Below are 57671 nucleotides of genomic sequence, written 5' to 3' on the forward strand. Positions count from 1 at the left end.
TGTTGAACCAAAGCCACAGCTTGGCAAATTCCAGCGAAAGCAATAGTACGGTCATAAAGTGTATTAGCCACGTAGTAACTCCTAGTTGTTTTCTATCGTTTGTTGTTCGTTCGATTAGATTAGATGCGTTTTTCGATGATACCACCACCAAGACAGACTTCATCTTGGTAGAACACAGCCGACTGGCCTGGCGTTACAGCGATTTGCGGCTCATCGAAGATAACCTTAATGTTATCATCGTCAATTGGGATGATTGTACAAGGAATATCGGTTTGACGGTAACGTGTTTTTACCGTGCATGTCATAACTTCAGTAATTGGTGTGCGATTAACCCAATGAAGCTGAGATGCGAACAAGCCTTCTGATTTAAGAAGCGGGTGGTCTTTACCTTGAACCGCGATCAGAACGTTACGCTTAAGATCTTTTTCACCAACAAACCATGGTTCTTCGTTACCGCCGCCACCTTTAGTGCCGCCAATATGAAGACCTTTACGTTGACCCAAAGTGTGGTACATCAAGCCTTGGTGCTGACCAATTACTTGACCGTCTGGCGTCTCGATATTACCCGGCTGAGCAGGTAGGTATTTACCTAAGAACTCAGTGAACTTACGCTCACCGATAAAGCAGATACCGGTAGAGTCTTTTTTCTTCGCAGTGATCAAGTCTTGCTCTTCAGCAATACGGCGCACTTCAGGCTTCTCTAATTCACCGACAGGGAATAGGCTGCGTGCCACTTGATCTGAACTTAGCGTGTATAAGAAATAGCTTTGGTCTTTATTGCCGTCTAGGCCACGTAGCATTTCTGGTTTCACGCCAGCGTCTAGCTCTGCTTGAGTTGGGAAAGTACGACGAACGTAGTGACCCATCGCAATGTAGTCTGCGTCTAATACTTCATCCGCAAACTCTAAGAATGCTTTGAATTTGATTTCTTTGTTACAAAGGATATCTGGGTTCGGTGTACGACCCGCTTTGTATTCTTCAAGAAAGTACTCGAATACATTATCCCAGTACTCTGCTGCAAAGTTGATAGTGTGAAGGTGGATACCTAACTTGTCACATACCGCTTGAGCATCAGCAAGGTCTTCAGCTGCCGTGCAGTATTCTTCGTTATCGTCTTCTTCCCAGTTTTTCATGAAAAGGCCTTCTACCTGATAGCCTTGTTGCTGAAGAAGATACGCCGATACTGACGAATCTACACCGCCGGACATACCGACAATTACTTTCTTTTCGCTGTTTCCAGAGCTGATACCTGACATGTCTAAACACCGTTACTATTACTTGGTCGCAGATTCTAACAGAAAGAGAAACACCGCGACAGATCCGAGATCGGAATCACAGTTTCATTTGCACAAATATTGCGCTGACTTCGTTAGAGAATCGCATGAACGCGAGGAGACTCGCTAGGATGTCAGATCTATATGTGGCATAGTCGCTCGAAATCCAAGACCTGAGATAAAAAAATGTCTGAACAAAATGAGTTTATGCAAGAAGAACAGTTGATCGAGATTATCGAGAACCAACTGGAAGATGGCCAACCTGTGAAAGTGAAAGAGACGCTGATGCGTTTAATGATGACAGGTACTCCTCGTGAAGAGGCAATTGCTGCGATGGCATGTGCATTGGCAATTGAAGTATTTGACGTGATGAAAAACGGCGCTGAGTTTAATCAAAAACGTTACGCTGAGCATTTGGGCATGCTGCCTGATTTAAGCTTTATGGAAGGCGAATAAAAAAATAGCCTCGCAAACGTTTGCTATAGTTTGAAAGATTGCCGCGTTAAATATAGCGCGGTAGAATCCGCCACCTATTTCCCCTTGACTTAGACTAGCCTTATGAAATTCCCTGGACAACGTAAATCAAAGCACTATTTTCCGGTTCACGCTCGTGACCCTTTAGTAAGCCAAGCTCAAACTAGCAAAAGAATGTCACGTACTCATATTATCGGTATTGACCAAACTTTGGTGGATATTGAAGCGAAAGTGAGTTCTGAGCTAATCGAAAAATACGGCCTAAGTAAGGGACACTCACTGGTTATCGGTGATGAAGCTGCAGAATCCTTATATCAAGAATTAAAAGAACAGTGCCTGATCACCAATGAATACGCTGGTGGTACGATCGGTAACACATTACACAATTACTCAGTATTGGCGGATGACCGTTCAACACTGTTAGGTGTAATGAGCCAAGATATTAAAATTGGTAGCTACGGTTACCGCTATTTATGTAATACATCAAGCAGAATGGATCTGAACCATTTACAAGGGGTAGATGGCGCAATCGGTCGCTGCTTTGCATTAATTACAGAAGATGGTGAACGTACTTTCGCAATTAGCGAAGGACAAATGAACCAATTAAAACCAGAAAGCATCCCTGAGAAAATTTTCAAAAGTGCTTCTGCTTTAGTATTAACGGCGTATTTAGTTCGTTGTAAACCAGGTGACCCTATGCCTGAAGCAACAATGAAAGCGATCGAATACGCGAAGAAATACGATGTGCCTGTTGTTTTAACACTTGGGACTAAATTCGTTATTCAAGATGATCCAGAGTTTTGGAAAGATTTCCTTGAACAGCACGTAACCGTTGTTGCAATGAATGAAGACGAAGCAGAAGCCTTAACCGGTGAAAGCGATCCTCTTGCTGCTTCAGACAAAGCATTAGAGTGGGTAGACTTGGTTCTATGTACAGCAGGCCCTGTTGGCTTGTTTATGGCGGGTTACACTGAAGACGCTGTGAAGCGTGAAACGTCATTGCCGTTGTTACCAGGTTCGATTGCTGAATTTAACCGTTATGAATTTAGCCGTCCTGCACATAAAGAGTTATGTGACAACCCAACGAAAATCTATTCGCATATCGCACCTTACATGGGCGGTCCAGAAAAGATCAAAAATACCAATGGTGCAGGGGATGCGGCGTTGTCGGCTTTATTACATGATATGGCAGCAAATAAATATCATAAAGAAAATGTGCCGAACTCTAGCAAGCATCAACATGCATTCTTAACGTATTCATCTTTCTCTCAAGTTTGTAAATACTCAAACCGTGCAAGTTATGAAGTGTTGGTTCAGCACTCTCCACGTTTGTCTCGCGGCCTTCCTGAAAGAGAAGACAGCCTAGAAGAAGCATACTGGGAAAGATAAGATATTTTTATCGTTTTCATTTATATTTCTAATAGCGAAATATAAAAAAGGCTCCGAAAGGAGCCTTTTTTGTTTCTGAACATATTGAAGCCGTAAATAATACTTTAGTCGACTTTAATATTAATTCTATTGCTTAGCGTGTAATTGATTACTCACTAAGTAAACTAAATGTTTAGATAGCAAACTCTTCTAGAGATTTACCAGCATCTAGTTGTTCTTGGATAGCTGAAGGCGTACGACCTTGACCTGTCCAAGTTTTCTCATCGCCATTGCCATCTACATATTTGTATTTAGCTGGACGAGGAGCACGTTTAGCTTTTGCTGTTTTTGTTTTTGCTTCACCAGAAAGCGCAGCAATAAGATCAGCAACATCGATGCCGTCTTTTGCAATTTGTTCAGCAATAGCAGAAAGCTTAGCTTCTTGCTCAGCTTTAGCAGCTTGTTCTTCAGCTTCAGACTCTTGACGCTCTTGTACAACAATAGTTAGCTTGTCTAGCGCTTCTTCAAGTTGTTCAAGAGTTAATTCACGTGAGAATGCGCGAAGGCTACGGATATTCAATAAAGTTTTTGTTAATTCAGACATGATATTTTCCATCAAGGTAAACTAAATAATCTTCCTAATAATAAACAGAGCCTAGGAATAAAACAAATAGTATTTCTCGTATTGGTTATTTAAATATAAAAGTGAGATGAATAGTTGAAAAAGAAACGGCTCACTTTTGATGAATTTATAATAATTATTAAGAATCTCTTAAAAATCGATATGTGACTGGTGGAGTAATTGCTTTCTGTAGACTATTTTTGTATTGATTAGTTCATTAACAAAAAGCTATTTTTCTCGGAATGATATGTTGCATTGTTGCTCTTGATGAGTACAATTGCGGCTACCTGATGCGATGCTTTGGTTAATTTGTTGTTAAACTCTGGTTTGCACGGTTAATAATGTTATCGCACGTAGAGGTGCAATTATAAAAAGTAGTTTTCGTTGGGGTGATGCCAATGAACGGGAATGAAAGGTCTAATTGCCGAAGTAAATTGTATATCTAAGCAATTTGCTGGGGTTGTGCTCAATAGGTACAACACTGCCATAGTCTTAATTTTAAACTATGGAGCGCTACTGTAGGGTTGGGTGAAGTGTTCACTTCCCTTTCGCTTAGTTCAACATGAGCTTGATAAGTCGTATCAAGTTTGTCTGCAGTAGATCTCTAGCCAAATAAAAAACTGGTTTTTGAAGATCATGAATTTAATAGATTTTGCAACATCGCCTTTATCGCTGCTTCCTCCTTTGGTTGCATTGACTCTTGCTATTGTTACCCGCCGTGTATTGGTTTCTTTGGGTGTCGGTATCGTCATGGGTGCGATTCTACTTGCTGATTATTCAGTAGGTAACGCAGCTAGCTACGTGTTTACTAAAGCATCTGGTGTTTTCATCGAAGATGGTGGTATCAACACTTGGAACATGAGCATTATCGCATTCCTACTTATCCTTGGAATGATGACAGCTCTATTAACACTTTCTGGCGGTACTCGCGCATTCGCTGAATGGGCACAGTCTCGTGTGAAGAGCAAACGTGGTTCAAAACTACTTGCTGCCTTCTTAGGCGTATTCATCTTTGTTGATGATTACTTCAACAGCTTAGCGGTAGGTGCTATCTCTCGCCCTGTAACAGACCGCTTCTATGTATCTCGCGCTAAGCTAGCTTATATCCTAGATTCTACTGCTGCTCCTATGTGTGTGATCATGCCAGCTTCTAGCTGGGGTGCTTACATCATTACTATTATTGGTGGCATCTTAGTAACACACGGTGTGACAGAGTATTCTGCACTGGGTGCTTACGTTCGTCTTATCCCAATGAACTTTTACGCTGTATTCGCACTACTTATGGTATTTGCGGTAGCGTGGTTTGGTCTAGACGTTGGTAAAATGCGTGAGCATGAGATTGAAGCATCACAAGGCCGTGGCTTTGATGGTGACAACGATCAAAAGCAAGCTCATGACCTGAACGAAGAGCTAGACATTGAAGAGAGCGAAAACGGTTCTGTCTCTGATCTTGTTATGCCAATCGTATCGCTAATCGTAGCAACAGTTGCTGCCATGCTTTACACGGGTGGCCAAGCGCTGGCTGCTGACGGTCAAGCATTCAACCTGCTTGGTGCGTTCGAAAATACAGATGTAGGCAAGTCTCTTGTTTACGGTGGCGTTCTAGGTCTGCTTGTTGCGCTAGCGACAGTATTCAAGCAAAAGCTACCAATGTCTGATATCGCAAGAACAATGTGGATCGGTGCAAGCTCAATGTTTGGCGCTATCCTTATCCTTGTGTTTGCATGGACTATCGGTTCTGTTATCGGTGACATGAAGACAGGTTCGTACCTATCATCTCTAGCGACTGGCAATATTGATTACCACTGGCTACCGGTTATCTTGTTCCTTCTTGCTGGCCTAATGGCATTCTCGACAGGTACATCTTGGGGTACGTTCGGTATCATGCTTCCTATCGCGGGTGACATGGCTGCAGCTTCTGACATCGCGCTGATTCTACCTATGCTAAGTGCGGTTCTGGCTGGTTCAGTATTTGGTGACCACTGTTCTCCAATCTCTGACACAACGATTCTGTCTTCTACTGGTGCTCGTTGTAACCACATTGACCACGTATCGACTCAGCTTCCGTACGCGTTGTCTGTAGCGTTCGTATCGTGCATTGGTTTCATCACGCTAGGTATGACGTCTTCTATTGGCATCGCATTTGGTGCGGCGTCTCTAACGTTTGTTGCAGTATGTTTTGCATTGGCTTACTTCTCTCGTTGCAAAATGGCAACGTGCAAAAGCTAAAAGTGAAAGCTAATCAGTAAAGTATCAGGGAGGCATTAGCCTCCCTTTTTTGTGCCTGTTAATTTAATTTTAAATTTCGTGAAAAAAGTTCGAATAAATGGTTGAAAAAGGATGTGACCTTAGTTAGTGTGGAGACAAGACAGCAAACAACCTAAGAGCTGATAAGTATGCGTAAACTAGTAATGAACATTCATCACCATCATCACCCTATCTAGTCTTTCGGGGAGATTTACGTATACCCGGGAGCAAGAATTCTCCCGGAGGTTAAGTCAAAGAATTTAGATTTAAACCCTCGGGACGACAAAGTCTTCCGGGGGTTTTTTAGTTTTAACGCTTTTAAATAATCAATAAATTCAAATATTTGCACAGGGATACAGCAATGCAGACACAACGCCTAAGAATCGCAATTCAAAAGAAAGGTCGCTTAAGTAAAGAGTGCCAAGATCTACTTAAAAAATGTGGTGTTAAATTTAACATCATGGGTGAGCGCCTAGTCGTTCATTCACTAAATATGCCAATCGACTTGTTACTAGTTCGTGACGATGACATCCCAGGTCTCATCATGGATGGTGTCGTTGACCTTGGTTTCATCGGTGAAAATGAACTGGAAGAAGTTCGCTTAGACCGTGTTGCTCTTAAAGAGCCTTCAGAGTTCCGCACACTACGTCGCTTAGACTTCGGTGGCTGCCGCCTTTCTATCGCTATCAACAAAGACGAAGAATACAACGGCCCACAAGATTTAGCGGGCAAACGTATTGCGACCACTTACCCACAACTACTAAAAGCCTACATGGACGAGCAGGGTGTTGAATTCAGCACTTGTATGCTAACAGGCTCGGTTGAAGTGGCTCCTCGCGCAGGCCTAGCAGACGCTATCGCCGATTTAGTTTCTACAGGTGCGACGCTAGAAGCGAACGGCCTAAAAGAAGCAGAAGCTATCTTCCAATCTAAAGCAACACTGATTCAACGTGTTGGTGAGTTCGACGCTGACAAAACAGCATTGATTGAGAAACTACTGACTCGTATGCAGGGTGTTCAACAAGCGAAAGAGTCGAAGTACATCATGCTTCACGCTCCAACTTCTCAGCTAGAGCAAATCAAAGCACTATTGCCAGGTGCTGAAGATCCAACGGTTCTTCCTCTATCAACAGACAAAGACAAAGTTGCCGTTCACCTAGTAAGTACAGAGAACTTGTTCTGGGAAACCATGGAACAATTGAAAGAGTTGGGTGCAAGCTCAATCCTAGTACTACCAATCGAAAAAATGATGGGGTAACTGCTATGAGAACCGTTGTTTGGCAATCATTAAGTGAATCACAGCAAGACTCAGTATTAGAGCGCCCAGCGATTGCTGAAGGTGCGAATATCACAGCGACTGTGTCTGGTGTAATTGCAAAAGTAAGAAATGAAGGCGATGCAGCGCTCAAAGAACTGACCGAAAAGTTTGATGGTGTGACACCGGAATCGATTCGAGTACGTTCTGAAGAGATCGAAGAAGCCTGCGCGCGTTTAACACCAGAGATGAAGCAAGCGCTTGAGCAAGCTTATCGTAATATCGCTAAGTTCCACGAAGCTCAAAAACCTCAATCAATTAAGGTTGAAACTCAACCCGGTGTGGTTTGTGAGCAAGTGACTCGCGCCATTAATACGGTGGGTTTGTACATCCCTGGCGGCAGTGCTCCACTTCCATCAACGGTTCTTATGTTGGGTGTTCCTGCTCAGATTGCTGGTTGTCGTAAGGTTGTGCTTTGTTCGCCTCCGCCAATTGCCGATGAAATCTTGTATGTCGCTAAGCTTTGTAAAATAGATGAGGTTTACAATGTAGGCGGTGGTCAAGCGGTTGCAGCAATGGCTTACGGTACAGAGAGTGTTGCGAAGGTCGATAAAATCTTTGGCCCAGGTAACGCTTACGTGACCGAAGCTAAACGCCAAGTGAGTAACGACTTCCGCGGCGCAGCGATTGATATGCCTGCTGGCCCGTCTGAAGTGTTGGTGATTGCTGATGAAACCGCAGACGCGGATTTCATTGCGGCAGACCTACTAAGCCAAGCCGAGCACGGTCCTGATTCACAAGTGGTATTGGTAACACCATCTCCAATTGTGGCAGACCAAGTAACCGAAGCCGTGCAAAAGCAGTTGAAAGAGTTGTCTCGCGCTACGATTGCTCAGCAAGCATTAGCATCAAGCCTAATTATCATTGCAGAATCGATCACTCAAGCAATTGCAATTTCGAATTTCTACGGTCCTGAACACTTGATTGTTCAAACCAAGAACCCACGCGAACTGCTGCCATTGCTAGATAATGCGGGTTCAATCTTCCTTGGTGATTGGTCTCCTGAGTCTGCGGGTGATTACGCTTCCGGTACAAACCACGTATTACCGACTTACGGCTATACCAAAACCTATTCAAGCCTAGGTTTGGCTGATTTCTCGAAGCGTATGACAGTACAAGAGTTAACAGCTGATGGCTTAAAAGGCCTAGCGCCAACAGTAGTAACAATGGCGGAAGCCGAAGGTTTGGACGCGCACAAACGTGCGGTGACCATCCGAATTGAAAAGTTAAATAAAGCGAAATAAGGGCAGGGCATGGAAAAGTTAGCAAGAAAACAAGTTCAGGCTCTGACACCTTACTTGTCCGCAAGACGCATCGGTGGCAGCGGAGATGTATGGTTGAACGCCAACGAATCTCCGTTTGACAACGAGTACACTTTAAATCTGACTCGACTTAATCGTTACAGCGAATGTCAGCCGAAAGAACTGATCGATGCTTACGCTCAATATGCGGGTGTTGAACCAGAGCAAACGTTGACCACTCGTGGTGCTGACGAAGGTATCGAACTTTTGATTCGCGCGTTCTGTGAGCCAAATGAAGATGCGATTCTTTACTGCCCACCGACCTACGGTATGTACGCTATCAGTGCAGAGACTATCGGTGTTGAGCGTAAGGTTGTGCCTTTGACGTCTGAATGGCAACTGGATCTTCCTGCGATTGAAGCTCAACTCGATAACGTAAAAGTTGTCTTTGTTTGTAGCCCCAATAACCCAACAGGCAACCTAGTTAACCGTAAAGACATCGTTAAACTGCTTGAGATGACTCAAGACAAAGCCATTGTTGTGATGGACGAAGCGTATATCGACTTCTGCCCTGAAGCTTCAACGGTTGATTTACTTGCTCAGTATCCGAATCTAGCGATTCTTCGAACTCTATCGAAAGCATTTGCATTGGCGGGTTTACGTTGCGGATTTACTCTCGCAAACCAAGAACTGATTGATGTACTGTTGAAAGTGATAGCACCTTATCCAGTACCAGTTCCTGTTGCTGACATTGCTGTTCAAGCGCTGTCAGAACACGGGTTAGCAAGAGCGAAATTTCAGGTTCTTGATTTGAGTGCCAACCGAGCTTATTTACAAGCGGGCCTAATGGGCATGCCTCAAATTACGGTCTTCGATGGTTGGGGTAATTACCTTCTGGTTAAATTCCCGAACGGTGATGATTTATTTAAAGCGGCATGGGACAGTGGCATTATTTTACGTAATTCGCCAATTGAAGACTGTGTTCGCATTAGTATTGGTAACCGCGAAGAGTGCGAAAAGACACTTGGATTCATTCGTAACTTTTATCAGTAACGAACGGCTTATCAGTAATAACATTTGTCAGTCTTAAGTTGATTAATAAGCGGCTGACAAATGAAACCATTATTTGGGTTAGCGTTTGATTTTAGCTAGGCCACCAGATTTAAAATTAAAAGGAAGTTCAAGTGAGTAAACAACAGAAAATACTTTTTATAGACCGTGATGGCACCTTAATTGTTGAGCCGCCAGTCGACTTTCAAGTAGACCGTTTAGACAAACTAAAATTCGAACCGTTAGTGATTCCTAGCCTGCTTGCACTGCAAGATGCTGGTTACCGCTTGGTGATGGTAACGAATCAAGATGGTCTAGGCACAGATAGCTACCCACAAGAAGAGTTCGATGCTCCGCACAATATGATGATGGAGTTCTTTGAATCTCAGGGCGTTAAGTTTGATGATGTTCTAATCTGCCCTCACTTCGACGAAGACAACTGTTCTTGCCGCAAACCAAAGCTAGGTATGGTTAAAGAATACCTTCAAGGCGGTAAAGTCGACTTCCAAAAGTCAGTCGTAATTGGCGACCGAATGACGGATCTTCAACTTGCTGAGAACATGGCAATTCGTGGTATCCAATATGGACCAGATGCGCAAACGGAAGGCACACTCAACTGGCCACAGATCGTTAAAGATCTAACGGTTAATGCTCGTGTTGCTGAAGTGGTTCGTACGACCAAAGAAACCGATATTAAGGTAGCCGTAAACCTTGATGAAACCGGTGGTAACAAGATCGATACTGGCATGGGTTTCTTCGATCACATGCTTGATCAAATCGCAACACACGGCGGTTTCCAAATGAACCTGACTGTGAAAGGCGATCTACACATTGATGATCACCACACAGTAGAAGACACGGCGCTTGCGCTAGGCCAAGCACTGAAAGATGCGCTAGGCGACAAACGTGGCATTGGCCGTTTTGGTTTCAGCTTACCAATGGACGAGTGTTTAGCTCAGTGTGCACTAGACCTTTCTGGTCGCCCATACCTGAAGTTCGATGCTAAGTTCAGCCGTGAACAAGTGGGTGATCTTTCAACTGAGATGGTGGTTCACTTCTTCCGCTCTCTAACCGACACACTGGCTTGTACGCTGCACCTTTCTTCTAATGGCAATAATGATCACCACATCATTGAGAGTCTGTTTAAAGCGTTTGGTCGTACTCTTCGCCAAGCAATCAAAGTTGAAGGTAATGAGTTACCAAGCAGCAAAGGCGTCCTGTAAGGCTAGCGTTAGCAAGGAAAAAACAATGAAAGATCAAAAAGTCGTCATTATTGATACCGGTTGTGCCAACGTTTCCTCGGTGAAATTTGCCATTGAACGTTTGGGCTATGCGGTTGAAATTTCAAAAGAGCCAGCAGTGGTTCTTGCTGCCGACAAGCTATTCCTACCCGGTGTAGGCACGGCGAGTGAGGCAATGAAGAACTTGCAAGAGCGTGACCTTGTTTCTCTTGTGAAGAAAGTAGAGAAGCCTCTGCTGGGTATTTGTTTAGGTATGCAGCTGTTAGGCAAACTGTCTCAAGAGAAAGGCCAAAAGGCTGACGCATTAGTTGAATGTTTAGGCTTGTGTGATGGTGAAGTGCGTTTACTTGAAACGGGTGATTTACCGCTACCACACATGGGTTGGAACACAGTAACTTCGACACCTAACCACCCTTTATTCAAAGACATCGAAGAAGGCGAGTATTTCTACTTTGTACACAGCTTCGCAATGCCAGTGGGTGACTACACCATCGCACGATGTGATTACGGCAATCCGTTCACAGCTGCGGTGCAAAGTGGCAACTATTATGGTGTTCAGTTCCACCCAGAGCGTTCGTCAAAAGCTGGCTCTAAGCTGATTCAGAACTTCTTGGAATTGTAATAAGGATTAGGCAACGGCTAACGTTGCCAGATAAGGAATGTAAATGATTATTCCCGCATTAGATTTAATTGAAGGCCAAGTAGTTCGCTTATTCCAAGGGGATTACGGGCAGGTAACAGAATACAAAGTCGATCCAGCAGAGCAGTTCAATCTGTATCACCAAGCTGGCGCAGGTTGGCTTCACCTTGTTGACTTAACGGGTGCAAAAGATACAACCGCTCGTCAACTTGACCTCATCGCCAAGCTACTTGCTAGTACGCCTGCCAATATCCAAATTGGTGGCGGTGTTCGTAACGAGCAAGACGTGGTCGACTTACTTGAAGCAGGCGCGCAGCGCGTTGTTGTTGGTTCAACAGCAGTGAAACAACCTGAACTTGTTAAAGGTTGGATGGAAAAATACGGCGCTGAAAAAATCGTATTGGCTTTGGACATCAACATCGACGAAAGCGGCACACGTAAAGTCGCGATTTCAGGTTGGCAAGAAGATTCAGGCGTGACGATTGAAGCATTGATTGAAGATTACCTAACCGTTGGCTTGAAACACGTTCTGTGTACTGATATTTCACGTGACGGCACGTTAGAAGGATCAAACGTAGAGCTCTATGTTGATCTTTGTAAGCAGTACCCACAGGTTCAATTCCAATCATCTGGCGGCATCGGCAGCCTAGCTGATATCGAAGCGCTTAAAGGCAGCGGTGTTGCTGGCGTGATTGTTGGTCGTGCGTTACTTGATGGCAAGTTTACCGCAGAGGAGGCATTTGCATGTTGGCAAAGCGAATAATCCCTTGTTTGGATGTCCGTGACGGACAGGTGGTTAAGGGCGTTCAGTTTCGTAACCACGAAATTATTGGTGACATCGTTCCGCTAGCACAACGCTATGCAGAAGAGGGCGCTGATGAATTAGTATTTTACGATATCACCGCATCAAGCGATGGTCGTGTAGTCGACAAGAGCTGGGTAAAACGCGTAGCAGAAGTTATCGATATTCCTTTCTGTGTGGCTGGTGGTATTAAGTCAGCAGAAGACGCAGCGCGCATTCTTGAGTTTGGTGCCGATAAAGTATCGATTAACTCACCTGCATTGGCTAACCCACAACTGATCACTGACCTAGCTGATAAGTTCGGCGTGCAGTGTATCGTTGTTGGTATCGATTCATATTTCGATAAAGAAACGGGTAAATATCAGGTTTACCAATTCACTGGCGATGAAGCGCGTACTAAAGCAACCAAATGGGAAACCAAAGATTGGGTGCAAGAAGTACAAAAGCGTGGTGCCGGTGAGATTGTGTTAAACATGATGAACCAAGATGGTGTTCGCAACGGCTATGATATCGATCAGCTAAACATGGTGCGTGAAGTGTGTAACGTGCCATTGATTGCCTCTGGTGGTGCCGGCGCGATGGAGCACTTTGCTGAAGCCTACAAAAAGACCAACGTGGACGGAGCATTAGCAGCTTCTGTATTCCACAAACAAGTCATCAATATTGGTGAACTTAAACAGTATTTAAAACAACAAGATGTAGAGGTGCGACTATGAGTTTTGAACCCGTAAGCTTATCAAAAACAGAAGTAGGCGCATTATCAGAGCGTATCAATTGGGAAAAAGTAGATGGCCTAGTGCCTGCTATTGTTCAAGATTACCAATCGAGCCAAGTGTTGATGATGGGATACATGAACCCAGCAGCACTTGAGAAAACCGGCGAAACGGGCCACGTGACGTTTTTCTCTCGCACAAAAGAGCGTCTTTGGACGAAAGGTGAAACGTCGGGCAACGTCTTGCAACTGCAAAATATCGCCTTGGATTGCGACAATGATACCTTGTTGGTTAAGGTTAATCCCATTGGCCCAACGTGCCACACAGGTACAACAACGTGCTGGGATGGAGACAAACAACAAGAGTCTCAGATGGTGTGGCTTCATCAGCTTGAGCAGCTACTGGCTGCCCGCAAGGACGCAGACCCTGAGTCTTCTTATACTGCCAGTCTATATGCCCGTGGCACCAAGCGTATTTCGCAAAAAGTGGGCGAAGAAGGCGTTGAAGTCGCGCTTGCGGCGACGTCGGGCGATAAGGCGGAACTAGTGTGTGAATCAGCAGATTTGATTTACCACCTAATGGTTCTTCTTCAAGACCAAGGCTTATCGATGAACGACGTGGTAAATAAACTAAAAGAGCGCCATAAGTAAGCCCTCTTTAGATTAATAGAGCCACGTAAAAGACAAACAAAAGCCCCGTAAACAAACATTTTTACGGGGCTTTTTAATTTTCAAGTTTTCAAGATTTCTAAGCCCTGCGTCACTTTTCTAACCTCTGACTTTACGTCATTCCGAGGAGCCTATGCGACATCAGGAGTCTCTTCTCTTAATCTGACTTCCCAGATGTACGAGTTACCCGCAGCACTTTTTATATTTCTTACCACTGCCACAAATGCATGGGTCATTGCGGCCGATTTTGAAGCTCTCAACCGTCTGATTTAGACGTGGGTCAATCTCTGGCTCTGTTAGCTCTTCATGTTCGTATTCTTGCTCAGGGAAGGTACCATCAATGTAGTACCAAAGACCTTCTTCACGCACGAAACGCGAGCGCTCTTGCATGCAGTATTGTTCACCGTCTTCATTGAAGTAAGCTTTAAACTCAACAAAACCTTCGTTCTCGTCTGAGCCTGCTGCTGTATCAATGACTTCTAGACCTGCCCAATCACTATCGATAGATTCGGCAATACCTTCTCTTTGCGATTCTGCGTTACAGCTTGGATGATAAGTAGCAACCACATAATCCACCAAACCAAGCACATGTGCAGAATAGCGTGAGCGCATCAATTGCTCGGGCGTTTCAACGGCACTGTGGTTAAGGTGCGCTGATTCGCAGCATTGTTGGTAAGTATTTTTGCTACCGCATGGGCATGAAGACATAGTCAAATCCTGTAAAAATGGCCTCTATTAAGAGGCCATAAATGAATGTGTTGGAGTTTACCAAGAAACGATCGCTCGCCAAAGCTTAGTTTCTATTGAAGCGGTTGTGTGAAATGAACTATTTCAATGCTGGGGACAAGAGCTCTTGAGCCCAAGTCGTTGCTTCGTCATAAGCTTGTCCGAGCTCTGCTTCGCTTAACTTGAGCAGTTTACGAATGCGCGTTGCTTCATCCCATCGAGCTTGTTCATAAGCGATAACCATCGCCAAGATGGCCCCTAATACGCCTTTACGTTGTATTAGAGCTTGTTTTATCTCTTCATCAATCGGTACTGAGTCCAGTACTTGTTTCAACGGTTGGTCAAACAGTGAGTCGAGCAGCGAGAACATACCGGTCAAAAAGGCTTGTCCGGGTTCAACTTTCACATTCATCTTCTCGACTAACAGTTCACACTCACGTGCACGTAATACCGCTAAACCATAGAGTGAATCAGGCTTGTCTTCTTTTGCGGATGCAATCGCCACAAGTGAAACGAACTTGCGCAGCTTTTGCTCGCCAAGAAAAATAAGCGCTTGGCGGAATGAGCGGATGGTTGTTGCTGATCCGCCTGCGGAATTCACATAGGCAAGTAACTTGTAAGAAAGCGTGACGTCTAATGTAATCAGACGTTCGACTTCACCGAAGTCGATAGGGTCGTTAGCGATCTCTTTCAACAACTGAACAATCGTCAAAAACGCAGGGTTGAGCGCGCGAGTTTGAATCATTTCCGGCTTACTAAAGAAATAGCCTTGGAAGTAAGTGAAGCCTGCTTGGTTTGCTTCTTGATATTCATCGTAAGTCTCGACTTTTTCAGCGAGGAACTTAATGTCCAACCCTTTGAGAGAGTTCATGAACATCGAAGCTTTCGCGATTGAGATCAAACGGATATCAAACTTGATAATTGAAACGTACGGTAAGAAGCGCTTCCACGCTTTGCTTGGTACAAAGTCATCCAATGCGATGGTATAACCCGCGTCATAGATGGTTTTGATTGCTTCAAGTAATTCGTCGGTTGGTTCGCAGTCTTCAAGAACCTCAACAACGAGGCTTTCTTTTGGAAACAGGGTAGGGACCAAGTTAATCAGGCTTGCATAAGGAAAGTTCACGAACCCCAGCTTATCACCCAACGTATTATAGTGAGTTGATAAAAAGTGATCGGAAAGCAAACGACTAGTAGCGAGCTCCGGCTCTACTTCAGGGAAAGTGTTCTTAGGACCATCCCTGAATAGCAACTCGTAACCTATGGTTTTCTTGCCTGTGTCGAGTATTGGTTGACGCGCTACGTATGAATATTTCAACTTGGTACTGTGTTCGGTTTATTTCTGATAGAGAGATAATAGCTAATTCAGTGGAAATTACCACACACAATCTAAGAAACTCTGACCGATAATAATAATCAAAGTGAAAGTTTAAGACGGATGTTAAAAGCTATTGCTAAACTCTCGATTCTGTAGGTCAAAACTTTGCGGAGTGAACACCAGCACTGAACCTTGAGTATACCAATCACCTAATACGATACGTGTTTTAGTGCAATCATTGACATTAAACGTGTGGATGTCAGGGCGGTGAGTATGGCCGTGGATCATCAGGTCGACGTTGTTTCGCTCCATCACATCTTCGACTTCTTGTTGTGTCACATCCATGATGTCGAGAGATTTCGTCTGCTTGTCATCTTTGATATCAGATTGAACCTTCGAGACAATTTTTTTCTTGATGAAAAATGGAATTCTGTTGAAGACCCATTGCAGCCATGGTTGATGTACTTTTTCGCGGAAGGCGAGGTATTTTACATCTTCGGTACATAGGGTATCACCATGCAACACGACCGCTTTTTGTCCGTAGATATCGATTGTCGATACTTCGTCTAGAAGTTGCACGCCCGTTTGTTTCGCAAATTTTTTGCCGACAAGGAAATCACGGTTACCTTGCGTGAAGTAACAAGGTACGCCTGTTTTCACTAGATCAATAAACGCTTGGCGAATAGAAGTTGCGAATTCACTTGTGTCGTCGTCACCAATCCAGAATTCGAAAAGGTCACCTAATACGTAGAGTGCATCCGCTTCTACCGCTTCATTCTTCATGAAAGTAAGGAAGCAGTCGGTGATGTCTGGTCGTGACGGAGCAAGGTGCAGATCTGATATAAAATATGTTTTCATAGGTCTAAAAAAAGGGAGCGATTCGCTCCCTATATCCTGATTTTATCGGCTCATCAATTATTAATACTAGGGCGTGTTGACCTTTGGCGGTTAAATTTTGTTCGAGATAAAAGCGTTTTAATCGAGGCGAGGGATAGGAAGCCTAGTCATTCTAAGCAAATTTCCCTCAACAAAGAGTAAAACGCTTTTAGCCGAACCCTTTGGGCAGCGTTTGCTGGTTATTTCTACTGCGTTATCGGCTTCTTATGTAGGCTAGCTACACATCAAAGCCTCTGCCTTGTATAAATCCCCAGCAACTCGCTGAAAAAATCAGCTCAAAAGGTCAATACGCCCTAACCGAAAGCGAGTAATTAAGCTTCGATTGTAGTACCAGTGATGATCACTTCTTCTAGAGGTACATCTTGGTGCATACCCATAGAACCAGTGCTAACACCTTTGATCTTGTTTACGATGTCCATGCCTTCAACAACTTCTGCGAATACACAGTAGCCCCAACCGTCTAGGCTTTCGCTACGGAAGTTTAGGAAAGAGTTGTCGTTAACGTTGATGAAGAACTGAGAGCTCGCTGAATGCGGTTCCATAGTACGAGCCATTGCTAGTGTGCCCACTTTGTTCGCAAGGCCGTTGTTTGCTTCGTTCTTGATCGTCGCGCGAGTTGTTTTTTCTTTAAGGCCAGAAGTCATACCGCCGCCTTGAACCATGAAACCATCGATAACACGGTGGAATAGCGTGTTGTCGTAAAAACCGTCACGGCAATACTGTAGGAAGTTTGCGCTTGTTTCTGGTGCTTTTTCTTCGTTAAGTTGAACTTTGATGTCACCAAAATTTGTGTGAAGGATGATCATGATTGTTACCTTACTGTCTTTTTAATATGAAGTTCGAATTCTAGCGCATGTTGGCGGACTTTCAAATCACCAAATCATTAACTTAACTCGGTTGTATGAGGTAATACCAATCGTAGTAAATAACTGGCCATCCTAGCTTGTTAAAACACTTGATAACGTCGTTAGAAATTTTGAATGTAGAATAACTACTTATCGAAAATTTCTTCCTTGTTCTCAAGCATTTTTTCTGCGCTATTTATGACCATCTACTTACTGTGATTAGTATAATTCCTGCTTTTGGGGATTACCTATTAAGGTATGACTTGTTATACTGCGAGCTTATTTTTGATTAATCCATAAAATAGATAGAGATCATGCTGAAGATATATAACACGCTCACAAGACAGAAAGAGGAATTCAAACCAATTACAGCTGGCAAAGTCGGTATGTATGTCTGTGGGGTAACCATATACGATCTCTGTCACATTGGTCATGGTCGTACGTTCGTTTCTTTCGACGTAGTAACTCGCTACCTTCGTTACCTTGGTTACGATCTGAACTTCGTTCGTAACATCACAGATATCGATGACAAAATCATCAAGCGTGCTAACGAAAACGGAGAGTCTTGTGATTCTTTGACTGAGCGTCTTATCGGTGAAATGCACGCAGACTTCGATGCATTGAACATGAAGCGTCCAGATGTTGAGCCTCGCGCAACGGAATTCATCACTGAAATCATTGAGCTTGTTCAAAAGCTGATTGACCGTGGTTTTGCTTATGTTGCAAGCAACGGCGACGTGATGTTCGAAGTTAAGAAATTCGACGAATACGGTAAGCTTTCTAAGCAAGACCTTGATCAGCTTCAAGCTGGTGCTCGTGTTGATGTTGATTCTGCAAAACGTAGCCCATTAGATTTCGTTCTTTGGAAGATGTCTAAGCCAGGTGAACCTACGTGGGAATCGCCATGGGGTCCAGGTCGTCCAGGTTGGCACATTGAATGTTCAGCAATGAACTCGTCAATCCTAGGTAACCACTTCGATATCCACGGTGGTGGCTCAGATCTACAGTTCCCGCACCACGAGAACGAAATCGCGCAATCTTGCTGTGCACATGGTACTGACTATGTAAACACTTGGATGCACAGTGGTATGGTGATGGTAGACAGAGAAAAAATGTCTAAATCACTAGGTAACTTCTTCACTATCCGCGACGTGCTTCAGCATTACGATGCAGAAACCGTGCGTTACTTCCTAATGTCTGGTCATTACCGTAGCCAACTGAATTACAGTGAAGATAACCTAAACCAAGCTCGTGCATCGCTAGAGCGTTTATACACGTCACTTCGTGGCCTAGACCTAACAGCAGCTCCTGCTGGTGGTCAAGAGTACGTAACTCGTTTCTCTACGGCAATGAACGATGATTTCAATACACCTGAAGCTTATTCAGTGCTGTTCGAAATGGCTCGTGAAATCAACCGCATTAAGACTGAAAGCATTGAAAAAGCAAGTGCTCTAGGTGCATTGATGCGTGAACTTGCTGACATCATCGGTATTCTTCATCAAGACCCAGAAGCTTTCCTGAAAGGTGATGCTGCGGGTAATGACGACGAAGTAGCAGAAATCGAAGGCCTTATTAAGCTACGTGATGACTCTCGCGCTTCTAAGGATTGGGCTAACGCCGACCTTGCACGTGATAAGCTAAATGAGTTGGGCATTGTTCTGGAAGATGGCCCAGAAGGCACGACTTGGCGTCGTAAGTAAATCTTATAAAAAGGGCTGGTTTTCAGCCCTTTTTTCTAGCAAAAAATTCTTTAATTTCACCTTTGCTTTTATCTTCAACTTTTAATTAACAGGAATATTTCTGTGGCTCAGATGTATTTTTATTACTCGGCAATGAATGCGGGTAAATCAACAACGCTTCTTCAATCTTCATTCAATTACCAAGAGCGTGGCATGACGCCAGTGATCTTTACTGCTGCGCTAGATGATCGCTATGGTATCGGTAAAGTGAGCTCGCGAATTGGTCTTCAATCTGAAGCTCAATTGTTTAAAAGCGACACCAATATGTTTGACGCGATCCAAAAGCTCAATGAAGAAGAAAAGCGTCATTGTGTTTTGATCGATGAGTGTCAGTTCTTGTCGAAAGAGCAGGTGTACCAACTAACAGAAGTCGTGGATAAGCTGCACATCCCTGTACTTTGTTACGGTTTACGTACTGACTTCTTGGGTGAACTGTTTGAAGGTAGCCGTTACTTGTTGTCTTGGGCCGACAAATTAGTTGAGCTGAAAACGATTTGTCACTGTGGTCGTAAAGCGAATATGGTGATTCGTACTGACGAGCACGGTGTTGCGATTGCTGAAGGCGACCAAGTTGCTATTGGTGGTAATGACCAATATGTTTCAGCTTGCCGTCTGCACTACAAAGAAGCGCTAGGTAAATAAGCGGCTCTTTGGTTGATTTTGCTTAAGCGAACAAAGCTAAGCTAAATCGACAAGCTCAAGTAAAAACTAAGAATAAGAAACGGTGGCCAAGTGCCACCGTTTTTGTTTTCTGAAAGGAGTCTTACGTTATTTAAACGTCTTATTCGAAACCCAGCTTTTTCAACGCTTGGTAAGCATGGTCAACGTCATCGGGGATTGGCATTTCAATCTGAAATCCTTGCGCAGGATAAGATTTGATTCGTTCGAAATCAGCAATTAAAGCACCCAACACCATGTCTAGTGGTAACTCTTCATTAAAGTAATCAACCCAGTCTTGCCATTGTGAAGTGACTTGAATCTCGGTGACTTCGTCAGGCCACTGCTTTGCAAACGTGGCGTAAGTACGTTTTTCCATAAAGGGTTTCTGTACTAAGGTCAGTCGTTTCGGTGACAGCCCACGCTCAGTCAGCAATTTGTGGGTGAATCGTACATTCTCCCCAGTATTGGTAGCGTGTTTCTCAATGATAATGTCAGAGTCTGGCACGCCAGCGTCTCGTGCAATAGCCGCAAATGTTTCGGCTTCTGAACGTTCAAAGCTCCCTTCAGTAAAGCACCCTTCTGTAAAGCGTCCCACACCGCCAGAAAAGACGATATAAGGCGCCACACCTTGGTGGTAGAGCTCAGCTGCGTATTCAGCAACGCGAGTGTCGTTACTGCACAACACAAATATACAGTCTGAAGGCGCAACCTTGTGACCCATCGACATGAAGTTCCAAAGGGTGTCGACCGAGCGATGTAGCTTAGTCCTTGAGTGCTTTTCAGATTGCTTAGTTATGGATTGGTTAGCTATGGATTGCTTAGTCATAAAGAGCGTCCAATGTGGAATCGAATTTAAACGAGTAACCTAAACCGAGGATCTTTTTAGAAGAGATCAGCTTGTCTGGAGTGTCGACAATAGGAGGGAGTGGTTCGCTGCTATTGGCACTTTTTAATGCTGCTGCGTAGAACTCCGCCTTGCTCACTGTATTTGGTGTGGTGACGTTTACGACTTCATTGTGCAGTTGATTGATGGCGAAATCGACCGCACCAATCGCATCATCAAGGTGAAGCATGTTGGCTGGCGCTTGAGAGCTGACCTGCTTTAGCTTGCTTGCGAATCGAGATGGATGACGACTAGGGCCGATTAACCCACTGAAGCGTAGAATGGTGTAATCGATACCGGAATCCATCACCAATTGTTCAGCCTGCAGCATCACGCGGGCATTGTCCGAAAATGCAGATGCTTGCTCGTCTGCTGAAGTTGAAAGAGTGAGTGAGGCGTCTTGCTCGTACAGAACTCCGGGCTTGGTTGGGTATACCGTCGTCGAACTGACCATAATGAGCTTTTTCACGTTAGCCTTCTGGCAAGCGCTGGTCAGTTGTTGCCAATAGTCGGCGTACTCGACACCAGCGCCTTTTCTAAAACCGGGAGGAAAGCTACCAATAACTATCTCGGTGTTGTTTTCCAATAGGAGTGAGTAGAGTTGGCCAATAGCGCGTTCAGGTTGTATTGCATCAAAACTGAATACTTCACAAGGAATGCGTTCGTTGCCTATAGCGTCAGCGCCTGCTTGGGTAGTCTTCGTCACCACGACTTGGTTACCATGTTTGACGAGATGTTCAGATAAGGGCGCACCGACCCAGCCTGCACCCACAATAAATATAGAAGCCATGTGTTCCTCACAACTGCAAGTTATGGATTTATAATAAGCCTAACAAACCTTTGCCCAAAAATGAAAAAACTCCACGGCCGAGGCGAGTGGAGTTTTTACTAGAACAATGGAGCTTTAGTTTAGTACGCGAAGTAGTTTGTCTGCGCGCTCTGCCATCTGTATACCTTCATCTGTTAGGTAACCGCCGTCTGGCTGAGTACAAAGGTTCTTTTCGAATAGGCGCTTAACAGCGTCTTGAGTTTCTTGAGCTGCCTCTTGATGAACTTTAATTCCAGTAGCTGCGCTACTTACATCAAATTGAAGAAGGAGGTTTAAATCAGCAATGTTTTCAGCGTTGTACTTCATAATTAACCTATATATTCATAACGTTCTCTACCTTCACCTTAGTGCGCATTCACAACTCAGGCAATAGCAAATAAAGAGAATTGATAAGTGATACCAAATTGAATGATTAATCAGCGTATGAGCGGTTGTTTTTTGTTTAATTGGGCGAATTTCACACGCTTCATTAATGAATGATGTTTATTGCTAAGTGGTTGTAATATATTGTGAGACTAGAAATATAATGCATCGAGCAAATATTGTTTAAAAAAGGAAATGCATCAGTGAGAGCCAACAAAGTAGCATTAATGATCAGTATGCTATTTGCAATTGCAGGGTGTCAGAGCACTCCCTCTGAACAGACAGAAGCGAACCAAAGCACGAATGGCAGTGAGTCTTCATCAAATGCCCGCACATTTGATTCTGTGCAAAGTGTTCATCTCGAATGGGAAAGTAAGCTTGAAAGCCATGTTCAATTGTCTCTTTATGCGCCAGAAAATTACAATGAACTACTAGATGCTTGGGATGATGCGGAAAGCATTTATGCCGATTTACTGAAAGACGAAACTCGCTTAACGAAAAGCTATTCAATTTTTTCGAGCCTAACGTACGCTGAAGCTTTTGATGAAAAAATCGCTTTGGTTAAATCAAACTATGATTCGATTCTAGTGTTAAAGAAAAAGGCCGATAGAGTATTAGCGGATTCGATCGTTCAGATGGATTATCTGAAATACTTGGGTGCTGATACGATGTTCGCGTCGAACTATAAGAGACTTTACGCTGAATACAGTGAGTTGTTTGAATACGTATTGGTTGATGAGCTCGAAGATGCTCAGGAAGCGCAGGTTGAGTTTCTTAACCACGCTCGCTCATTAGAAGTCAAAGTCGCTCATAAGAAATACATTGAACCATTAAAGAACGAATTAGAGTTCTTAGAAGACGAAGACTTTGATGATGTTGTTCCGCTTACCTTTGCTAAGGCCAGTTCTCAAATTGCATTGGCGGAAAATCAGGTTAAGGCGAGTCCCCGTGAGAAATCAATTATCGAAGACGCCGTCAAAGCCGCTGAATTCGAATTGAACCACGTGCGCAGTGTCGCGCATGAGGTCAAGTTGCTTGCTAATGTAAAGGGTGATCGATTTGAGCAATCGGTATTAAATGCCGAGAACCAGTTTTTGAGTATTTCTCAGATCCTGAATGATCAAGACTACCGTGATGTGGTTTTGCGTCTTCAAGCTCAGAAGATCGTCGAGAGTATTAAAACGCTCAAAAGCTCAGATATGACCACGCAACTGAAATCTGAGGTTGAAGCACTTTCAGAACAACTTGCTAATTTAGAACTCGAAAATCAGAAACAAGCCCAACAGCTTGCTGAGACAAACAAGCATAATGAGTTTTTGGATGAGCAGGTTACCAAGGGTGATGCACATATAAAGAGCTTGGAAGAGCTGGTGGACAGTTTGAAAAGCTTAGGCGGTAAAGTTGCCACCGAAAGTCGCTCCGACGTGACACCGACTAACGTTGAATCCAACCTTGAAGATGCCGCTTTAGAGCAATCATCAGAACAAGTGATTGAACCTTCGGTTTAGCATAACTATTTTCTTTATTTGTGATTGACTTAAAAGCGCCTTAGGGCGCTTTTTTACGTTCTGTTGATCTATATCAAAATCTCGAGATGGAAGTGACTGGATAGTGTACGTTATTCCTTTTGTTTTAACGTAACTTGTTGATATTTATAGATGTGTTGTTTTTATTGTTGATAAGTTTTCATTCATCAGAGTTTTGTTTTTACTACTAAAGTCGTATGAATTTTCAATATCATTGCAGGTTTGGTGTTTTATCGATTGTTGAAGGTTATTTGAGCGCAAAATAGCTCTTGAATTAAGAAATGAAAGAGAGGATTATCGCGCTCCCCAACGACATGTTTCAAAATGTAAATCACATGAATCTAAACCAATTTGACTCATTATTACCGCCACAAATGGCTGAGCGCGCTGCTGATATTGGCGTAGGTAAAGCAACAAAAGATCCAATCAAATCCTTTCTTCTCGCGATTTCAGCGGGCATACATATCGGCATTGCGTTCGTGTTTTACACCATCGTGACGACCGGTGCTGGCGATTTACCGTGGGGCATTACTCGCGTACTCGGCGGTTTGGCATTTAGCTTAGGCTTGATCCTTGTGGTGGTTACTGGCGGCGAGTTGTTTACGAGCTCTGTTTTAACGTTAGTGGCGAGAGCGAGCGGTAAGATCACTTGGGTGACCTTGATTAAAAACTGGGCGACGGTTTATGTGGGCAACCTTATTGGCGCTTTATTGCTGGTTGCGTGCATGCTCGCGACTAAACAATACATGTTTGACAATGGTCAAGTCGGACTCAACGCGATGGCTATCTCTCAGCACAAAATGCATCACGACTTTATTCAAGCGATTGCGCTCGGCATCATGTGTAACGTGTTGGTGTGTATTGCGGTGTGGATGACATTCAGTGGGCGTACCCTAACGGACAAAATTGCGGTTATGATTTTACCTGTCGCGATGTTTGTGTCGTCGGGTTTTGAGCACTGTATTGCAAACATGTTCCAAGTACCACTTGCTATCGGTATCAAAACCTTTGCTCCTGCTGAGTTTTGGACAATGACGGGTGCTAACCCTGCAGATTATATTGACCTAAACATGATGGATTTCTTAACGAACAACCTATTGCCTGTGACTTTAGGCAACATCATTGGCGGCGGTATCTTTGTCGGCATGTGGTATTGGCTGATTTACTTACGAGATTAACCATAATTCGGTCATCGTATCGATGTGAAGTATTACTTTTTAGAGACGGTCTGCATTGCAGGCCGTTTTTTTTATTGTGGAAAACCTTTTAGTTTCTCTTTTAAATAATTATTAAAATACTCAATAGTAGGATCGGGTAGGGCAGCATAGGCCTTTGAAATTAAGTAAGGATCAATGTAAATGATCCTTATTCGAGTCAAAGTGACTAAAAAAGGATCGATACTGTTTTGGTTATCCACAGTTTCTGTGGATAACCTGTCTCAAAGTCAGTGTGTAACCAGATCGTAAAGGAGGAAAGAGGTTAGCTTGTGGGTTTAATTCGGGCGAGAACTCGGCCTTCTTTCGTCAGAGATGTCTTTAAAGAGAGGTGAAGAGCGAGCGCCAATGAACTACTCATCATCACGAAAATAGCCAGCATGATCATCAGTTGATACTTAATCGCGATCATTGGTGAAGCTCCCCCTAGAATTTGCCCTGTCATCATCCCTGGAAGTGTCACTAAGCCCGTCGTCGCCATGGAAGCCATGATAGGAGACATCGCCTTCTGTATCGCATTACGTACAAAGGGCGCTGCTGCATAGGTTGGAGAGGCGCCTAAAGCGATAGCCGCTTCGTACTCTGACTTCTGGGTTTCAAAAGCCCCGAACAAGTTCTGTAGAGCCACTATATTGCTGCTCAAGCTATTACCTAGCAGCATCCCTGCAATAGGGATTAAGTACTGTGCGTTGAAGAGTGGGGTAGGCTTGATAATAAAGAAGCAAATAAATAAGACGATGGGTACGCAAGTCACCGCAAGGCTGAATGCCACTGGTGCTAATAGCAGTTGTTTCGGAAGCTTTGATTTTTCAACAATCGAGCTTGCACCTACTACAATCATAGCGAATAACCACAATAAGTTGATCCACAAGCTGTTCAAAGTAAACAGGTATTCGAGATAAAGGCCGACCAAGAATAGCTGTACCACCATACGAGCAATACTAATAGAGGCCTCTTTACCTAGGCCGAGTTTGAGCTTGTGGTTAATGGTGATGGGCAGTATGAGAAGTGAGCTAAATAACAGCAATTGCCACCAAGATATATCAATAACGTCTTGCATAGTGCTTCCTTTAAAGTTGGCCTCCATCATATCTGAAAGTGCCAAATGATGCATTTCAGCTTCATACCTGTCGATTTCAAAAATGGCTCAATTTATTAACAATCAAAGTACAAAATATTGGTTGTTTGAGGCTTTTTTGGCTACTACTTAGTAGGTAAAACGTTAAAATTAGTTACAATAAGGTTTCGCAAATGTTGGTTTTTAACATTTGTGAAATATACTTAATTCTTCACATTTGTTAATACTTTTTAATAACTTTGTTTAACTAAAAACAACTTTGGATGAGCTCAAAAAAGTATTGATTAGCAAGGGTTATAACGGGAGATTTGATTGAACCCTACTTTGTGTATGGTCTAAAATTCATCGTTAGATACTCAAGAACTTTAGCCCCATAGAATGGGTTACTCGAAATTACTAAATACAAAATAGGCAAAATGTATGAGTGATGTTAAGAAAATTGAAACTGGCGAAAAACGCTCGTTGGAGTGGAAGTCATTCCTCTTCATTGCGGTGGTTCTCTTTCCAATATTAAGTGTGGCTTTTGTAGGAGGCTACGGCTTTCTAGTTTGGGCACTGCAAGTGTTTGTATTAGGTCCTCCAGGTGCACACGGCGGCATGTAATGCCCTCTTGCTATCACATTTTTATTAGAACTAATTTTTAAGAGAGCTAAACATGAAATCATTTTTAGTTAAATTATGGCGCACAATGACTCGCCCAGCAGTACACATCAGTCTTGGTGTACTAACCATGGGTGGCTTTATCGCCGGTGTTATTTTCTGGGGTGGCTTTAACACTGCGTTAGAAGCAACCAACACAGAAGAATTTTGTGTAAGCTGTCACACCATGCGTGACAACGTATACGTAGAACTACAAGAAACGGTTCACTGGAAAAATACATCTGGTGTACGCGCAACTTGTCCTGACTGTCACGTTCCACATGAATGGACAGCAAAAATTGCTCGTAAGATGCAAGCATCTAAAGAAGTATTCGCTCAAGTATTTGGTGACCTAGACACACCAGAGAAATTTGAAGCTCGTCGTATCGAACTGGCTAAACACGAATGGGATCGTTTCTCTTCGAACAAATCTCTTGAATGTAAAAACTGTCACAACTACGACTCGATGGACTTCGAGAACATGCGCCCAACAGCGCGTATCCAAATGAAGAACGCGGCAGAGCGCGATCAAAGCTGTGTTGACTGTCATAAAGGTATTGCTCATAACCTACCTCTAGATATGGCATCAGCGAGCGGTATTGTTGGTGAGCTAGAAAATGTAGCGGGTAGCACGTCTTACGCATCAGGTAACAATGTTATTTCAATCCGTCACCTACCTATGTACACGGATGAAACAGCAGAAGTTGAAGCGGGTCTATTAAGCCCTGCAAGCCAAGTTGCCGTGATCGAAGAAAAAGGCGACATGATCAAGATTCAAATCGACGGTTGGCGTAAAGCGAAGGGCTTCGGACGTGTAATCCAAGAAGACTTCGGTATGAACATCTCAACGGCAATCTTGACGAAAGAAGTATCTCAAAGTGACGTTATCACTGTTGGTGAGAAGAAAGAAGATGAGCTAACGGGCCTTCCATGGGAAAAAGTTGACCTAGCACTTTGGATGAAGAAAGAGTCTATGGTTGATAACTTCGATCCAATTTGGAGCGCAGCAGGTCAGGCTTACCAGTCAAACTGTTCTACTTGTCACTCACAACCAGATGAAGGCCACTTCAGCGCTAACGGTTGGGTAGGCATGCTAGATGGTATGATCGCATTCGTGAACTTCGATACAGATACAGAAGCACTTGTTCTTAAGTATCTACAGAAGCACTCATCAGATTTTTCTGAAGGCCACTAATAAGACGTCAATTGGAGTAACACAATGGCAATTACAAGAAGAAGTTTTCTGAAAGGTGTCGCTACAACAAGTGCGGCATCGGTTATCGGTCCTAGCTTATTGGCGTCGGCATCGGCTTCAGCTGCAGAAACGGATGGTACGTGGAAAGTCTCTGGTTCTCACTGGGGCGCATTCCGAGCTCGCGTTTATGCGGGTAAAGTACAAGAAATTAAGCCTCTAGAAATCGATCAGCATCCAACAGAGATGTTGAAAGGTATCAAAGGCATTATCTACAGCCCATCACGTGTGCGTTACCCTATGGTTCGCCTAGATTGGTTGAAGAAGCACAAATACAGCGCAGACACGCGTGGTAACAACCGTTTTGTTCGTGTGACTTGGGACGAGGCATTAGACCTTGTTTACCGCGAACTAGAACGTGTACAGAAAGATTACGGTCCATGGGCGCTTCACACTGGTCAAACAGGTTGGAGACAAACAGGTCAGTTCCACAGCTGTACTAACCACATGCAACGTGCAATGGCGCTTCACGGCTACTCTGTGAAGAAAATCGGTGACTACTCGACAGGTGCTGGTCAAACGATCATGCCTTACGTGTTAGGTTCTACTGAGGTATATGCTCAAGGTACATCTTGGGAACTTATCCTAGAAAACAGTGACAACATTGTTCTTTGGGGTAACGATCCAGTGAAAAACCTGCAAGTAGGTTGGACGTGTGAGACTCACGAATCATTCGCTTACCTAGAGCAGTTGAAAGAGAAAGTTGCTAAGAAAGAGATCAACGTTGTTTCTGTTGACCCTGTTCAAAACAAAACAGGCCGTTACCTAGAAAACGAGCAAATGTACATTAACCCACAAACTGATGTGGCGTTCATGCTAGGTGTTGCTCACGTTCTTTACAACGAAGGCCTATACGACAAGAAGTTCATCGAAACTTACTGTTTAGGTTTTGAAGACTTCATCAAGTACGTTCAAGGTGAAACGAAAGATAAAGTTGAGAAGACACCAGAATGGGCTGCACCAATCTGTGGCGCAAGTGCTGATTCGATCCGTGATTTCGCGAAAATGCTGGTTAACGGTCGTACTCAAATCTTGGTTGGCTGGAGTATTCAGCGTCAAGAGCACGGTGAACAGCCTTACTGGATGTGTGCAGTTATCGCAGCAATGGTTGGCCAAATTGGTCTACCTGGCGGCGGTATCTCTTACGGTCACCACTACTCTGGTATCGGTGTATCTTCAACTGGCTTCGCTGCTCCGGGCTCTTTCCCGTTGAACATCGACCAAGGTCAATCACCTAAGCACACCAACACAGATTACAACGGTTACAGCCGCGTAATCCCAGTTGCTCGTTGGGTAGATAGCCTGCTTGAACCTGGTAAGAAGATCAAAGCGAACGGTTCTACTGTGACGCTGCCTGACATTAAGATGATGGTCTTCAGTGGTAACAACCCGTGGCACCACCACCAAGATCGCAACAAGATGCGTAAAGCATTCAAGAGCCTACAAACTGTAGTCGCTGTTGATTTCGCTTGGACTGCAACTTGTCGTCACTCTGATATTGTTCTTCCAGCTTGTACTCAGTGGGAACGTAACGATATCGATGGTTACGGTGCTTACTCTGGCCGTGGTTTGATCGCAATGCACAAGCTAGTGGATCCTCTGTTCCAGTCTAAGACTGACTTCGAGATCATGTCTAGCCTGACTAAGCGTTGGGGTCGTTACGACGACTACACACGTGGTATGGACGAAATGCAGTGGGTTAAATCTCTGTATGACGATTGCCGCGCTTCAAATGAAGGTACGATTGAAATGCCTGAGTTTGCTGAGTTCTGGGAAAAAGGTTTCCTAGATTTCGGTAAAGGTAAGCCATGGACTCGTCACGCTTCATTCCGTGAAGATCCAGAGATCAACGCACTAGGTACACCTTCTGGTTTCATTGAAATCACAAGCCGTACTGTTGGCAACATGGGTTACGAGCACTGTCAAGAACACCCAATGTGGTTCGAGAAATCTGAACGTTCACACGGTGGTCCAGGCTCTGACAAACACCCGTACTGGCTACAATCTTGTCACCCAGACAAGCGTCTTCACTCTCAGATGTGTGAATCTGAAGAGTGGCGTGCGACTTACGCAGTACAAGGCCGTGAGCCAATCTACATCAACCCAACGGATGCTAAGAAGAAAGGCATCAAAGAGGGCGATGTAGTACGTGTGTTCAACGACCGTGGTCAACTACTAGCAGGTGCTGTTCTAATGGATAGCTACGCTCCTGGTGTTGTGCGTATCGAAGAAGGTGCTTGGTACGGCCCGATCAACGAGAAAGTGGGTGCGCTAGATACATACGGCGATCCAAACACACTAACTCAGGACATCGGTTCATCTGAGCTAGCTCAAGCGACTTCAGCAAACACTTGTTTGGTTGATTTCGAGAAGTTCCAAGGCAAACTGCCTCCAGTAACTTCATTCGGTGGTCCAATCGAAGTTTCTTAAGACTTGTGCTTGAGATCCAAGATTAAAGCTTGAATTAAAGCCCCTGTAAGGATTCTTACAGGGGCTTTTTGTTTTTCTGGTGTAAGTGTTGGGGTTTCTAATTAAGCACTGTAGTGAAGCTTATGGAGGCGTATATGGGAAGCGCTATAATGTGATGCGACTTAAGCAATTGAGCCGAGAGGGTAAGTCAAAAGAATCTCTTTTGAGAGGTTTAGGTTATTGGAAACAATTAGGTTACTGGAAACAAAAAGGCCGATACAAAGTACCGACCTAGTAGAAACCTATGGAGTTGAGCGTAAACCTACAGCTCGAACATAAACCAATAACCATATGCACAAATCAAAGCGGGCACACTAGAATACAAGGTCGCGACAAGCGCTGCTTTCGGTGCCATTGCAATCGCAGGGAATAGTGCGTCACCATCATTCGAAATAGCGTTACCAACCTGAGCCGAGAGTGGCAGTGCACCTGACAGATAAAGACTGGTCACCAATAGCTGAGGACCACAGCCAGGTAACAAGCCCATCAACACGCCCGCCAGGGGGAGCATCATGCCCCAGCTTGAGAATAGCGTCGCAAAATCGACATTTGCTATCACAGAGCCAAATTCAAAGAAAAGAAACGCCATCACAACCCAAGCTGTCACGAAGTTAGTATCTTGAGCCGTTTTTTGTAATGGGTGTGAGCCTACACACTTCTCATCTTCACTGACGGCTGATTTATAATCTTCAATTTCACGAGTCAGACCCCATAGAAACATCGAGCTAATCAACAAGATCGTTCCTGTCCACTCCATCGACATTTCAGGTAACGCAAGCAACTCGTTGACGTCGACTTGAAAGGATCCAAGTAGGGCAACTGCAGCGCCTGGAATAATGAGTACTGACCATAAGTAGCCCTGTAGGTTGATCGCCTTTTTAGAAACGGCCTCTTTGTCTTCCTCTTGAGATTGAGATGAGCAGCTGCGCGCGGCTTCATTTTTCTCTGACTGTTTCGGACGTAAGAAATCATCAGCGTGAAATAGGTTGATGATGCGACCTGACGCTGTGCCGACAATGACGCCCATTGCCATCATGGCTAAGCCTGTTTTAGGTTCGCTCGCAATCAACAAGAAGGCTGCGTCACCCATGGTGGAAACCAGTACAGCCACGACGGCTCCAAACCCCAACTTCCCAGAAATAAATTGCGTGGTAACGACTATCGCACCACCACAACCAGGTAATGCACCCATCAGCGCAGCAAACACTACTTGGTTAGATCGAGATTGATGCACGAGCTTATTGAAAACGTTGTCTTTGTTGATGTACAAGCTTAACCAGTGGTAAATGGCTAACGTTAAAGCGACATAACAAGAGACCGCCCAGAATGCGTCTGACAAGGTCGTTACTGTCAGCTCACGTGTAGCAGGGGCCGCAACCAATGCTGCAAGTGAAATTGGTAATAGCAGGCGCTTAAAAGACAGTGAAAACTGAGTTGTTTTCGCAGCGCTACTGCTTGGCAAAAAAGAGATTAGTCGATCCATAGGTGTTACTCAAAATTAGTGGCTTGAGATAAATATATACGAATGATAATAATTATCAATTGCATTTGTTGTTTTTTTATCTATTGTTACCATTGGCTAAACCTAGGAAACATGACCAATCTAAAAAAATGAGGTAAAGTATGGCTAATAAAGAGAGGCTCTAAAGGTAGAGTCATAATTGTTAGTGTAATAGGAAGAAACATGATTTTAGTTGTTGGTCACAAAAACCCTGATAGTGACAGTATTTGTAGTGCGTTAGTTGCAACGGAGCTTCTTAAAGCTCGTGGCGAGGAAGCGACACCAATTCGCCAAGGCGAGATCAACCGCGAAACTCAACATATTCTTGAAGTCGCTGGTGCTGAAAAGCCAGAGCTTCGTACTTCTGTTGCTGGTGAGAAAATCTGGCTAGTAGACTACTCAGATCTAGCACAAGCACCAGACGATGTTGCTGAAGCAGAGATCGTAGGCATTGTCGATCACCACCGTCTGGGTGACGTGATGACAGTTAACCCTATGGAAGCTTGGATCTGGCCTGTTGGTTGTACAAACACTGTACTTTTCAACATGTTCAAGATTGAAGGTCATGCTATCTCTCAACAGATCGCTAAACTGATGATGTCTGCAATTCTTTCAGACACGGTTGGTTTTGCTTCTCCAACATGTACTCAAAAAGACAAAGACGCTGTTGCTGAGCTTGCTGAAATCGCTGGCGTAACAGACGTTGATGCTTTCATCAAAGCACTTCTAATTGCTAAAACAAACATCGAAGGCCTATCTGCTGCACAGCTAGTAGAAAAAGACCTTAAAGGCTACCCATTCAACGGTCGCGATGTTGTTGTTGGTCAAGTTGAGCTTGCTACTCTTGAGCAAGTAGACGGCATGATCGAAGCACTAGAAGCTGATCTTGAAGCGCGTTGTGAGAAAGATGGTCTAGCGTTCGCTGCAGTAATGCTGACAGATATCACTACAGCTCAAACTCGTCTTCTATACAAAGGTGAGTGGGCTGATAAGCTGGTTAAATTCGAGAAAGACGGTGTATTGATGATGGAAAATACACTTAGCCGTAAGAAGCAAGGTTGGCCTTGGCTTCAAGGCGAGCTTGTTTAACCAAGTCGCTTAATTATAAACGCCTGCTAATTTAGCAGGCGTTTTTCTTGGAAGTAGACTTTCTTCTCAATAGAAATATTTGAAGTTAATGCTACTCAGCATAAAATGAACAAAGTTACTGACTAACGTAGGAAATTAAGATGACTACACAGCTAGACGATAAAAAAATCGCTGAAATTAATAAGTATACGGGTGAGCAACGCCTGAAATACTGTGTGAAAGAAATCGTAGCGAACCGTGAAGTATGGATCTTAACTGATGAGCACGGTTGTGTGATGTTGAACACCGAAGATGAAGACTGTGTTCCAGTATGGCCAAACCAAGAGTTCGCAGAATCGTGGGCGACGGGTGATTGGTCTGAATGTAAAGCTGAGTCTATCTCTTTGAACAAGTGGCACAGTCGCTGGACTAACGGTCTAGAAGACGATGAACTTGCCGTTGTGGTATTCCCGAACGAGCAAGAAGAAGGGGTTATCTTGTTCCCTGACGAATTCGATTTCGAGTTGAAGAAGCAGGCTGCTAAGCGCTAATTCTCTTGTCAAATTGTAAGCAAGCGTTGTCTTTTGTTAGGCAGCGCTTTAGTTATGTTCTATTGCTTCAGTTCTACGAAGAAAATAGAACCACCCCTATTTTTTCTTAATGGTCTTCTCTTTTATTAAGTATATCGGTCTAGATTTGGCCTCCATATAGATTCTACCTATGTATTCTCCTAGAACACCGATACTGATCAACTGAACGCCACCAAAAAATACAATCGCAACAAATATGGAAGCAAAGCCATCTGTATCGCCTCCGGTGATGAGGGTATACAGTGTAATATACCCTCCATATATAAAAGCAATACTGGAAAAAATAAAACCAAGAAATCCCCAAAATCGCAGTGGAACGATGCTGAAGCTTGTTAAGCCATCTAAAGCATGACAGATCAGTTTTGTATAATTGAATTTTGTATTTCCAGAATGACGCTCTACTCTGTCAAATTCAATAATTGCGACATCGTAACCCACCCATGATAATAACCCTTGCATATATCGGGAGCGTTCTTCTAAGGTGTTTATGGCGGCAACAACGCGTTGACTCATTAATCGGAAATCTCCAACATTTGAATGAAGATGCTGATCTCCCACCTTGTCCATTAGGTAATAATAGAAGGTTGCTGAGTTTCTTTTAAGCCAAGAATCTTTTGAGCGACTGCCTCGCTTAGCAAGTACTATGTCTTTCCCTGATTGCCATAGTTCGATCATTTTTGGAATTAGATTGGGGGGATCTTGCAGGTCAACATCCATTGGTATTACGGCGTCCCCCTTAGCGTGATTGAGTCCTGCTGTCAGAGCTGCATCTTTACCAAAATTTCTAGTAAATGATATAAAACCAATATTATTATGTTTTTCCTTAATCTGTTTTAATTTCATTAAAGTCGAATCAATAGATCCATCGTCGATGAATATTATCTCGAAGTCATAATCCAATTTTTCAAAAGTTTTTGATATTTCTGATGTAAAAGGAATCAGACTATTCTCCTCGTTAAATACAGGGCATATTATAGTTATAAGTTTACTCATCTAAAATCCTTTTATAGATTGTAAACTCCATGTCTCTATATTTTCTAATCATGATGGTATCAAATATTTCGTATTTATTTAATTCTTCAGATATTACAGAGTTTGTTTTAATGAAGTCTATAAATGAAAATCCTGAAGGAAGTCTTTTAAGTTCTTTACTTGTTTCTATGATTAATATTTCAGGGGAATTAGACACGATGTCACTTTTTATAGATTCTATAACTAGTTTCAAAACGTCCCGGCTTTCTTCATTCTCACTATTTACGTGATTGGGTAATGACCACATCGCCGGAAACTTGTTAACCCATTGCAACTGGCTATGCCTAGCTATCGAATTTATAGGGTAAAGTGTGGTCGTTATTGCGAATACCTTATCTTGAGGGGTTGAAGATAATGCTATTGAATTAAATAAAGGTGCTAAATGACGGCTTTCCTCGTTATCCAAAATGATACTAACTAAGCTGTTTATATTGTTGTGATTGACAGACAATTTGCTATTTGGCACGATATTGTAGTAACTCATGCTATGTAAATAAGCAAGGGAACAAATGGCTAAAGACAGTGGTATTATATCTTTGAATCTTCTCTTGGTACGTAAACTGGATATTGATGAATACATAAATACGAAAACAAAGAATAAGGTTAAATTAGCGCTCAAGAGTAAGTGATAACTGAACCCGGTTCTCCCTACTAAAAAAGTAACAATAGAAGATAGATATATTAATATGAAATAAGTTACTGTATTTATTATAGGTGAGTTACGACTGTGTGTATAGATATATCTTAATGGAAGAAAAGATACTAGCAACAAGATTACGGGTAATAAAAACAGGTCTTCTATTGAAATGAAATAGGATGAATAGGATATAGATGCTAATGGAATTACTGTCGAGAAATACATATTATGGTTAAAGTAAACAAACAAAATATATATTAATCCAATGGATAGTATATATATGTTTTCTTTCCTAAATATTGTTTTAATAGATTTTAAGTAATAGGAAAGATAGATCTCAGATACTAAAAACACCATTACATATTGTGGCTTTAATGAAATGGCCAAAGCTATAATTAGAATGTTAGCAATTATAATTTTCTTCTTTGGAATTACTCCTAGTAGCCTTATTGATATCATACTGAAATATGAAAGGAACGAACTGGTGATGATATGTTCTCGTTGAAGAAAGTCATTAGGGAAAGTAAAAAAAAGACAGAAGGATAGAGTTAAGGCAAGCAATAACCCATTTTTTATTTTAATAAAATTGTATAGTATTATAGTAGAACATAAAAATATGTAGATTAACATCCCCACTCTTAAGGCTGATATATCATTGATATTTAAAACAGAGCCAATGGAAATGAATAGCTTGTAAATATAAATAATAAGAGGGGGATTAACTTCGTAGAATTGAAGGTAAAAGTCACTACCTTCTGAATAAATAGCCATTTGAGATAAGAAGGAGACATCCGCATTTAGAATCATGGATGACTGTATGTAAAAAGCCTGAACGGAAAATAGAAAAATCAGGCATAAACCTAAATTATAAGCTCGCCACTTAAAAGGCTGTTTGATTTGGTCTTCCAAGCGGTCTCCTTTCCTTTTAATCCGTTTAAACTATTGTAGGAAAGAATTTTTGGTTTTACCGTTTATTTTGATAGTTTTATTAATACCCAATAAGTTGATACAACGGCGCATGCTGTGCTGCTTTAGAAGCTTGTTGAAGAACGCCTGTTTCGCTGTATCTCTTCAATATCTTTCGAACTATGGGCTTTGCTTCTGTTTCAGTCATTCCAACCTTCAATTCTGGTTCATACAGCAGTTTTAGCAGTACCACATCTAGTGGCGATAATAAGTCTTCTGGTGTGTAGTCATTGAATATAGAAGGGTAGGCTTTGTCTGAGTCATTGGGTAACCCAAGTACCTGCGTGATTTCTTCAACAATACATGCGACCAGCTTTCCTCTTGCTCTCGCTTGATCCACTGGGATAACAATCCCTGCGTAAACAATCTCTCCTTTGGAATTAGTTCGATAGCCTGCAGTACAGATAGCGCTGTTTAGATGCTGTGTGGATTTCAGTTTGAGTACGGTTTTGGCTTCAGCTATCCACTTGCTTTGTCGCGTGTATATCCATTTTACGTTCGCATCCGATTCTCGTGTGACGATTTCAATCGGATGTTGGGTGACTTGCGCTAGGTGTTGGACGTGCAACTCGGTGAGTTCTTGATGAAGCTCTTCGTCGCCGACTCGGTGATCGATCCATATCTTAATAGGTTGTTTCCACTTGGCGAGCGGTTTGCTGCCTTGAGCGTATTCGTGGCGTAGCGCGACATCATAAAATGCGTTTTCGACAAACGTTTTATCAAGCCAAGTGAGTGGAGTGCTGGCAACGTTGAAAGAAAGCATTGTTAATAAAGGAAACGTTAATAAAGGAAATGTAAGTAAGAGAGCTTGTCTGAGATTTGGAATTGGTATCAACAAGTGTTTCTCCTCCTTGAGAACCACATCGAAACCTCCCATCTCTACGTTCTTATTAGCGATGGGAGCGAGTTTGTGAGCTAGTGGTTCGGTGCTTTGAAGAAATGGCTTTCTACCAGTCTTTGAGTGATCTGGTGGGTTGGGTTGGTGAGCACTTCATGTGTCTCCCCAGACTCAACAACGTTTCCTTCGTGCATGACAATGATCTTATCGGTGATGTGCTTAACGATACCGATATGCTGAGACACGTAAACAAACGATACGCCCATCTCTTCTTGCAGCTCTAAGAACAGGTTAATGATCTGAGAACGCATCGCCATGTCTAAACCATTCAACGCTTCGTCTGCAACAATGATTGATGGTTGAAGGATTAAGGCGCGCGCCAAACATACCCTTTGTTTTTGACCAGCCGCTAACATCTGCGGGTAAAAGTAAGCGTGCTCTGGTAACAGTCCAACACGCAGCAAAGTCTCTTTCACGCGCTTCATACGCGCTTCTGGAGGCATGCCTGTATTTCGCTTTAAAGGGCCTTCAAGGATTCGACCGATCTGTATGCGCGGGTTAAGTGAGGTGTTGGGATCTTGGAAGATCATGCGAATCAGCTTACAGCGCGTCGAATAGTCTTTGTGCTCCAGTCTTTCACCGTTAACTCGAATTTCGCCTGAAGTGGGTTCTACCATACCTGCAAGCATTCGTGCCAATGTCGATTTACCAGAGCCGTTTTGGCCGATAAAACCAATGGTTTGGCCGGCTTCCAGACTAAAGCTCACAGGTTTAACTGCCTGATGGATCTTCTTACGGAAAAGGCCAGAGCGTGTCGTAAAGTCTTTTGATAAATCACTGACTTCTAATAATGCACTCATGATTTCTTTTTCTTCTCCATATTGAGAGGGAAGTGGCAATTAAATTTGTGGCTTTTAATCCGTTTGGTATGAGGGATCTCAACACACTGTCTTTGTGCGTAAGGACAGCGTGGCCCTAATCGGCAACCAATCGGTAGATGCTGCAATGGAGGGATTGATCCTGGCAGCGACTGCAACTTTTCTTTGTGTGGAATCCAATCGTTGAAGTCGGGCATCGCTTTGAGCAGTGCAACTGTATAGGGGTGCTTTGGCACATCCAACAGCTTTGCTGTATCCGCTGATTCGACGGATTGACCACAATACATCACGGTGATTCGTGTTGCCCACTGGGTGATGGTCGTTAAATCGTGCCCGATGAGGAGAATCGTCGTGTTGTGAAGTTGATTCATCCGGCTCAACAAGCGCAAGATCTGCGATTGTGTGATTGGATCGAGATCGTTAGTCGGCTCATCGGCAATCAAGATCTTTGGCTTGGCTGCAATCGCCATCGCAATCATGACTTTTTGACATTCACCGTCAGTCAGCTCATACGAATAGCTGTCCATCAGGCGAGAGTGATCTTTAATGCCGACTTTATGCAGTAGAGCAACGGCCTGCTTCTTACGCCATTTGAATCGTTGCCACCATCGGCCTTCGAAAGAATATGAAGGAATCGCTTCAATTAGCTGATGACCCACTTTTTCAGAGGGATCAAGACAGGTCGATGGTTCTTGGAAGATCATGGCGATATCGCGCGCTATGACACGACGTCGTTCTTTCGGTGTCAGCTGAAGCAAATCGATATTGCCAAGGCGCATTCGGTCGGCAGACACTTTCCAGTTTTCTTTACAAACACCGACGATCGCTTTGGCCACCAAGCTTTTACCAGAGCCAGATTCACCCACCAGACCACGAATTTCCCCTTCATTGAGGGTAATACTCATTCGATCAACGGCTTTAACCATCCCTTGCGGGGTTTCAATTTCAATGGTTAGGTGTCGAATATCAAGTAACGGCATTATTCGATTCCTGCATTTAGCGCTTGGCGAACACCTTCACCCACGAGGTTAACAACGATAACGGTAAACATAATAGCTAAGCCAGGTAGGGTTACTGTCCATGGTGCTAGGTAAATCAGTTCGACTGAGTCACCCAAGATTGAGCCCCACTCAGTGCTCGGTGCTTGTGCACCTAAACCTAAGAAGCCCAAAGCGGTGATGTCGAGAATGGCGACTGACAGTGCCAGTGTAATCTCAAGCGCAACAACGGTCAGAATGTTGGGAACAATCGAGTTCCATAACAAATAGAAGTCATTCGCACCATCAAGACGCGAAGCAAGAATATAGTCTTTCTCTACCTCAGCATGCACAGCAATGTACACCGAGCGGATAAAGCGCGGTATTAAAGCCAAGCACAGCGCCAGTAAGATATTAAATTCACCAAAGCCGAGAAAAGCCACGAAGATGATCGCGAGCAGCAAAGACGGAATCGACATAACGGTATCAAGCAGGTGGTTTAGCGTGCTTGATAACAACCCACGTGTCATGCCCGCGAGAACGCCAATCAGGCAGCCGATGACCGCTGCAATGAAGGTAATGATAACCGCTGCGCCAAAGGTCAGCTGTGACCCAATAATCAGACGAGAAAGAATGTCTCGACCCAAGTCATCAGTACCTAGGAAATATTCAACCGTGCCAGCCGGATCCCAAGAGGGCGGCGTTAACAAATGGCCCGTTTGTTCTTGAGAATCGTGTGGTGCCAACCAAGGTGAGGTTATCGTCACTAAAATGATCAGTCCCAAACACCATAACCCAAACATCGCTAGATTGTTGGTACGAAAGCTTCGCCAGAAACGCTCAAACTGGGTTGGAATTTGTTCTTCCTGGTAGACGTTATTTGTTAGCATACCATTCCTTCCTTACCAGTGGATTGACCATTGCGCCCAACAGGTCTGACAAAATATTCGCAGTCAAAACCAACGTCGCGACCACAATCACACCCGCTTGAATTGAAACGTAATCTTGATTAGACAGAGCGTCGAGTAACCAGCGACCAATGCCCGGCCAGTTGAAGATAGACTCAGTGATAATAGCCAGTGTTAACATACTCGATAGTTGAACACCGACCTTTGGAATGATCGGTGGAATCGCATTTCTTAGCACGTGCTGGGTGACGATCTCTCGCGTTGAAAGACCTTTAATTCGTGCTGCACGGATGTAGTTTTGTGTCATCACTTCCGCCACAGATGCGCGCATCAATCGAATAACCTGAGTGGTTGGCGCTAATGCTAAAACCAGACAAGGCAATGCCATATGTTCTATGACACTCTGCAGAGCGTGCGCGCGATATTTACCTTCAGCGAAGAACGCATCGATCATCGCAAATCCAGTCACATGTTCAATTTCATAAAGAAGATCGTAACGACCGCCAACTGGGAACATTTCGAAGTGTAAAGAGAACACCATGATCATCAGCAACGCGACCCAAAAGATAGGTGCCGAGTAACCTGCCATCGAGGTAAACGATATGGTGGTATCGACAAACTTGCCTTGTCTCATGCCCGCAATCGTACCAAAAGGAATACCGATGAATAACGCCAGAATAAAGGCGAAGAAACACAGCTCTAGAGTGGCAGGGAATACCACAACCAGCTCATCAATGATCGGCACGCCATGCTTGCTCAAACCAAAGTTAAGCGTTGATAACTCGGTGATATAGCTAATCCAACCGGGCCAAAAATCTTGAATCGCCCAAGGTGAAGTTTGGTCTAATCGAAGTAGGGAAAAGCCCACTAACGTAAGAATAGCGAGGGTAATGACGAATAAGTTAACGCGTCTTAATGTGTACCAAAACATCAGCGCACCTCTCTTCTGACTTGATCAAAAGGTTGGGCATTGAACGGACTTTGTTTAAAGCCGGTCAGCGATCGGTCGTGCACGCGAAATTGAACACCGTGAGCCAGAGGGATCACAGGAACTTCTTCATTGAGAATGTTTTGGGCTTGTCGATACAAGTTCACACGGTGCCTTTGTTGATTGATTTCCAAAGCGAGATCCAAAAGGAAATCGAAGTCTGAATTACACCACATAGAAACGTTTAACCCGGCACGTTCAGAGCTGCAAGAGAGTAATGGACGTAAGAAGCTATCTGGATCACCCGTATTGCCAATCCAGCCAGTCAGAAGCAGATCGGTAGAGGCGATAGAAGACAGTTGTGTACGGTCGAATCGGTCATCGGTATAGAGCTTCAGTTCGATGCCTATGTCGGCCAAGTTAGCTTGGATTAATTCTGCGGTTTTTCTTGGGCTCGGATTGTAAGCTCTTGGTTCTAGCGGCACCCACATCGATAGCTCAAGCCCTGGTTCTACACCAGCTTCTTTGAGAAGAGCAACGGCGTAGTTGCGGTCATAGCGAACTTGAACGCTGTCTTTCTGGTAAGCCCAAGAAGTTGGAGGCAACAGTGTGTAGGCTTTCGTGCCTGTACCGTAATAAACCGAGTCGAGAATATTTTGGCGGTTGATGGCTAAATTCAAAGCCTTTCTTACGCGGGAGTCACGCAATGCAGGATGCTCAGTGTTTAGCGCGATGAAAGAGACATTCACCGCAGGCGTCGCAGAAATCTTTAACTCTTCATGAGCTTGAATAATTGGGATTTGGCTAGAGATCGGTGAATTCAACACATCACATTCACTGCGAAGAAGCTTGGCCAGTGTTCCGGTACCACGTTGTGATGTGTCGAACACAACTTGGTCCATTTGTACCTCACCCTTCCAGTAGTGCTTGTTCTTTTTCAAGCGCACTAGGTCATTGATTTGGTATTCGTCTAGGTAAAAAGGTCCCGTACCGACAGGCTTAGAGTCGAGTTCATTTTTCTCGTCAGAGGCAACAAGCTTGTTGGCGTATTCTTTGGAGTGAATGACGGCGTAGCTGGTGGCAATATTATTGAGAAATGAGTTGTCTGGGCGACTTAATTGGAATTTTACGGTTAGGTCATCGACAGCCGTGATATCAACAATCAGATTCTGAAAATCGATGCCAGCGAACCATGGGTATAAACCGCCACCCACATAATGGAATGGGTTGGAGCTATCAACAATACGTTCGAAACTAAAGACCACATCTTGTGCGTTCAAGCTACGAGTCGGTGTAAACCAATCGGTGGTTTGGAACGAAACGTTTGGTCGCAATGTGAAGGTGTACTCTGTACCTGATTTATCGACAGACCAGCTGGTTGCTAGGTTCTGTTTTGGTCGATATGTCATTGGATCAAGAGTGAGCAGCGTGTCAAAGATTTGAGGACTCAACGATTCAGAGGTAATGCCACTATCAACCAGTTGTGGGTTGAACGTACTAGGGTTACCTTGGCCACAATAAGTGAAGCCTTTTTCACGGATTTGCTCGTGATCGACACTTTCACCACATCCAGCTAAAAAGCTAAGCGTGCAGATGCTCAGTGATAGTCTTATTAGTGCTTTCATAAAAAGAAATACTTTTCGAAACGAGGCGTTAGAGGAGCCTCAAGATCCGGACAATTTAACATTTTATTTATTCGGCTCCAAATAATAATCAAGCGTGGACAGCTATTTATCGTTCGCTTGTCCGACAATCGCGTACTTCCTCACCATTCCACGTAATTGGTTGTAGGTTAACCCAAGTAATTCGGCGGCTTGTTTCTGATTGTATTTGCTTTGCTTTAGGGCTTGATTGAGTAGTTTGATATCTTGTTGCTCTTGCCATGCTTTGTAATCGAGAGGCAAAGAAAATGAACCCTCAGATGAAGTATGGTCGTTGGTTGGCTCATTGCCAATTTCCTGAGTAGAATCTTGGTCATTTTTCCACGCTGGTTGAAACGGGTTAAATACCAAATATTCAATAGGATATGGGTTCTTGCCGTGCTGATAGATGGCGCGCTCTACAACATTTTTCAGTTCTCGAACGTTTCCGGGCCAAGAGTAATCAAGCAGTGCCTCGACAGCTGATGGTGCAAAGCCGACAAAAAGATCCAGTTCGAGCTCTCGACACATCTTGATGGCGTAATACTCAGCGAGCAATGTGATGTCTTCTTTTCTTTCGCGAAGCGGAGGAATGGTAATGACATCAAACGCCAGTCTGTCTAATAAGTCGGGTCTGAATTCACCTTTGAGTGCCATAGCGGGTAGGTCGGCATTGGTTGCGCAGACTAGCCTGACATTGGCACTTAATGCTTTTTGTCCGCCTACACGCTCATACTGGCCGTATTCAATAACGCGTAATAGTTTCTCTTGAACCGAAAGAGGGGTTGTTGCTAACTCATCCAAGAATAGCGTCCCACCTTCTGCTCTTTCAAAACGCCCTTGATGGCGTCCTTTTGAGCCGGTAAATGATCCGGATTCATGACCAAACAACTCCGAGTCAATCAACCCCTCACTGAGTGTTGAACAGTTCAGCGAGATCAAAGGTTGATCCCAGCGTCTTGAAAGGTAATGCAACCTTTGCGCAATCAGCTCTTTACCAGTACCACGCTCCCCAATGATCAAAATGGGTCTTTCGATTGGTGCTAATTGAGAAACTTTATCTAAAACAGAGAGAAAACTTGGGGATTCACCAATAAGATTCTGCTGCATAGCGGGTCCTTGTGAGATTTGAGCGCCAGTGGATGTTATTAGAGTGCTTTATTTAAATAGCTTAATTTAGGAGAGTAGTGGTGAAAAATACCAATACTTGGCTAAATTCATCATAGCATGGTTCGAGCTAATCACCATTTTATTGTAAGTTATTGATAATAAATGGCTTAAAAGTTGGCACGCTACTTGGATTACTTATGGTAGGTTTAACAACAAACGTAAATTTTTGAGCAAGTGGACTGAGAAGTCGAACATCGATTTAAAGCACATTTGCCATCATTGTAATTAAGGAGTTCCTCATGGGTATTTTTTCTCGCTTTGCAGACATTGTAAATTCAAACATCAGTGCATTATTAGATAAGGCTGAAGATCCTGAAAAGATGATTCGCCTGATTATCCAAGAAATGGAAGACACGCTGGTTGAGGTTCGCACCAACTCAGCAAAAGCAATCGCAGATAAGAAAGAGCTAGCGCGTAAAGTTGAAGCTATCGAAACTCAGATTCTAGATTGGCAAAATAAAGCAACACTTGCTCTAACTAAGCAACGTGAAGATCTGGCAAGAGCGGCTTTAATCGAAAAGCAAAAGCTAGAAGACATCATCAAGAGCCTTCACACCGAGCAAACGTTGGTTCATGAAACCATCGAAAAGCTGACCAGTGAGATTGGCAAGCTTGAAACCAAAATTGCAGAAACACGTGCAAAGCAGCAAGCATTAATGATTCGTAATAATGCGGCAAGCAATCGTCGTGATGTTCAAAAGCATCTGCATTCAAGCAAAACCCACGAAGCAATGGCGAAGTTTGAGCAATTCTCGCGTAAAGTGGATGAATTAGAAGCTGAAGCGGACGTTTACGCCAAAACAGGTAACGCAAAATCGTTAGACCAAGAATTTGCAGATCTACAAGCTCAAGATGAAATTGAAAAAGAGCTGGCTAAACTGAAGCAACAAGTTGAAAACCGCGATAAATAATTCTAGGAGTTGTCTATGTCAACATTTCTAATTGCAGGTCCACTGATTGTCTTTTTAATCTTTGTGGCACCGCTATGGTTATTCTTACATTACCGTAGCAAGAAGAAATCCAGTAATGGTCTTTCAGAAACGGATCTTGATCGTCTGCATAAGCTTTCTGCACAAGCTGAATCCATGCAAGATCGTGTAAAAACACTGGAAAAAATACTGGATGCGGAGTCGCCAAGCTGGAGACGAAACTATGAGTAGAGAACTGTATCGCGACCCAATTAACGGTAAGTTATCTGGAGTGTGCGCAGGGTTAGCGAACTATTTTGGCCTGGAAGTTTGGTTGGTTCGCATCTTGGTTATCTCTGCGGCGCTGCTTGGTGGTAGCTTTCTTGTCCTATTGGCGTATTTAGCTTTAACGTTTATGCTTGAAAAACAACCACCTAAGTATGTCGATGAAATGAAAGCCAAGCAAGAGCACACGCTAAAGCAAAAGCCTTGGGAAAAAGGGCAAACGGCTGAGTCGTTATTGAACACTTTAGAGGGTGATTTCCAGACGTTAGAGACCAGTGTACGCAACATGGAAGCTTATGTTACTTCCGACACCTTTAAAGTCGATCGTGCATTTAAGAACATGTAGTTTGTTACCCTAAAAATAATAGAGAACGGTTTAGGAAAATTTATCCCAAGCCGTTATTTTTTTTAATAATTTTGTCTAAATAAATATTACGATAACTGGTAACTTACATGTGATTAATCTATGTTAATAAGATACTTATAGATATGGATGATCACCATGTACAAAGCCTCCCTAGTCCTGTTGGTAACCCTGTCCGGGTTATCTGGGTGTGGTAAGGAGCTGCCTCCTGTTCCAGAGCCCGAATCAAGACCTGCTAAACTTTTCACTGTCTCCGTTGGTAATAATGCCTTTGAACGAAATTTCCCCGCCACCACCGAAGCGGGCGATAAAGCTGTCTTGGCCTTTCGTGTTCCAGGTTTACTGCAAACGCTTGATGTTACTGCTGGTCAACAAGTATCAAAAGGTGAAAAACTCGCGATGCTCAACCCTGATGAGTATCAGTTACTAGAGAAACAAGCCAGAGCTAACTTCAAGCTTGCCGATGTGCAATATCAGCGTGCGATTAAACTGCGTAAAGATAGAGTGGTCTCAGAGCAAGATTTTGATCAAGCGAAAGCCAACCACAACTCTGCTCGAGCTGTACTTAATCAAGCCAAAGCCAACTTACGCTACACCACATTAATTGCGCCTTATGAAGGCACCATTTCTATTATTCCTGCTGAAAACCACGAGTATATTGCGGCAAAGCAAGGGGTAATGAATATTCAAACCAATCAAATCCTCAAAGTCGTCTTTCTATTACCTGACCAATTAATTACTCGCTTTTCTTCAGGTTTTGAAACAGACGCGACCATGGTATTCGATGCTTTTCCAGAACATTTTTACGAACTGACTTTTCAAGAGGTCGATACCGAAGCGGATCCAAAAACAGGTTCTTACAAAGTTACCATGATCATGGAGAGACCGACGGATATCGGGATCTTGCCGGGTATGTCTGGCACGGTGAAGCTGGTGTCAGCAATAGCGGCGGCAACCAAGATTCCAACCTCAGCGATGATGACTGACGGGGATGATGTCTCTGTATGGCGCGTGAATAACGACGGCATTGTTGAACAAGTTGCAATCGTGATTGACGAAAAACGTCATATTGTTTCCGGTTTAAATGATGGTGACCGCGTGGTGACTTCTGGTGTTAACGGACTTGAATCTGGCGTTAAGGTTCGCGAGTGGATCAAGGAAAGGGGGCTTTAACATGAAGACAATTCAAATGGCTCTCGGCCTATCTTGTCTAGCTTTGCTGACTGCTTGTAAAGACAAGGGCAGCACTGAATCAGACAAGCTTCCTCTCGTCAAAGCGATTGAAATTTCGGTTCTCGACTTTAATGACAAACTCTATTTCCCAGCCGTCGCCAATGCTGCTGAAAAAGCTCATCTTAGTTTTCGAGTGGCAGGTGAGATATTTAAGCTGGATGTTAAAGAAGGCGAGCGCGTAAAAGAGGGCGACATTCTTGCTGAGCTTGATCCGACTGATTACCAATTAGATGTCGACAACGCTCAAGCGAGATACACCGTAATTGATAGCCAATACAGACGTTCGAGCCCGCTGGTCAAAAAAGGCTTATTGGCTAAGTCTCAGTTTGATGAAATCGCAGCTCAACGCCAAATTGCTTACGCCGAACTTGAATTGGCAAAACTGCGTTTGTCGTTTACTAAACTTCGTGCCCCTGTGGATGGGATTATTTCGCGTGTCAGTGTCGACCAATATGAAAATATTCAAGTTGGCCAACAAATCGTGAATATTCATAGCGTTGAAGATGTCGAAGTTATTATACAACTTCCGGATCAAATCTACGTAAATCAACCTAGTGAGACGATCCTTTCTAACGTTGAAGCTTTAGTGAGAGTACCAAGCGGCAATGAGTACTCCGCTGGAATCAAAGAGTTTACGACTGAGCCCGATCCAAGCACGGGTACCTTCACCGTAACGTTAGCACTGCCGATGCCCAAAGATGATCTGATTCTTGATGGCATGGCGGTTGAAGTGACTTCGCACGGTAGAGATATCGGCCTTGAGCTAAAAGCTGGCGTGCTTATCCCAATTGAAGCGGTGTTCAATGCCGATGGGGATGACCTCACTCGTACAAATTCTTACGTATGGGTTCTTAATGATGACGATACAGTCTCTAAGCAGCAAGTCGTGTTAGGCAAAGCAAATCAGAAAACATTGCAGATTATCAAAGGATTAGAAATGGGGCAGCATGTCGTTGTTGCGGGCGTATCTCGATTGCGTGATGGGATGACAGTGGAAGTATTGTCTCAGGAGACGAACAATGAGTGAAGTGAATAACAAGCCTCAAAATGACGCTCCACAAGGTGATGACCAGATCACAGGTGTCGCGTCTTACTTTATACGTAACAAAGTTATTAGCTGGATGCTATCGCTGATCTTTCTGATTGGTGGTGTTTCTGCGTTCTTTGGCTTAGGTCGTTTAGAAGACCCAGCTTTCACCATTAAAGATGCAATGGTTGTTACCTCATACCCTGGGGCTACGCCGCAACAAGTGGAAGAGGAAGTGACCTACCCACTAGAGAAAGCGATACAACAGCTTACTTATGTGGATGAGGTTAACTCTATTTCAAGTCGTGGCCTATCACAGGTTACGGTCACCATGAAAAACAACTACGGCCCCGACGATCTTCCGCAAATTTGGGATGAACTGCGTCGTAAGGTCAATGATCTCAAGGTGGAGTTACCGCCCGGGGTGAATGATCCTCAAGTCATTGATGACTTCGGTGACGTTTACGGTATTTTGCTTGCCGTAACGGGTGATGGTTACAGTTATAAAGAGTTACTCGATTACATTGATTACCTAAGGCGAGAGCTAGAACTGGTTGATGGGGTCAGTAAAGTCTCTGTTTCCGGTCAACAGCAAGAGCAAGTTTTCATTGAGATATCGATGAAGCGGATAAGCTCACTTGGGATATCTCCAAGCACCGTCTTTAACCTACTATCCACCCAAAATATTGTCTCCAGTGCTGGCGCAGTTCGGATCGGCGATGAATATATACGTATCCATCCAACGGGCGAGTTTCAAAACGTTGAACAACTTGGCGATTTGATTCTGACGGAAGGTGGCGCTCAAGGGCTTATCTACTTAAAAGATGTTGCCGACGTGACTCGTGGTTATGTTGAAGTGCCCACCAATATTATTGGTTACAACGGAAAACTAGCCCTCAACCTCGGGGTGTCCTTTGCTCAAGGCGTAAACGTGGTGGCGGTAGGTGAAGCCTTTGACCGACGTTTGGCGGAGCTTAAGTATCAACAGCCCGTTGGGATAGATATTTCTGAGGTTTATAACCAACCAAAAGAAGTGGATAAGTCGGTCAGTGGTTTTGTTGTCAGCCTCGGACAAGCGGTTGCCATCGTAATTATCGTACTACTGTTCTTTATGGGGCTTCGCTCCGGCCTGTTGATTGGTTTAATACTGTTGTTGACCGTTTTCGGTACCTTCATTTTCATGCAGTACTTCAAAATCGATCTACAGCGTATCTCACTGGGCGCATTGGTTATTGCCTTGGGGATGCTGGTGGATAACGCCATTGTGGTGGTGGAAGGGATATTGATCGGCACGCAAAAGGGGCGATCCCGGATGCAGGCCGCCACTGATATCGTCACTCAAACAAAATGGCCACTGCTTGGTGCGACCGTCATTGCGGTTACGGCTTTTGCTCCAATCGGTCTATCTGAAGACTCGACGGGTGAATACTGTGGCACCTTGTTTACGGTTCTACTTATCTCGTTAATGTTGAGCTGGTTTACTGCAATCTCGATTACCCCGTTTTTCGCGGATATTTTCTTCAAAGGTCAGAAGGTAGATCCTGATAGCGAAGGCAAAGACCCATACAACGGGATGGTTTTCGTTATCTACAAAAACTTTCTAGAATTTTGTATGAAACGAGCTTGGTTAACCATGTTTGTTTTGGTTATAGGCTTGGGTGCGAGCGTTTACGGCTTTGGTTTTGTAAAACAAGCTTTCTTCCCATCTTCTACAACACCGATGTTCCAAGTCGATGTATGGATGCCCGAAGGTACGGATATCCGAGCAACCAACACCAAACTTAAAGTGCTGGAAAACTGGTTATCGGAGCAAGAGGAATCCGAGCACATTACAACCACTGCGGGTAAAGGTTTACAGCGTTTTATGTTGACCTATTCACCGGAGAAAAGTTATAGCGCGTACGGCGAAATTACGGTTCGTGTGAAGAGCTATGAAGTACTTGAAGCGCTTATGCTTCGTTTCCGTGAACATGTTGATACGCAATTCCCTGAGATCGATTACAAGCTTAAACAGATTGAATTAGGTCCAGGTGGCGGTGCGAAGATTGAAGCTCGTATTGTCGGTTCCGATCCGACGGTTCTTCGTTCTATTGCCTCTCAGGTGATGGATGTGATGCGTGCGGATTCAGGCGCTTATAACGTTCGTCATGACTGGCGTGAAAGAACTAAGGTGTTAGAGCCTCAGTTCAATGAAAGCCAAGCTCGTCGTTACGGTATCACTAAGTCTGACGTTGATGATTTCCTAGCGATGTCATTCTCAGGTAAGTCGATTGGTGTATACCGCGATGGTACGACGCTGATGCCTATCGTGGCGCGTTTGCCGGAAGATGAGCGTATCGACATTCGTAACATCGAAGGCATGAAGATTTGGAGCCCTGCATTAAGTGAGTACATTCCGCTACAGCAAGTGACGTTAGGTTACGAGCTAGAGTGGGAAGACCCGTTGATCATTCGTAAGAACCGTAAGCGCATGCTAACGGTTATGGCTGACCCGGACTTATTGGGCGAAGAAACAGCATCAACGCTTCAAAAACGTTTGCAGCCACAAATCGAAGCAATCGAAATGCCACCGGGTTATTCACTCGAGTGGGGTGGTGAATATGAATCGTCGGCAGATGCACAAGCGTCATTGTTTACGACGATGCCTTTGGGTTACTTGTTCATGTTCTTGATCACTGTGTTCTTGTTTAACTCAGTGAAAGAGCCGCTGATTGTTTGGCTAACGGTACCACTCGCCTTGATAGGGGTGACGACTGGCCTACTGGCCTTGAACACGCCTTTTGGCTTCATGGCGCTGTTAGGCTTCTTGAGTCTATCGGGAATGCTGCTCAAGAACGGTATTGTATTGCTCGATCAGATTGGGATTGAGATGAAATCAGGTAAAGATCCGTATGTAGCGGTAGTGGATGCGGCATTGAGTCGTGTACGTCCGGTATGTATGGCGGCGATCACGACCATTCTTGGTATGATCCCACTACTGCCTGATATTTTCTTCAAACCAATGGCGGTAACCATTATGTTTGGTTTGGGCTTTGCAACAGTACTGACACTAATTGTTGTTCCTGTGCTTTACCGTTTATTTCATAAAATTGAAGTAAGGTAATATTAGTTACCCTAAGAATGAATGCCCCTTAATGGGGCATTATTTTTTGCTAAGTTGCTAAGTTGCTAAGTTGCTAATGGCTAATAATTAATTGCTAATGGTTAAAGGTCAAAAGACCTTAAATAAAGAGGCTTAAAATGGAAATAAATGCATCGGATCGAACGTGTGCATGGGCACTCAAGCACGAGCTTGAAAGGGAATATCACGACAAGGAATGGGGTGTACCGGTTTACGATGATCAAGTCTTGTTTGAGTTCATTACCTTAGAGGGCGCACAAGCTGGCCTTAGCTGGATTACTATACTTAAGAAGCGAGAAGGGTATCGTGCTGCTTTCGATAATTATGATCTGAATAAGCTCTCGTCGATGAACGAAGACGATGTGCCAAATGTCATTGAGAATTTTGATGTGGTTAGGCATAAGGGAAAGATAGCCTCTGTCTATAACAATGCCCGCGCAACACTTGAACTTCAAAAGGAGTTCGGTTCTCTGTCTAACGCGTTATGGCAGTTTGTCGATAACAAGGTGGTCGAGAATCAATGGACAGAGATGTCTCAAGTTCCCGCTTCTACAGATCAATCAAAAGCGATGAGCAAGTTTTTGAAAAAAAGAGGCTTCAAGTTTGTAGGAGAAACAATCTGTTATGCGTTTATGCAGGCAACGGGGATGGTTAACGATCATGTGGTCGGTTGTCCTTATAAATAAAAGTGTTATTTATCGTCGCGAAATAATTGATTGAAAACTGGAAAATTCACTGGCCATTTATAAACTATTCCATATTATATGCGACCGAATTCAAATGTAGACAACGATAGTGAAACAACAAAACTACCAAATATGTGGTGCTACTTACGATCCTTTACTTAGGCAGTTTGTGCGTGAAGACGGCCATGTAGAAACTATCGCGCCACTAGAAGGGAAGGTGTTTCTTTTCTTGTTAGAAAACGTCGGTGAATGCATTGAACGAGGTCTGATATTTGATAGATGCTGGGGCAATGTGATTGTCTCAGAACAAGCGCTGACCAATGTGATATCCAAGGTTAGAAAAACGTTGTCTAGAGTCACTTGTGGCTGCGCGACGATTCGTACCGTCAGTAAGACCGGTTACTCGCTGGAAATCGATGAGTCGATAAAGTCTGCCAACACTGAGGCTTCATTCTCTAAGGCGACGCCTGAGGGGTTTGAAGCCAACTTTCTGTGTGAAGACTTAACTTCTCCGTCTGAGGACTTAAACTTTAAGTCACAAACTTCTGTCACCCAACAAGTGTCAGTGACGAAAGAAACTTGTACCGAAGCAAACTCGTCCAAGATAATTGAGCTAAACCCAAAGCTAAACACGGCCTCAAACCAAGAATTAAACTCCGCTGAGCTCGATATTTCAAAAACAAAAAGTAATGTGTATTTCGTTCAAGCGGGTTATCTGCTCGCTTTACTCTGCTTAGCCGTAACGGCGTTCAACCTTTACAAAACCTACTATCAGCCATCACCTTATTTCGTTGATAAAGCGGAATATAAAGATAGCTACACAGACAATACGAATCACTACTTCTTCCATATTGTTCGCAATGAAGCCTATTCGTTGCCCGCGATTACTCAAAAGCTCACAGATGTAATACCTAACCATTGCAATGTGGATGTTTTTGTTCGTATTTACCCATCGGTTGACCAGCCAGAGAATGACGCGTTATACATGTTGGTTCAAAGGAAGGATGGTGAGGCTTTCAATTATGGCGCGACGATTTTCAATGTAGAGACGTCTTTTGAGTCATTTGCAAAGCATATGGAAAAGAGGAGTCACTTTTGCGATTAATTGGCTTACTCATTCTATTGGCAATTGCTGCAGCGAGTTTTCTGTTAGAACAAAACTCATTGGCGGGCACTCGATGGCATTGTAAAACGCTCAAAACGGACTTTTTATCTCAGGCATTCCAACCGTATCAATCGCTTTATGAGCGGATGAGTCTTACTTTTCAGTCAGATCAAACATTTAGTATGAGAGAGTTTGTGACGATCACAGAGAAAGACGGAAACGAAGGTACAATGGAAAATCTTTATTCCGGATATTACGGTCTTGATGGGAATCATTTATCGATGAGCATTATTGATGTGAGAACCGCGACACCTTTCCATGACCCAATCATTAATCAGGAATACAGCGAGTACAAAGGGGTGACTATTGATTACTCTATCTTGGCCAAGGATCAGTCCCTGTATTTGTTCAATAAGCACCGTTCTGAAATCTTTAACTGGGCGTGCTTTAAGGTTCAGAAATAGTATTGCTTATGACGCTTATATACAAAGCCAAATAAATGAAAGGCAGGATATACCTGCCTTTTGTGTTTCTAGATGAATTATCAACGTAGATTAAACTAGAGCGTTGTAACGCTCTAAGCCAGCCTCTAGGTCTGCAATCAAGTCATCGACGTCTTCCAAGCCGATATGAACGCGTATCAGTGTTCCTTCGAAGTTTGGATTTGCTACTGTTCTCAAGCTGTTAAAGCTGCTCGGTTCATTGGCTAGAATCAAACTCTCAAATCCACCCCATGAGTAACCCATGCTGAAGTGTGTCATACCATCAAGTAGAGCTGTGGTCGCTTGTGGATTTGAATTTTTCAGAATGAACGAGAACAGGCCATTACCGCCAGTGAAGTCTCGCTTAAAGAATTCATGACCAGGGCAAGACTCAAGAGCAGGGTGACGAACATGGTCAACCTCAGGGCGAGTCTCTAACCACTTAGCGACTTTTAAGCTGCTTTCAGCGTGTTGGCGAAGTCGAACGTCAAGAGTTCGAATACCGCGAAGACCAAGATAAGCGTCATCTGGAGACACGCATTGTCCCATCAAGTAACTCTGTTCTCGCAGTTGATCCCAGCATTTCTCGTTGGCAACAGCGGTACCTAGCATGACATCTGAGTGGCCCACGATGTATTTGGTCGCTGCTTGAATCGATATATCAACACCGAAATCAAACGGTGAGAAGTTCACACCTGCCGCCCAAGTATTATCAAGCATAACGATGATGTCATGTTCGTGAGCAATACGAGCCAGAGTCGGAACATCTTGAACTTCCATGGTTACTGAACCCGGAGACTCGGTAAATAATACCTTGGTATTTGGCTTGATAAGGTCTTGGATACCTTCGCCAATCGTTGGTTCGTAGTAAGTCGTTTCTACGCCCATCTTCTTCATGATGGTGTCACAGAAATCACGCGTCGGCTCGTAACAGGTATCGACCATTAAGATGTGATCACCGGTTTCAACAAACGATAAGATTGCGTTTGAGATTGCTGCAGTACCACAAGGGTATAGAGCACAGCCTGCACCGCCTTCAACTTCAACCATTGCATCTTGAAATGCGAAATGAGTCGTGGTGCCACGGCGTCCGTAGAAAAGTGTCTTGTTAGCGCGATTAACGGTCGCTTTGCGTTTCTCTTCTACCGTGTTGAAAACAACAGTTGAAGCGCGTTGCACGGGTGGGTTAACGACGCCATTGGTCCACTTCTTATCACGACCTGCAGTGATGAGTTTGGTGGTTTTACTTTCGGACATGCTGTGAATTCCTTATCGATCGGTTATGTCCTATTTAAAACATGCGAAGAGGCATCAAAGCAAGAGGAGAGGTTGAGTTTTTACGGTTTTCTTTCGCTTTTTAACTTTTCAGTGCGTTTTTCAATGAAAGGCTAAAAAGCGATAGATATAAAAGTCGTGATAGATTTTAACGTCTTGATGTATTCGCGACTTTGTTCACGTTAGAGCAGCGGGTTAAATAAGTAGAACAGCCTTTCAAAGAAACGGTTTCTCAAATTCCTTTTTTCCCATTGTTCCAATTCAACAGGATGAGAAGAATCAATATAGGACTGCTGTAATTCAGATAGCTGTTGAGTGAAGTGCACATCATCCACAGCAAGCGTCACTTCAAAGTTCAGCCACAAACTGCGCATGTCGATATTGACCGTCCCAATCAAGCAAAACTCTTCATCGATCACTACCGATTTGGTATGAAGAAGGCCACCGTAAAACTCATAGATCTTTACGCCAGCTTCAAGAAGTTCTGTGTAAAACGCGCGAGAAGCCCATTTGACCATCAATGAATCGTTGTTGTGTGGAATAATCAGTTCTACGTTAACACCACGCTGCGCGGTCATTTTAAGTGTTTCTAGTAAGTCGGCACTGGGTACGAAGTAGGGCGTAGTGATACGAACAGAGTGATTCGCCTGATTAATCGCAATGGTCAGAACTTGCAGGATCAAATATTCCGGCATACCCGGACCAGACGGAACCACTTGCACTGGGTGATGAGTCTTTATTTCTTCGACAGCACACTCCGGTAGGTCAGGAAGAATGCGTACACCTGTTTCAACTTCCCAATCCCAACCATGAATTGCAGACAATACGTTAACCGTAGGCCCAGTCACGCGCACCATGACGTCGATCCATTGACCTACGCCTGAACCTTGTTTGAAATACGCAGGATCGACCATATTCATTGAACCTGTGTAGGCAATGGTCTCATCAATCACGATGATTTTACGATGTTGCCTCAAATCGAGACGTCGTAAAAAAATACGCCAAGGGCTAACTTCTAATGCTTGCACAACGTGAACGCCAGCGTCTTTCATCATTGAATGCCAATGGCTTTTGAAGAATCGAGGGCTACCTGCAGAATCGAGTAAAACCTTAACATCGACACCGCGTTTCGCCGCTCGTATTAAAGCCGATGCGACTGAATCAGTGAGGCCGCCAGGGTGCCAAATATAGAAAACCATTTTGATGCTGGTCTGGGCATTTTCTATATCTTCGATAATTGCGTGTAGGATCTCATTGGGTGAAGATTGCAATGAAAGTGTGTTTCCACTGAGCGCAGGAATGCCCATTCGGTTGTTACAAAGCTCATCGATCTTGTGGATAGGGGAGCCAATTTTACCGGGAAGGTGGAGCTGACAATCATTTAATTGTCGGAACCAATCACCAAAGGGAGTAAACATGCGATGTGCGCGCTCAGCCCTTTTTTTACCTAGGTTTAGCTCACCGAAAAGGAAGTAACAAGCGACCCCAACAATCGGGATAATGTAGATAACCATCAGCCACGCGAGAGAAACACTCACTGAGCGTCGTTTTAGTACGACACGGAAAGTCACACCGGCTACGAGAACCCAGTACAAAGCGACAGAAGCTAAAGTTAAAAAATGGTAGAGCTTTTCCACATTGAATACTCGAAAAAAGAGACACTTAGATAGTAATGCTATTTTGCCAATATGGGAATTTGCGGAATCAACTATTTACAAAATAGAGTAAAAGCGGTAAACAGGTGAAAGTTGTTAAGTTTTAGTTAACTTAAGACGAAAACGATTGTTTTGTACGAAAAGTCGGCATTTAACCATAAAAATTTACATTGGTAACGAAATATGTACGGTTCGCACTTCCAATTTTATTCTTAAACTGGTTTACTTGCTATATAACGAGCGTCAATCAAATCTTTTAGGTGTGTAAATTTTTTTATACACCTTATCTTTTAAAGACGCCACCCAAAGCAAAACACAACATCACATAACACAAAAGTTTGGAGTACACGTGGCTACTAGTAATACAACCACAACACCCCGCGATACCTGGGGTTCGAAGTTAGGATTCGTAATGGCTGCAGCAGGTTCTGCTGTTGGCTTAGGTAACATCTGGAAATTCCCATACACAGCAGGCGAAAGTGGCGGCGGTGCATTCGTTGCAATTTACCTGTTTTTTGTAATCTTCATTGGTTTCAGTGTCATGCTGACTGAATTTGCGATTGGCCGTCATACGCAAAAATCAGCAGTAGGTGCATTTAAATCGACTGACCGTCGTTGGACGTTCGCTGGTGTTATCGGCGTAGTCAGTGGTCTACTTATCATGGGTTTCTACCCTGTAGTAGGTGGCTGGTCTATCGCATACATCGGTAAAATTGCTGGTGGTCTACTAGACGCACCTGAAGCAATTGGCGACAGCTTCGGTGGCTTTATCTCAAATCCAGTTCAACCACTTATGTGGATGGGCCTATACCTACTACTTAACGTTGTCATCGTTATGAAGGGTATTTCTGGCGGTATTGAGAAAGCGGGTAAGATTCTGATGCCACTTCTTTTCATCATCCTTATCGTGGTATCAATCAAAGGCCTAATGCTTCCGGGCGCGATGGCTGGTCTTGAATTCCTATTCAGCCCTGACTTCTCTAAAGTAGACAGCGGTGTAATCCTAGCTGCACTAGGTCAAGCATTCTTCTCACTATCTCTTGGTATGGGTTGTATGTTGACTTACGGTTCTTACCTTAAGAAGAAAGAGAACCTAGTTCAAACTACAGCGATGGTTACAGCGATGGATACAGGCGTTGCTATCCTAGCTGGTGTTGCAATGTTCCCTGCAATGTTCGCATTCGGTATGGAACCTGCAGCTGGTCCTGGTCTAGTATTCGTTGTTGTTCCTCAGCTATTCGCTGAAATGGGCGGCGTAGTTGGTCTTCTATTCGCTCTTATGTTCTTCGTTGGCCTAAGTGTTGCGGCACTAACGTCTTCAGTATCTCTACTTGAAGTTGTGGTTTCGTACCTAATCGATGAGAAAGGCATGAAGCGTGTGACTGCAGTACTGTCTGCAAGTGTAGTAATGGCGATTCTATGTATCTTCGCTTCTCTATCACTTGGTGGCTTCGGTCCAACACTGTTCGGTACTGGTGCGTTCGATATCTTCGACCTACTAACTGATAAGATCTTCCTAGCAGTTGGCGGTATGTTGGTATGTATCTTCGCTGGTTGGAGACTGAACCGTGCTGACCTAGAGAAAGAAATCACTAACGACGGTGAAGTATCTTTCCCACTATTCGGTCTATGGTACACACTCGTTAAGTACATCATCCCAGTAGCTATCGCTATCGTAGCGTTCATGGGTATCTCTTCTGGCTTCGACAGCGGTAAAGGTGCAATCATGCTACTAGGTATTGGTATCATTGCTGGCTCTGCGCTTATCTCTAAGAAGTTATAGTTCTAAGAAACTATAGTTTTAAAAAGCTAAAGTTCTAAGAAACCATAGCTCTAAGAAGCGATAATCGCGAGTTACAGTAAGTTAAGAAACGGGAGCCAATGGCTCCCGTTTTTTTATGCTATTAACTTAATTATCATCGAAAAATAAAAACCTTACATTCACTAAAGTTATCCGTGTGATAGCCGATATACTTATCGGTTAGGCCAATTGAGCCTGTATTTTTTAGGTAGGTGTTGTGTGAAATTGTCAGTGAGAAAGAAACTGTATGCCGGTTTTGGCTCTATATTGGCGGTGCTTGTCACGTTAGTCAGTATTGTGTGGATAGAAGTGATTGGGGCTCACAAGAGCGCTGATGAAATTAGAATGGACGATGTGCCGGGTACGGTCACTTACCTTGTTCTGATAGATGAAGCAGGAGACGTCTACCGAGATGCATTAGGTGCGATTATTCAGGTCGACAATGCACTCAATGATTACCGCTCGAATAAGAACGAGTTTGCTCAAGCTATCGCAGAAGCAAA

Annotated in this window: 54 protein-coding genes, 1 riboswitch and 1 other annotated feature (2 of these 56 cut by a window edge); of the genes, 31 read left to right on the forward strand and 23 right to left on the reverse strand. The window is 43.7% G+C overall.

Going from position 1 to position 57671, the window contains the following annotated elements; genetic code table 11:
* Positions 1 to 71: the 5' end (the start) of a high frequency lysogenization protein HflD gene (hflD, locus tag QUF19_RS05795; RefSeq protein WP_004734565.1), read on the reverse strand. The gene continues 547 nt to the left of window position 1, outside the view; only the first 71 of its 618 coding nucleotides appear in the window; its start codon is at positions 69 to 71; its stop codon lies off the left edge, out of view.
* A 48-nt stretch (positions 72 to 119) separates the two neighbouring features.
* On the reverse strand, positions 120 to 1256 hold the full coding sequence (gene mnmA, locus QUF19_RS05800) for a tRNA 2-thiouridine(34) synthase MnmA (protein ID WP_286297387.1): 1137 nt from the start codon (positions 1254 to 1256) through the stop codon (positions 120 to 122).
* A gap of 204 nt (positions 1257 to 1460) precedes the next feature.
* Between mnmA and QUF19_RS05805 the strand changes: the two genes are divergently transcribed.
* The gene (locus QUF19_RS05805; RefSeq protein ID WP_004734567.1) at positions 1461 to 1730 is read left to right on the forward strand and encodes a hypothetical protein; all 270 of its coding nucleotides are present in this window, start codon (positions 1461 to 1463) and stop codon (positions 1728 to 1730) included.
* Positions 1731 to 1832: 102 nt separating this feature from the next.
* Complete coding sequence (locus tag QUF19_RS05810; protein WP_004734568.1) at positions 1833 to 3137, forward strand: inosine/guanosine kinase; 1305 nt, start codon at positions 1833 to 1835, stop codon at positions 3135 to 3137.
* Positions 3138 to 3309: 172 nt separating this feature from the next.
* Here the strand turns inward: QUF19_RS05810 and QUF19_RS05815 are convergent, their stop codons facing one another.
* Positions 3310 to 3720 carry an H-NS family histone-like protein gene (locus tag QUF19_RS05815; RefSeq protein WP_017109924.1) on the reverse strand — a complete coding sequence of 137 codons (411 nt, stop codon included), beginning with the start codon at positions 3718 to 3720 and terminating at the stop codon, positions 3310 to 3312.
* A 364-nt stretch (positions 3721 to 4084) separates the two neighbouring features.
* Positions 4085 to 4262: riboswitch (Lysine riboswitch) on the forward strand.
* A 112-nt stretch (positions 4263 to 4374) separates the two neighbouring features.
* On the opposite strand from QUF19_RS05815, the gene QUF19_RS05820 reads away from it, so the two are divergent.
* From QUF19_RS05820 to hisIE, 9 genes are all read left to right on the forward strand, one after another.
* Positions 4375 to 5967, forward strand: a complete 1593-nt coding sequence (locus tag QUF19_RS05820; protein WP_286297392.1) for a Na+/H+ antiporter NhaC family protein — start codon at positions 4375 to 4377, stop codon at positions 5965 to 5967.
* A gap of 190 nt (positions 5968 to 6157) precedes the next feature.
* Positions 6158 to 6293 (forward strand) — a sequence feature (His leader region).
* Between the two features lie 53 nt (positions 6294 to 6346).
* Complete coding sequence (gene hisG / locus QUF19_RS05825) at positions 6347 to 7243, forward strand: ATP phosphoribosyltransferase (RefSeq protein WP_029223418.1); 897 nt, start codon at positions 6347 to 6349, stop codon at positions 7241 to 7243.
* Positions 7244 to 7248: 5 nt separating this feature from the next.
* Positions 7249 to 8544 (forward strand): histidinol dehydrogenase, encoded by a 1296-nt coding sequence (gene hisD, locus QUF19_RS05830; protein ID WP_286297394.1) that lies wholly within the window; start codon positions 7249 to 7251, stop codon positions 8542 to 8544.
* Between the two features lie 9 nt (positions 8545 to 8553).
* A complete protein-coding gene (gene hisC, locus QUF19_RS05835) occupies positions 8554 to 9594 on the forward strand; it encodes a histidinol-phosphate transaminase (protein ID WP_286297396.1) in 1041 nt (346 codons plus the stop codon).
* Between the two features lie 131 nt (positions 9595 to 9725).
* Positions 9726 to 10814: a bifunctional histidinol-phosphatase/imidazoleglycerol-phosphate dehydratase HisB gene (hisB, locus tag QUF19_RS05840; RefSeq protein ID WP_248396356.1), complete on the forward strand. Its 1089-nt coding sequence runs from the start codon at positions 9726 to 9728 to the stop codon at positions 10812 to 10814.
* Positions 10815 to 10839: 25 nt separating this feature from the next.
* Positions 10840 to 11454, forward strand: a complete 615-nt coding sequence (gene hisH / locus QUF19_RS05845) for an imidazole glycerol phosphate synthase subunit HisH (protein WP_286297404.1) — start codon at positions 10840 to 10842, stop codon at positions 11452 to 11454.
* A gap of 43 nt (positions 11455 to 11497) precedes the next feature.
* Positions 11498 to 12235 (forward strand): 1-(5-phosphoribosyl)-5-[(5-phosphoribosylamino)methylideneamino]imidazole-4-carboxamide isomerase, encoded by a 738-nt coding sequence (gene hisA, locus QUF19_RS05850; RefSeq protein WP_012604374.1) that lies wholly within the window; start codon positions 11498 to 11500, stop codon positions 12233 to 12235.
* A complete protein-coding gene (gene hisF, locus QUF19_RS05855) occupies positions 12217 to 12990 on the forward strand; it encodes an imidazole glycerol phosphate synthase subunit HisF (RefSeq protein ID WP_017060270.1) in 774 nt (257 codons plus the stop codon). The genes hisA and hisF overlap by 19 nt, the downstream gene beginning before the upstream one ends.
* Entirely contained in the window at positions 12987 to 13637 is a 651-nt protein-coding gene (gene hisIE, locus QUF19_RS05860; protein WP_102435382.1) for a bifunctional phosphoribosyl-AMP cyclohydrolase/phosphoribosyl-ATP diphosphatase HisIE, read from the forward strand. Before hisF ends, hisIE begins: the two co-directional genes overlap by 4 nt.
* A 201-nt stretch (positions 13638 to 13838) precedes the next feature.
* On the opposite strand, the gene QUF19_RS05865 is transcribed toward hisIE, so the two are convergent.
* The 4 genes from QUF19_RS05865 to QUF19_RS05880 form a co-directional block, all read right to left on the reverse strand.
* The gene (locus tag QUF19_RS05865; protein ID WP_286297416.1) at positions 13839 to 14363 is read right to left on the reverse strand and encodes a YchJ family protein; all 525 of its coding nucleotides are present in this window, start codon (positions 14361 to 14363) and stop codon (positions 13839 to 13841) included.
* 118 nt (positions 14364 to 14481) lie between these two features.
* Positions 14482 to 15699 carry an EAL and HDOD domain-containing protein gene (locus QUF19_RS05870; protein ID WP_102435378.1) on the reverse strand — a complete coding sequence of 406 codons (1218 nt, stop codon included), beginning with the start codon at positions 15697 to 15699 and terminating at the stop codon, positions 14482 to 14484.
* A gap of 123 nt (positions 15700 to 15822) precedes the next feature.
* A complete protein-coding gene (lpxH, locus tag QUF19_RS05875; protein WP_286297419.1) occupies positions 15823 to 16557 on the reverse strand; it encodes a UDP-2,3-diacylglucosamine diphosphatase in 735 nt (244 codons plus the stop codon).
* A gap of 350 nt (positions 16558 to 16907) precedes the next feature.
* Complete coding sequence (locus QUF19_RS05880; protein ID WP_004734582.1) at positions 16908 to 17402, reverse strand: peptidylprolyl isomerase; 495 nt, start codon at positions 17400 to 17402, stop codon at positions 16908 to 16910.
* Positions 17403 to 17755: 353 nt separating this feature from the next.
* Between QUF19_RS05880 and cysS the strand changes: the two genes are divergently transcribed.
* Both cysS and QUF19_RS05890 read left to right on the forward strand, forming a co-directional pair.
* Complete coding sequence (cysS, locus tag QUF19_RS05885) at positions 17756 to 19141, forward strand: cysteine--tRNA ligase (RefSeq protein WP_286297428.1); 1386 nt, start codon at positions 17756 to 17758, stop codon at positions 19139 to 19141.
* Between the two features lie 102 nt (positions 19142 to 19243).
* Positions 19244 to 19822, forward strand: coding sequence for a thymidine kinase (locus tag QUF19_RS05890; protein WP_017109910.1), 579 nt, complete (start codon positions 19244 to 19246; stop codon positions 19820 to 19822).
* 139 nt (positions 19823 to 19961) lie between these two features.
* On the opposite strand, the gene QUF19_RS05895 is transcribed toward QUF19_RS05890, so the two are convergent.
* The 3 genes from QUF19_RS05895 to QUF19_RS05905 form a co-directional block, all read right to left on the reverse strand.
* Positions 19962 to 20666, reverse strand: coding sequence for a YdcF family protein (locus QUF19_RS05895; protein WP_286297431.1), 705 nt, complete (start codon positions 20664 to 20666; stop codon positions 19962 to 19964).
* On the reverse strand, positions 20659 to 21513 hold the full coding sequence (locus tag QUF19_RS05900) for an NAD(P)H-binding protein (RefSeq protein WP_286297433.1): 855 nt from the start codon (positions 21511 to 21513) through the stop codon (positions 20659 to 20661). The genes QUF19_RS05895 and QUF19_RS05900 overlap by 8 nt, the downstream gene beginning before the upstream one ends.
* A 114-nt stretch (positions 21514 to 21627) precedes the next feature.
* The gene (locus QUF19_RS05905; RefSeq protein WP_004734587.1) at positions 21628 to 21858 is read right to left on the reverse strand and encodes a TIGR02647 family protein; all 231 of its coding nucleotides are present in this window, start codon (positions 21856 to 21858) and stop codon (positions 21628 to 21630) included.
* Positions 21859 to 22118: 260 nt separating this feature from the next.
* On the opposite strand from QUF19_RS05905, the gene QUF19_RS05910 reads away from it, so the two are divergent.
* A complete protein-coding gene (locus tag QUF19_RS05910; protein ID WP_286297440.1) occupies positions 22119 to 23423 on the forward strand; it encodes an ATPase in 1305 nt (434 codons plus the stop codon).
* Positions 23424 to 23776: 353 nt separating this feature from the next.
* Complete coding sequence (focA, locus tag QUF19_RS05915; RefSeq protein ID WP_102435414.1) at positions 23777 to 24619, forward strand: formate transporter FocA; 843 nt, start codon at positions 23777 to 23779, stop codon at positions 24617 to 24619.
* A 301-nt stretch (positions 24620 to 24920) separates the two neighbouring features.
* Here the strand turns inward: focA and QUF19_RS05920 are convergent, their stop codons facing one another.
* Complete coding sequence (locus tag QUF19_RS05920) at positions 24921 to 25715, reverse strand: ABC transporter permease (protein WP_286297445.1); 795 nt, start codon at positions 25713 to 25715, stop codon at positions 24921 to 24923.
* A gap of 438 nt (positions 25716 to 26153) precedes the next feature.
* Here QUF19_RS05920 and torE point away from each other — a divergent pair, with 438 nt between their 5' ends.
* The 3 genes from torE to torA are packed head-to-tail and all read left to right on the forward strand — an operon-like array spanning position 26154 to position 30054.
* The gene (gene torE / locus QUF19_RS05925) at positions 26154 to 26336 is read left to right on the forward strand and encodes a trimethylamine N-oxide reductase system protein TorE (protein ID WP_017093170.1); all 183 of its coding nucleotides are present in this window, start codon (positions 26154 to 26156) and stop codon (positions 26334 to 26336) included.
* Between the two features lie 52 nt (positions 26337 to 26388).
* Positions 26389 to 27567: a pentaheme c-type cytochrome TorC gene (gene torC, locus QUF19_RS05930; protein WP_102435365.1), complete on the forward strand. Its 1179-nt coding sequence runs from the start codon at positions 26389 to 26391 to the stop codon at positions 27565 to 27567.
* Positions 27568 to 27591: 24 nt separating this feature from the next.
* The gene (gene torA, locus QUF19_RS05935; protein WP_286297449.1) at positions 27592 to 30054 is read left to right on the forward strand and encodes a trimethylamine-N-oxide reductase TorA; all 2463 of its coding nucleotides are present in this window, start codon (positions 27592 to 27594) and stop codon (positions 30052 to 30054) included.
* Positions 30055 to 30355: 301 nt separating this feature from the next.
* Here the strand turns inward: torA and QUF19_RS05940 are convergent, their stop codons facing one another.
* Entirely contained in the window at positions 30356 to 31576 is a 1221-nt protein-coding gene (locus QUF19_RS05940) for a putative manganese transporter (protein WP_286297452.1), read from the reverse strand.
* Between the two features lie 201 nt (positions 31577 to 31777).
* Here QUF19_RS05940 and QUF19_RS05945 point away from each other — a divergent pair, with 201 nt between their 5' ends.
* Positions 31778 to 32683 (forward strand): manganese-dependent inorganic pyrophosphatase, encoded by a 906-nt coding sequence (locus tag QUF19_RS05945; protein WP_017104082.1) that lies wholly within the window; start codon positions 31778 to 31780, stop codon positions 32681 to 32683.
* 140 nt (positions 32684 to 32823) lie between these two features.
* Entirely contained in the window at positions 32824 to 33213 is a 390-nt protein-coding gene (locus QUF19_RS05950) for a DUF2750 domain-containing protein (protein WP_004734596.1), read from the forward strand.
* 96 nt (positions 33214 to 33309) lie between these two features.
* Here the strand turns inward: QUF19_RS05950 and QUF19_RS05955 are convergent, their stop codons facing one another.
* From QUF19_RS05955 to pspF, 9 genes are all read right to left on the reverse strand, one after another.
* Entirely contained in the window at positions 33310 to 34245 is a 936-nt protein-coding gene (locus tag QUF19_RS05955; protein ID WP_286297468.1) for a glycosyltransferase family 2 protein, read from the reverse strand.
* Entirely contained in the window at positions 34238 to 35830 is a 1593-nt protein-coding gene (locus QUF19_RS05960) for a hypothetical protein (protein ID WP_286297470.1), read from the reverse strand. Before QUF19_RS05960 ends, QUF19_RS05955 begins: the two co-directional genes overlap by 8 nt.
* A 79-nt stretch (positions 35831 to 35909) precedes the next feature.
* A complete protein-coding gene (locus QUF19_RS05965; RefSeq protein WP_286298824.1) occupies positions 35910 to 36650 on the reverse strand; it encodes a DUF2927 domain-containing protein in 741 nt (246 codons plus the stop codon).
* A gap of 152 nt (positions 36651 to 36802) precedes the next feature.
* A complete protein-coding gene (locus QUF19_RS05970; protein WP_102435360.1) occupies positions 36803 to 37585 on the reverse strand; it encodes a peptide ABC transporter ATP-binding protein in 783 nt (260 codons plus the stop codon).
* Positions 37582 to 38583 (reverse strand): peptide ABC transporter ATP-binding protein, encoded by a 1002-nt coding sequence (locus QUF19_RS05975; protein WP_102435358.1) that lies wholly within the window; start codon positions 38581 to 38583, stop codon positions 37582 to 37584. Before QUF19_RS05975 ends, QUF19_RS05970 begins: the two co-directional genes overlap by 4 nt.
* Positions 38583 to 39470: an ABC transporter permease subunit gene (locus QUF19_RS05980; protein WP_286297474.1), complete on the reverse strand. Its 888-nt coding sequence runs from the start codon at positions 39468 to 39470 to the stop codon at positions 38583 to 38585. The genes QUF19_RS05975 and QUF19_RS05980 overlap by 1 nt, the downstream gene beginning before the upstream one ends.
* Positions 39457 to 40419, reverse strand: a complete 963-nt coding sequence (locus QUF19_RS05985; protein ID WP_017108393.1) for an ABC transporter permease — start codon at positions 40417 to 40419, stop codon at positions 39457 to 39459. The genes QUF19_RS05980 and QUF19_RS05985 overlap by 14 nt, the downstream gene beginning before the upstream one ends.
* On the reverse strand, positions 40419 to 42041 hold the full coding sequence (sapA, locus tag QUF19_RS05990; protein ID WP_286297479.1) for an ABC transporter substrate-binding protein SapA: 1623 nt from the start codon (positions 42039 to 42041) through the stop codon (positions 40419 to 40421). Before sapA ends, QUF19_RS05985 begins: the two co-directional genes overlap by 1 nt.
* Positions 42042 to 42143: 102 nt before the next feature.
* Positions 42144 to 43166 (reverse strand): phage shock protein operon transcriptional activator, encoded by a 1023-nt coding sequence (gene pspF, locus QUF19_RS05995; RefSeq protein WP_286297482.1) that lies wholly within the window; start codon positions 43164 to 43166, stop codon positions 42144 to 42146.
* 299 nt (positions 43167 to 43465) lie between these two features.
* On the opposite strand from pspF, the gene pspA reads away from it, so the two are divergent.
* From pspA to QUF19_RS06040, 9 genes are all read left to right on the forward strand, one after another.
* Positions 43466 to 44137 (forward strand): phage shock protein PspA, encoded by a 672-nt coding sequence (pspA, locus tag QUF19_RS06000; protein WP_004734604.1) that lies wholly within the window; start codon positions 43466 to 43468, stop codon positions 44135 to 44137.
* Between the two features lie 15 nt (positions 44138 to 44152).
* Positions 44153 to 44386 (forward strand): envelope stress response membrane protein PspB, encoded by a 234-nt coding sequence (gene pspB, locus QUF19_RS06005; RefSeq protein WP_029224500.1) that lies wholly within the window; start codon positions 44153 to 44155, stop codon positions 44384 to 44386.
* Positions 44379 to 44765: an envelope stress response membrane protein PspC gene (pspC, locus tag QUF19_RS06010; RefSeq protein ID WP_102435354.1), complete on the forward strand. Its 387-nt coding sequence runs from the start codon at positions 44379 to 44381 to the stop codon at positions 44763 to 44765. Before pspB ends, pspC begins: the two co-directional genes overlap by 8 nt.
* A 156-nt stretch (positions 44766 to 44921) precedes the next feature.
* Positions 44922 to 45956, forward strand: coding sequence for an efflux RND transporter periplasmic adaptor subunit (locus QUF19_RS06015; protein ID WP_102435353.1), 1035 nt, complete (start codon positions 44922 to 44924; stop codon positions 45954 to 45956).
* A 1-nt stretch (position 45957) separates the two neighbouring features.
* The gene (locus QUF19_RS06020) at positions 45958 to 47043 is read left to right on the forward strand and encodes an efflux RND transporter periplasmic adaptor subunit (protein WP_102435352.1); all 1086 of its coding nucleotides are present in this window, start codon (positions 45958 to 45960) and stop codon (positions 47041 to 47043) included.
* Positions 47036 to 50146 carry an efflux RND transporter permease subunit gene (locus QUF19_RS06025; protein ID WP_102435351.1) on the forward strand — a complete coding sequence of 1037 codons (3111 nt, stop codon included), beginning with the start codon at positions 47036 to 47038 and terminating at the stop codon, positions 50144 to 50146. Before QUF19_RS06020 ends, QUF19_RS06025 begins: the two co-directional genes overlap by 8 nt.
* Before the next feature lie 137 nt (positions 50147 to 50283).
* Positions 50284 to 50850, forward strand: a complete 567-nt coding sequence (locus QUF19_RS06030; protein WP_286297493.1) for a DNA-3-methyladenine glycosylase I — start codon at positions 50284 to 50286, stop codon at positions 50848 to 50850.
* A 109-nt stretch (positions 50851 to 50959) separates the two neighbouring features.
* Positions 50960 to 51955: a winged helix-turn-helix domain-containing protein gene (locus tag QUF19_RS06035; RefSeq protein ID WP_286297496.1), complete on the forward strand. Its 996-nt coding sequence runs from the start codon at positions 50960 to 50962 to the stop codon at positions 51953 to 51955.
* Positions 51946 to 52419: a hypothetical protein gene (locus tag QUF19_RS06040; protein WP_286297498.1), complete on the forward strand. Its 474-nt coding sequence runs from the start codon at positions 51946 to 51948 to the stop codon at positions 52417 to 52419. The genes QUF19_RS06035 and QUF19_RS06040 overlap by 10 nt, the downstream gene beginning before the upstream one ends.
* A 90-nt stretch (positions 52420 to 52509) precedes the next feature.
* Here the strand turns inward: QUF19_RS06040 and QUF19_RS06045 are convergent, their stop codons facing one another.
* Complete coding sequence (locus QUF19_RS06045; RefSeq protein WP_286297500.1) at positions 52510 to 53694, reverse strand: cystathionine beta-lyase; 1185 nt, start codon at positions 53692 to 53694, stop codon at positions 52510 to 52512.
* Positions 53695 to 53894: 200 nt separating this feature from the next.
* Complete coding sequence (gene cls, locus QUF19_RS06050) at positions 53895 to 55349, reverse strand: cardiolipin synthase (protein ID WP_286297501.1); 1455 nt, start codon at positions 55347 to 55349, stop codon at positions 53895 to 53897.
* 367 nt (positions 55350 to 55716) lie between these two features.
* Between cls and QUF19_RS06055 the strand changes: the two genes are divergently transcribed.
* Both QUF19_RS06055 and QUF19_RS06060 read left to right on the forward strand, forming a co-directional pair.
* Positions 55717 to 57150, forward strand: a complete 1434-nt coding sequence (locus QUF19_RS06055; RefSeq protein WP_012604350.1) for a sodium-dependent transporter — start codon at positions 55717 to 55719, stop codon at positions 57148 to 57150.
* A 237-nt stretch (positions 57151 to 57387) separates the two neighbouring features.
* Positions 57388 to 57671 carry the start of a methyl-accepting chemotaxis protein gene (locus tag QUF19_RS06060; RefSeq protein WP_102278382.1) on the forward strand. It continues 1333 nt past the right edge of the window, so 284 of the gene's 1617 nt are visible here — the first part of the coding sequence; it begins with the start codon at positions 57388 to 57390; the stop codon falls past the right edge of the window.

It is taken from the genome of Vibrio sp. FE10 (assembly GCF_030297155.1).
Classification (GTDB): Bacteria; Pseudomonadota; Gammaproteobacteria; order Enterobacterales; family Vibrionaceae; genus Vibrio; species Vibrio apostichopi.

Excerpts from the sequence above, each read along its gene's own strand:
- QUF19_RS06025 (WP_102435351.1), top strand. The coding sequence starts at position 47,036 with ATGAGTGAAGTGAATAACAAGCCTCAAAATGACGCTCCACAAGGTGAT.
- torE (WP_017093170.1), top strand. The coding sequence starts at position 26,154 with ATGAGTGATGTTAAGAAAATTGAAACTGGCGAAAAACGCTCGTTGGAG.
- QUF19_RS06015 (WP_102435353.1), top strand. The coding sequence starts at position 44,922 with ATGTACAAAGCCTCCCTAGTCCTGTTGGTAACCCTGTCCGGGTTATCT.
- QUF19_RS05940 (WP_286297452.1), bottom strand. The coding sequence starts at position 31,576 with ATGGATCGACTAATCTCTTTTTTGCCAAGCAGTAGCGCTGCGAAAACA.
- hisIE (WP_102435382.1), top strand. The coding sequence starts at position 12,987 with ATGAGTTTTGAACCCGTAAGCTTATCAAAAACAGAAGTAGGCGCATTA.
- QUF19_RS05970 (WP_102435360.1), bottom strand. The coding sequence starts at position 37,585 with ATGAGTGCATTATTAGAAGTCAGTGATTTATCAAAAGACTTTACGACA.
- hisC (WP_286297396.1), top strand. The coding sequence starts at position 8,554 with ATGGAAAAGTTAGCAAGAAAACAAGTTCAGGCTCTGACACCTTACTTG.
- focA (WP_102435414.1), top strand. The coding sequence starts at position 23,777 with ATGAATCTAAACCAATTTGACTCATTATTACCGCCACAAATGGCTGAG.
- QUF19_RS06045 (WP_286297500.1), bottom strand. The coding sequence starts at position 53,694 with ATGTCCGAAAGTAAAACCACCAAACTCATCACTGCAGGTCGTGATAAG.
- mnmA (WP_286297387.1), bottom strand. The coding sequence starts at position 1,256 with ATGTCAGGTATCAGCTCTGGAAACAGCGAAAAGAAAGTAATTGTCGGT.
- QUF19_RS05985 (WP_017108393.1), bottom strand. The coding sequence starts at position 40,419 with ATGTTTTGGTACACATTAAGACGCGTTAACTTATTCGTCATTACCCTC.
- torA (WP_286297449.1), top strand. The coding sequence starts at position 27,592 with ATGGCAATTACAAGAAGAAGTTTTCTGAAAGGTGTCGCTACAACAAGT.
- QUF19_RS05975 (WP_102435358.1), bottom strand. The coding sequence starts at position 38,583 with ATGCCGTTACTTGATATTCGACACCTAACCATTGAAATTGAAACCCCG.
- QUF19_RS05820 (WP_286297392.1), top strand. The coding sequence starts at position 4,375 with ATGAATTTAATAGATTTTGCAACATCGCCTTTATCGCTGCTTCCTCCT.
- QUF19_RS05965 (WP_286298824.1), bottom strand. The coding sequence starts at position 36,650 with ATGCTTTCTTTCAACGTTGCCAGCACTCCACTCACTTGGCTTGATAAA.
- cysS (WP_286297428.1), top strand. The coding sequence starts at position 17,756 with ATGCTGAAGATATATAACACGCTCACAAGACAGAAAGAGGAATTCAAA.
- lpxH (WP_286297419.1), bottom strand. The coding sequence starts at position 16,557 with ATGAAAACATATTTTATATCAGATCTGCACCTTGCTCCGTCACGACCA.
- pspA (WP_004734604.1), top strand. The coding sequence starts at position 43,466 with ATGGGTATTTTTTCTCGCTTTGCAGACATTGTAAATTCAAACATCAGT.
- QUF19_RS06030 (WP_286297493.1), top strand. The coding sequence starts at position 50,284 with ATGGAAATAAATGCATCGGATCGAACGTGTGCATGGGCACTCAAGCAC.
- QUF19_RS05865 (WP_286297416.1), bottom strand. The coding sequence starts at position 14,363 with ATGTCTTCATGCCCATGCGGTAGCAAAAATACTTACCAACAATGCTGC.
- pspB (WP_029224500.1), top strand. The coding sequence starts at position 44,153 with ATGTCAACATTTCTAATTGCAGGTCCACTGATTGTCTTTTTAATCTTT.
- QUF19_RS05880 (WP_004734582.1), bottom strand. The coding sequence starts at position 17,402 with ATGATCATCCTTCACACAAATTTTGGTGACATCAAAGTTCAACTTAAC.
- pspF (WP_286297482.1), bottom strand. The coding sequence starts at position 43,166 with ATGCAGCAGAATCTTATTGGTGAATCCCCAAGTTTTCTCTCTGTTTTA.
- hisD (WP_286297394.1), top strand. The coding sequence starts at position 7,249 with ATGAGAACCGTTGTTTGGCAATCATTAAGTGAATCACAGCAAGACTCA.
- QUF19_RS05980 (WP_286297474.1), bottom strand. The coding sequence starts at position 39,470 with ATGCTAACAAATAACGTCTACCAGGAAGAACAAATTCCAACCCAGTTT.
- hisG (WP_029223418.1), top strand. The coding sequence starts at position 6,347 with ATGCAGACACAACGCCTAAGAATCGCAATTCAAAAGAAAGGTCGCTTA.
- hisF (WP_017060270.1), top strand. The coding sequence starts at position 12,217 with ATGTTGGCAAAGCGAATAATCCCTTGTTTGGATGTCCGTGACGGACAG.
- QUF19_RS05810 (WP_004734568.1), top strand. The coding sequence starts at position 1,833 with ATGAAATTCCCTGGACAACGTAAATCAAAGCACTATTTTCCGGTTCAC.
- hisH (WP_286297404.1), top strand. The coding sequence starts at position 10,840 with ATGAAAGATCAAAAAGTCGTCATTATTGATACCGGTTGTGCCAACGTT.
- QUF19_RS06020 (WP_102435352.1), top strand. The coding sequence starts at position 45,958 with ATGAAGACAATTCAAATGGCTCTCGGCCTATCTTGTCTAGCTTTGCTG.
- sapA (WP_286297479.1), bottom strand. The coding sequence starts at position 42,041 with ATGAAAGCACTAATAAGACTATCACTGAGCATCTGCACGCTTAGCTTT.
- QUF19_RS05945 (WP_017104082.1), top strand. The coding sequence starts at position 31,778 with ATGATTTTAGTTGTTGGTCACAAAAACCCTGATAGTGACAGTATTTGT.
- QUF19_RS05955 (WP_286297468.1), bottom strand. The coding sequence starts at position 34,245 with ATGAGTAAACTTATAACTATAATATGCCCTGTATTTAACGAGGAGAAT.
- hisA (WP_012604374.1), top strand. The coding sequence starts at position 11,498 with ATGATTATTCCCGCATTAGATTTAATTGAAGGCCAAGTAGTTCGCTTA.
- pspC (WP_102435354.1), top strand. The coding sequence starts at position 44,379 with ATGAGTAGAGAACTGTATCGCGACCCAATTAACGGTAAGTTATCTGGA.
- torC (WP_102435365.1), top strand. The coding sequence starts at position 26,389 with ATGAAATCATTTTTAGTTAAATTATGGCGCACAATGACTCGCCCAGCA.
- QUF19_RS05950 (WP_004734596.1), top strand. The coding sequence starts at position 32,824 with ATGACTACACAGCTAGACGATAAAAAAATCGCTGAAATTAATAAGTAT.
- QUF19_RS05815 (WP_017109924.1), bottom strand. The coding sequence starts at position 3,720 with ATGTCTGAATTAACAAAAACTTTATTGAATATCCGTAGCCTTCGCGCA.
- QUF19_RS05805 (WP_004734567.1), top strand. The coding sequence starts at position 1,461 with ATGTCTGAACAAAATGAGTTTATGCAAGAAGAACAGTTGATCGAGATT.
- QUF19_RS05905 (WP_004734587.1), bottom strand. The coding sequence starts at position 21,858 with ATGAAGTACAACGCTGAAAACATTGCTGATTTAAACCTCCTTCTTCAA.
- QUF19_RS05895 (WP_286297431.1), bottom strand. The coding sequence starts at position 20,666 with ATGACTAAGCAATCCATAGCTAACCAATCCATAACTAAGCAATCTGAA.
- QUF19_RS05900 (WP_286297433.1), bottom strand. The coding sequence starts at position 21,513 with ATGGCTTCTATATTTATTGTGGGTGCAGGCTGGGTCGGTGCGCCCTTA.
- QUF19_RS05920 (WP_286297445.1), bottom strand. The coding sequence starts at position 25,715 with ATGCAAGACGTTATTGATATATCTTGGTGGCAATTGCTGTTATTTAGC.